The organism is Aurantimonas sp. NFXS3 (assembly GCF_049132005.1).
Lineage (GTDB): Bacteria > Pseudomonadota > Alphaproteobacteria > Rhizobiales > Rhizobiaceae > Aurantimonas > Aurantimonas coralicida.
Map to the genome: position 1 here is coordinate 337,503 of NZ_JAGDDZ010000005.1, position 42,543 is coordinate 380,045.

Consider the following 42,543-nt stretch of genomic DNA (forward strand, 5'->3'; position numbering starts at 1 on the left):
TTGCCGGCCAAGCCTTCGGGAGCGCCGATCTCGGTGGTGGTCAGGGATCGCCGCAGGACGCCGGGCGTGACGCCGTATTGGAGCGCGATGGACAGAAGGACGGCCATGTCGCGGACCGCCGTATCCATGGCGGTGCCGATCTTGCGGGTGGAGAGGAACACCTCGCCGATCCTGCCGTCGTCGTAGTAGCCGAACGTCACGGACACGGTGATACCGCCGAAGACGATGTCTTCGTTCTCGCAACAGCGGCGCTGGAGAAGGGCTTCGCGGGTCATGCTGCCCTCCGCGGCGATGGCAGCGCCATGCGTTGCGGGAAAGCCTTGTCGAGCCCCTCACCTATTTCGGCCGTCGCGATATCGTATCGGGAGATCCCCGTCGCACCCTCGCGGCGCTTGCGCTTGGCGAAGTCGGCGGCGCGGTCGAGCGCGGCCCAGATATCGAAGTTGTCCATGAAGGGCGCGAGGTCGATGCCGGCCTTAGCCAGCCATGGCCGATCGCAGACGGCAGTGATCAGCGGCTTCAGGATTTCGTTGCTATAGGCCTCGGAGTCGGCACCGAACTCCGACCGACGCACGCCCGAGAGCGCCATGGTGACGCTGGCGGCGTGACCCGCCTGCACGGGCCCCCGGATCAGAGCGATGGCGTAGATCTCGCCCGCCTTCTTCGTGTCGGTCGTCCCGTTCGTGGTCATCAGCCGGCAGCCCGCATCCGTGCAGGCCTTGTCGCATGCCACCGCCCATGCCTCGCCGGCAGTGAGCGCGGCCTTGAAGATGTTCCAGAGCGTGACCTTGGTCACGGCGCCGTTGACGGTGGCAAAGCTCGCGGCCTGCTCCTGCCGGTCCATCTGGACGATCTGGCAGGGCACCTGCTCGAAGCCGCAGATCGCCGCCGCATGGGTGCGGTGCTGGCCGTCGATGATGGCGAACCGGCCGCCCTCCACCGGCGCTACGAACACCGGCGAGAAGCGGGACCAGGAGAAGCCGTTCGCGATGCGACGGATGGCCGCCCAGTTGCCGCGCTTCAGATCCCGCTGATAGCTGTCGTCGATGACCAGCTGCTCGATGTCGATCCACTGGAGGATCGGCGCCGCGCCCGGATCGATGGTGTCGGGCTTGTCGACTGGCGAGACTTCGATCTTGCGCATCATGCCTTCATCTCCTTCTTGAACCGTCAGCCGCGGCGGTAAGGCGCGGGCGGCAGGTCGGATTGGTCGAAGAACCGGCACGCGCCGGCGTCCGCCGGAATGAGCCGGTCGGCTTTGTTGAGGATGGGGTGGACGCACTTGGCCGGCCCGATCGCGAGCCATCCGCGACGGTCGCCGCCTGTGTAGCGGTAGGCGGTGCGCTGATCGTCCATGTCGCGCATCTGCCACTTCGTGCATTCGCGGCAGGTCTTGGCCCTAAGGCCGGTACCGGCGAAGTGCGCCTGTCCGAGATGCGTCTGGCGGATCGAGAGGAGGTTCTCGCCCGCCGTCAGGTGATCGGTGAAGAGTGGTTTCTCGGGCTCAATCATGATGCTCCCCCGTTGGCGGGGAGAACCGTCACCTCTTGTCGGCCCAGGCGACCTCTGCCAGCCTGCTCGTTCAGATGGAGGGATTCGAGTTGAATGAGCTGGTCGGCGACTGCCCTAGGTGCAAAGCGAGACAGGTCACATTCGATGTCTTCGCCGCCACGCCGACAAAGGTCGAACACGGCTGGATGCGATATTATGAAGGTTTCGGGGTTTGTCGCCGATGCTTGAGGTCCACCACGTTCATCCTGAAGCAGAGAAACTATGCGGACAGCGTGCACTTCGAGCGTGGTTTCCCGCTCGATGCTCGCCGCTCCCTCGATCACCTCGTGGAGATTGATACTTACATCAGCATTCGGGACATGGCTGCGGAGGCTCCGCCCGAACACGTCGCTCCTGAAATCGAGAAGATTTTCAGAGAGGGCGCCACCGCCGTAGCAGTTCAATGCTGGAACGCTGCAGGCGCGATGTTCCGAGCCAGTGTCGACCTGGCCACTCGACCGCTTCTGCCGCCAGAGGACGAAGAGGGAGGGCCGAACCGACGAATTCGCCGCGATCTCGGGCTTCGTCTTCCGTGGCTTTTTGATAACGGCAGACTGCCCCGCGATCTGGAGGGGTTGTCCCATTGTATTCGCGAGGATGGAAACGACGGCGTGCATCAAGGAACGCTGACGAAGCCGGACGCCGAAGATCTTCTTGATTTCACGCGCGCACTGCTCGAACGACTCTATACTCAACCCGAGCGCCTGCGGCTGGCCGAGATACGGCGAGCTCAGCGACGTGCCGGGGATTAATAGGGCACCCATCACGCCGCCCTCCCATCGACCCAAGTGCTGCCGCCCGCGAGCTGATAGGTCACCGACGACCCGTCACTCGCGGCATCGACCTGCTCACCCGGCACCAGGTCCGGAATGAACAAATGCTCGCCGCAGCCCGCCTGCTGATCTTGAACGCTGAGTTCCCGCCCATGACGCTCGCAGCGCCATGCGGCGTCGCCGCCCATCACCGGGGTGCTATGGAGGCAGGTCCGGCAATTGCGGAGGGCCATCGCGCCACCGTGGCAGACGGTTTGGGAGGGGCACCGCCTGCAGATCCAGTGATCGGGATCGTCGCTGATGCGAGGCAGAGGACGGGCAGCGTCGAGAACGCGCTCCGCCTTCGCCATCAGCGCCCCGGCCTGCGCCGCATCGTACCGAATACGCTCGCCGTGAAACTCGTTGCTGTCCTTGTTCTCGACGACGTAGAAGGCGCGCTCCAGACCGAACAGGTGCATCCCGAGCTGGATGGCCGGCATGCGCGCCGGCGCGGCTTCGGCAAGGCCGGCCTTCCTGATCTGCTGAAAGGCCTTGTCCCGCTGCCGGTCGGCATAGAGCAGGTGGACGCGCTTCGGCGCCTCTAGGATGCCGGTCACCTTCCCCTGCAGCCTCTGGAAGAAGTGTCCGTCCAGCGCCGATGCCTCGAACGGCCGAAAGGTCTGGCTGTCGGCTTGCTCGACCACTAGACCCGGGACGGACTGGCGAAGATCGGAGAGCGCCTGGACGATCTCTTGCACTGCCTGGTCGCGGGTGAAGTTCGCCCGGACGGTATGCCCCTTGAATTCAGACGGCGTGGCCGCCCAACGGAATTCGAGCCAGACGCGCCGGTCGCACTCGGCGGCAAGCATGCGCCCCGTGAGGCGCAGATTATGTCGCGCGTCCTGGTGCGCCTCGTAGTGGGCGTCGATCGCGGCGATCGTTGGCGACAGAAGGGTGGTGGGAAGGGCGACCATCAGGCGGCCCACCCGTCAAGGAACTTGCACAGCGCGGCGTGCAGATGGCCGGTCTCGCCGCTGGGGTCGCCGACCATCAGTTCGACCTCGATCAGGATCTTCGCCGCGTCGGCGAGCTTTTCCAGCGTCTCTTCGTCGAGATCGCCGCCCTCGCCAACAGCGCGGATCAGCGCATCGGTGGCGACGTTCGCTTGGTGTGCCGCCGCGATCAGCTTCTCGCGGCGGGTGTTCCACCCTTGATCGACGCCACCCATCACGCCGCCTCCGCCATCGCGGCAACAGCCGGCATGCAGACACTTTCGGCGACGCCGACCACGTCGAAGCGATATCCGGGGTTGGCGATGGCGAGTGCCAAAGCCTGCTGGGCAGCGGCCTCACGGCACGCATACTCGAACGGCCACCATGCGGGCCGGATCCGGCCAGTGTCGTCGCCCCTGCGGAAGACGAACCAGCCGCCGCCGATCGTCTCGCCCTTGCGGGCCAGCTTGGGGTTCTTGAGCCAGCCGGTGCGGCGCGGGCGTTTTCCCTTTTCAGGGCACACGTTTCCTGTCATCGCTGAAATCTCCTTCGAGCGACGTTGAAGATGTTGGTCGATGGGAGTGCCGGGTGGCGTCGGTTCCTAGGCCTTTGCCGCCACCCGGCCGTCAGCTATGCGCGCTTGGGCCAGCCATTGGGCGATGAGGCACCAGTGTTGGCTGCCGCAGCCTGGCCGCCGCAGACCCCGGACCTGGCACCAGCACCGCCGCCCGCACCTGCCACCGCGCCGCCGCCGTTCAGGGTCTTCACGCCCTTCACCTCGTCGTACTGCGGGTTCTTCTTCTGCGGCCCGTAGCTGACCTCGCAGGGGATGTGGTGCAGCTCCTCGGTGTCCTTCGGAGCGAGCTTGCCGACGGCGTGGCACACCGCCGAAAGCTGGCGGGCCGCGATGTCGCGAGTCTTGTCGCCCTTCTCGCCCTGAACGTTGTAGCCATGCAGGATGTCCTGCCAGATCAGGCGGCCTTCGAGCGGACCGGTGATGATCTTCCATGTCAGCGAGAGCTTGAAGCCGCTGCCGCCATTCTCGCCGATGCCCTTCTCTTCCGAGTTGACGATTTCGGCGTGATAGCGCCCCTCGGGGATCCGCTCGAACTCGCCAGACGGCTCGTGATCGGCGGCGTTGTAACCTGCGATGTTGACCATGATGACGTTCCTTTATGCCGCGGCCTTGGCCGGCTCTGCGTTTCCGATCTGGGGGAAGTACTGGGCGAGCGCCTGGTAGCCGGCGCCGCGGTCGAACCGCATGCTCTCCGGCAGGCCATAGCGGTTCTTCGCCACGTAGGCCGGCTTGCCGACGCCGTGCATCAGCACCGTCGATGCCGAGCCCTCGGCGCGGGTCCGAGCCGTGGTCTTGTCCGTCTTGGACAGGGCGCCCTGCTTCGTCTCGCCCTTTACATTGACCGGCTTTTTGAGCAGCAGAATCGCGTCCAGGTCGCGGGTGATCTCGCCGTTCAGGTGCTTGTGCAGGTCGATCTCGTACCGGTCGTAGGACGCCGTCTCCGGGTCGTCGAACTTCGTCACGACGCTATGCGCGATCATGACGATCGCCATGCCGCGATCCCGGCGAAGCAGATTGCAGCCGTCCAGGAACTCGCGGAGGACCACCTTCGCGTTGACGTATCCCTTGCCGTAACCGAAGTCCTCGATCCGTGCCTTGGCCGAGCCATGCTCGTCGCCGCGCCGGCAGGTCTCGTCGAAGATGAGCCGCTGCAGCGCCGTGACGCTGTCCAGCACCATCGTCTGGAAACTGTGGTCGTCGTTGTAGAGGGCCTCCATGGCTTCCATGACCGAGGTGAATGTCGGCAACACCCCGAAGGACTGGAGCTCGAGCTCGCCCGGCGTGCCTTCCTCGGCCTGCAGGAAGACGGGGTTGGGGAATTCGGACGCGAGTGTCGTCTTCCCGACGCCCTCGTTTCCGTAGATGAGGACACGCGGGGGCTGGTCGGCCCGAACGGTCCTGAGGTCACTGAGGCTGATCGCCATCGTGGTCTCCTTCGTCACAAGGCGCTTCGATAAACCACCCGCCGGTCGCGCCGTTGGTCGAGGGGTGGAAGCTCACATCAAGTCGCTGCACCGGCAGCAGGCGGATGTGGGACATGCCGTTGGCTGATGGCAGCCAGGAAATTGCGAGGGCAGTCACGAAGCGGTCGTCGTCGATGGTCTTCGCCTCGACGATCGCGTCGAGCATCGCCTTGATGCGGTTATCGATGTCGGCACGATCGGACATGCGCTCGACGCCGAAGATCGCGATCACAGGACCGGAGATTGGCACGATGTCCTGCCGACGAATTGCAGTGACGGCCATCCGGACGAAGTCGTCGTAGTGCTTGGCCTTGACCCGGCCGACGCCCTTCACGTTCTTAAAAAGGGCATTCGCCGATGGCGGGGTCGGAATGGTGAAAGCGACCGGGGCGGGCTGGGAGGTGCCCTCCCCGGCCACTCGCTCACGGCGCCCCGCCACGGGCTCCGATTTGGTGATCTGGATCACGGTCATTCAGGCTCGCTCCTGTCCCGCTCGGCAAAGCGGCGACGACGCCTGCGGAACAGGCCGACCAGCCAGTAGACGATCGCCTTCCACGCCGCTCTCGCGCCGCTCTTCGCCATGCGCTTCATTCAGGAGATCCTTCGTTTTGCGGTCGAAGTGGTCGCCCACCTCGTCAAGGCGGTCGCATTGGGCGTGATAGGCGATCAGTAGCGAGCGATAGGCGCCGCCGGACACGTCCTTCATGTCCTGCCAGCGCTGCCACAGGCGGCGCGCATAGGACTGATCGAGGCCGATCTTGCGAGCAGTGCGATCCCGCGCGGCCGTCCAGGTATCGGTCGGGCCGCGGTGCTCGCATCTCGTCAGGAAGACGAGCCGATCCCTCGCTTCCATTACAGCGACTTCACTCATGTCGCCCTCGTCACGCTTGATGTCGCGCGCGACACGTCTGGTGTCGGACATGCCAGTCCCTCCATGCCAAGTTCTTGGTCATGGACGGAGCAACCAAACAGGAGCGAGCGATTGAAGGGACCGAGAGGGCCACCATGCTGGGGAGCATTTTGGAAGGCCCGAGAAGCATCGGCGAAATCGCCGAGAGAATAGTCAGAAGACTGCGGATGGTGGACGGCGAAAGCCGGGCCACCACGCCGCGCGTCGAGAAAGAAGCGAACAAGAGTCGCCCCCGCGCACACAGCCGATAGAGTGAGAGCAAAACCCTCGATCATGCTGCCGCCTCGACATCGCTTCGGTCGGACAGGCGGGAGAGGAGTTGACGGATCGGACCACTGATCCGGCCGCCGTTTTCAAGGCGCGAAACAGTGGACTGATCACAGCCGAGGTATTCGGCCAGACGGCCCTGCGACCAGCCGAGACTGGTGCGGACAGAACGGACATCGATTTCCTGGCGAGATTCCATGATCTGCGACGAGCTCTCTTGTTGGCACCCCCTCATAATGCGTTACGCATAATGCATCGTCAATGCCATCCGCATAATTTTTCCATGCATTCTGCCGATATGGAAAAATCAGATCGCTTGAGGATGGCCCGGGAGGCCGCCGGGTTCGCCACCGGAACAGACGCCGCCAGCGCGCTCGGGATGAAGGTTGCGACCTATCTCGGGCATGAGAACGGATCGCGCGGCTACGGTGCGGTTGCAGCGGCAACATATGGGCGCCGCTTCAAGGTGGACCCGTCCTGGCTACTCTTCGGCACAGGCAAAGGCCCGAGCGGCGATGCATCGATGACGATGGGGTTTACCACTCACCTCGAGTCGCCGCCCAACGCCGTCATCGATCCCAAGCCGGTCACGTTCGATCCCAACGAAAAGATCCCGGTGTACGGCCACGCCGTGGGCGGCAGTGAGGGACAATTCCCGCTCAACGGCAACAAGATCGAGGACGTCCTGGCGCCACCCGCCCTTCGCGGGGTTCGCAATGCTTATGGTGTGATGGTGGCCGGCGACAGCATGGAGCCGCGCTACTATGCCGGAGAGACGGTCTACGTGAATCCCGGCGTTTCAGTGCGTCGCGGCGATTTCGTGGTCGCGCAAATCCGGGGCGACGACCCGGCCACTCCTGACGCATATGTGAAGCGCTTTGTTCGGAAGAACGTCCAGAGCCTTACGCTCAGCCAGTTTAACCCCGAGCAGGAACTGACCTTCGATGCCGACCGCGTCGTGTCGGTCCATCGCATCGTGATGGGCGGCTAAGCCCACCTCGGCCATACCAGGACGTTCGCCGCCTCCCCGCCCAAGGACAGACAGTAGCGACACCGCAGTCGCCGCCCCAGCTCGTTGACGGTGGCATGCGGAGGCAAGGCGCCGGCCAGGATTTCGGCCGCGGCGATTTCCCGCTCCCGTCCGCAATCATCGCATGAGATGCGCAGCGTAGAGACATACGCGATACACCGGTCTCCGTGCCTCAGCAGCATCCCCGCTTCCCCTTAGTTCATGTTTTGTTCTTTTAGGCCCTCGCCCGGATCGGAGTCGAGTCCCGTCGGAGGGTGATTCGTCCGCGCTCAACAATTTTATGCGTTATGCATTGACAGCGAGTTATGCGTTACGCATTATCGGTCCATCGCAATTGATGGAGCCCGGAAATGCCAACCCCCACCAAGAACCGTCACCCGGTCGACGAGCTGGCCGACATCAAAGCGCAGAAGTCTGAGCTCGACGAGCGAGAGAAGGCGCTCAAGGCGCAGATCATCGAGATGGCCGGCCCGCGTGATGCCGTTAGCGGCGATGAATTCATCGCTCTGGTCTCCCTGCAGTCCCGCAAATCCCTGAACCGGAAGGCGCTCGAAGAGCGCTTCGGCAAGGCGGCCGTCGCCGCATGCGACCGCGAAGGCGAGCCTTTCTTCGTCGTGAAGACCCAGCCGCGAGCCGTCGAGGCCGCGTGACGCCTGATCATTCACCCCGCCAATCGAAACGCACCGAACCCGGAGCCAGCAGATGACCCGAAGCCGAACTCAAGCCGCCAGCGTGTTCAAGACGCCGTATGAGGTCGTCGGTGAAGGATTCCAGATCGCCAAGGCTTTCTATGCCGAGTGCGACAGGGTCCGGGAAGTGCAGTGGGCCATCGCAAAGTCTTTCGGAGCGAAGGGCTACCGACCGAGCCACAACGGCGGAATGCGGTCCCTGTTCTTCAAGGAACTGCCCGAAGGCTTTCGCGAGATAGGACGCGACGGCGATAACATTGAGGCCGTGCCGCGCAAGACGACGAAGGTTGGCAAGGCTGCGCAGGCCAAGCTCGACGCCGCCCCAAGGTCACCTCAGAACGACGAACTCGCAAGGCGTCTCGGCTGGGATGTCGGCATGGTGATCAGCGGATCGACCATCTACCACGCGACCGCTTCCCGGATCGGGCTCCCCACCCTTCGATACCTCATCATGGTTCCTCGCCACGAGGACGATGAATGGACGCCGCCGGCCTCGCTCAAGGAACTGACGCAGAGCGAATACCGCCTCGCCTTCCATGAGCACAACGCCGAGGTCGAGCGACGCAAACGCGCCGCCTGAGCCCCTCGGGGCCAAGTGCCCCGCCCCTCCCCATAGAACGCCACACGGAGAGACAGATGAGCGACGAAACCGCGATGCCAATGCAGCCATGCGGCTCTCCCGGATGCCACTGCCACATCGTCATTCCTGCCATCGGCGCCTGCAAGCAGGTCCTGCGCGGCATGGAAGTTGAGGACGTGATGAACACGCTCGAATGCGTGATCTGCGAACTGGTGATGGATGTCGCGAAGTCCCGCCCGGCGCAACGCGAGATGCTTCGGACGCACGCCGACCGTCTGAATCAGAAGGCCTACGAGTACCGCGTCGCTAGGCGCAAAGCACTCGCTGCGGCCTGACCCCAACCCCCACCCCCAGCAGCCAAGCGCTGCCAACCGGAGGACAGAGCATGACGACGAACGATGGCGGGGCCGCATTCCCCGAAGCAATCGCGATCACTCCAGCAGGCGACGTGTTCTACGGCATGGCTGGAATGACGCTCCGTGATTGGCTCGCTGGGCAGGCGCTGGCCGGCATTCTCTCTGGTGGCTTTGCCGACACCATTCCCCACGACGACATCAACGGCGGAAGCGATGCGGCGCATTTCGCCTACCTGTACGCCGACGCGATGCTCAAGGCTCGCGGCGCATGACCTCCCGCACCATCACCGCCTACACCGCCACCGCCCTTGTCGGCTTTGCGCTGATCTTCGGCTCCCTCTCCAGCCTTGAGGCGATCTACGCCGCCGAGGACCGGGACCATCAAGAGCGGTTCGCCAGCATCCGAGGAATTGAGCAATGAGCGCAACGAAGCACACCGAAGGTCCTTGGGAAGTGGACGGTTTTGCCATCGTAGGCAGCGGTCAGACCATCTGCCTGATGGGCGAAATCGACGGGTTCGAGCGGGGATACACGCCCTGCAAGAACGACGGCCCGAACGGCAGGCTTATAGCCGCCGCGCCTGATCTGGCAGACGAGCTTGCCCGCATGATCAAGGCCTACGTCAGTCTTCTGGAGACTGGCCGCGACCGGATCGTCTCGGCGGGCGGCCAATGTGATCCTGTTGACGTGATGGAGGCAGGCAGCCCGAACCTGCGCTCGGCCAAAGCCGCCCTCGCCAAGGCTCGCTCCTAATGCGCCGCCTCCTCCTGATCCTCCTCGACCGTGACGGTTTCGTCCTGGCGATGGAGCGCGAACAGCAGAAGGCCGTCGCGGTCGCGAACGAACTGCGCCGGCAACTCGCCAGCATCCGATCAATCGAGCACTGAGGACAAGACGATGGCCGACGCGAAGACGACGCTAAACGCCCTAGCAGAGCGGTATTGCGAAGGATGGTGCAAGGGCAACGGCGGACGAGGCTCGTTCAAGGACTGCACCGGCTGTGACATCGCAGCGGCAACCCCCCAGCCCGCCGCATCCGACGTGCCCCATGACGTGGTGCGGGCGCTGGAGGAAGCGGAGCAGGCAATCTCAGAATACTACCGCTATTGGACTGGCGGCGAGACGCGCGGCTCCTACGACGGGAAACCAGAGCGAGCCGGGCTGTGGAAGGCCATGTATGGCGCCCGCGCCGCCCTCGTCACCACCGCCCCATCCACCTCGACAGAGGAAGCGCTGAGGGCAGAGAACGCGCGGCTTCGCGCTGCTTTGGAGCCGTTCGCTTATCGCGTTCCGAAGTCAGCGATCAACAACTCCGCACTCAACGCCGATTACCTCGTCGCGACGGCTGGCATCGAGATCAAATACTTCCGCACCGCCCTTTCCGCCCTATCCCGCTGAACGCCAGAGGAAGGAACCCGACCATGGCACAGGAACAGCGGCTCTATCGCGGCTTTCCCGATCAGGCCGCCTACTACGACTGGAAGCGGCGCCATGAGGCCGATCTGATCGACGCCGAACGCGATGGCTCCGCAGAACGGGAGCGTCAACGCGAAGACGCGGCACGGTTCAACGCCCTGCCGTCTCTGGATCAGATCGAGCGCCGCCACGGCAAGGCCGCTCGCGACCGCATTGCAGCCCTGAACCTTCCCCAGCACCGCGCGGATTTCGCGCAAGCAGCGGAGTAGCGCCACCATGGACGATTTCGACTTCATTCGCGAGACCATGCGCGCCATCGGCGAACAGTCTCTCAGCATAGCACAGGAAGCGGCGATCATGGCCGCGCCGGCAGTCACCGCGCCGATCATCGATGACGTGGATCAGGCTCTGCATCGGCACGCGATCGTCAGGGAGACGCTCAAGGCATTCGGCCGCCAGGACGAAGAATGGCGCGACATCTACAGCACCGTCTGGATCGCCTGCCGCAACATCAAGGAGGGCTGGGATCAGGTCACTCCGTACGCAGACATCAACCGCGCAGAGGCCGTCCTACGGGATGCCGAGATGCGCGAACGGAGGGCAGCGTAATGGACCTGTCGAAGTTCATCACCACCATTGTTCGGCGAACTGTTCTGGACACCATCGACGCCAGACTGCCGGCGATGATCGAAAGCCACCTCAGCAAACGCTTCGCAGAAGAGCCGAACCTGCCGCTTACGAACACCGGTTTCCGCTGGGCTTTCTTCCTCGCGTTGCGGTCGCACTGGCCGGACATCGATCTCGCGACTTCGAGCCGCTGGCTTGTCGATTACATCGGCGGCGAAACGGTCGGAAGCGACGCCGAGCAGACCCCCGCTGCCGCTGCGATCATCGCCCGCGATTACGTCAATGAGTTTGGGGAGCGTCAGCCATGATCGACCTGTCGAATCTCAGCAATGCAGAGTTGGCCGAGCGGCTGAGGGCAGAAGCTGGCGACGCCCGGCTCGGATGGGTCAGAACATCGCTTGTCCGCGAAGCCGCCTCTCGCCTCCAGGCACCGGCAGTAGCCGAGTGGCAGCCGATGGATACCGCGCCGAAGGATGGGAAGCACTGCATCCTGTCTGTGCCGGAGCCAAGCGGCTTCATCTACTCGGTTCAGGGCGCGTTCCAAGAGGGGCGATGGAACGCTGCCCACCGCGACAACGTGGAGCCGATCGCATGGATGCCGAACGTCCTCCTGCCTGAGAGCATCCGTTCCGCTCTCCGCACGGGAGGCTCCGAATGAGCGCCGAGGGAAAGACCCAAGACCTTGTCACACGGCTTCGCAATCTCGCGAACTGGATCCGGCTCATCGCGAGAACGGAAGTGCGGAACACCGCCGACGATGCGGCAGACGAGATCGAGCGTCTGCGGGCTAGGCAGCGGGAGGAGTAGCGGATGGGTGAGACCATTCTTGACCGCGCCATCAGCCCGGCGGATGCTGTGGAAAAGCTGTTGATGCGCGGTGTGAAAGTCACCGAGCGCTCGCTCCGGGAGAAGGCCCGCCAGATCGGGGCTTATCGTAAGGTCGGCCGGGAGGTGTTCTTTCTGCCCGAGGACCTTGAGAAGATCGTGGAGCCTGCATGCTCGAACCGAAGCGTCGCCCGAAAAGTCCGTACTGGGTCCTCCGTGGGACCGTCGACGGCAAGCGGGTCGAAGTCAGCCGGAAGTGGACAACCGCGGCGGCAGCGCGCCGTGCCCTCCCCGGCGTCCTCGCCGAGCTATCCTCCGATCAGATTGGTGAACGGGGACTGACCTTCACCCAGGCGACGAACCTCTACCTGACCGCGAAGCCAACGGCCCGGTTCATCGCCCCTCTCCTGCGCTACTTCGCCGACACGCTCGTCTCCGAGATCACCAATGCCGAGATGCGTCGTGCTGCCAATGCGCTTTACCCGGGCGCCGCGCCGGCCACCATCCGGCGGCAGCTCTACACTCCGGTCAAAGCGATCCTGAACCTCGCAGCCGAGGATGACCTCTGCACCGTGCCGAAGATGCGGGCCCCTGCCGGCGGGAACAAGCGCACCGTCTTCTTCCTCCCCGAGCAAGCCGATGCCGTGATTACGGAGCTCGGCCGGGACCGCAACGGTTTCCTCGCCCCTATGGTGACGTTCCTGTTCGGCCAAGGCTGCCGGATGAGCGAGGCGATCACACTGGACGGTCACGACATCTCGCTCGAGCATCGCTTCGCCATCCTGCGGGACACGAAGAACGGCGAGGAACGGCGCGTCTCGCTGATCCCCCGCGTCGTGGCCGCGCTTTCCACCCTGCCGACGATCGGCCAGACCGGGCCCGTCTTCCGCCGCGCTGACGGTCTCGGCTTTCGCCATGGCAAGGCCAGCGGCGGCCAGATCAAGAAGTCCTTCGACCGCGCCGTGGAGGCCGCGGAACTGGACCCGGCCCGCTTCACGCCGCATGTCTGCAGGCACTCGTGGGCGACCTGGTTTCACGCGCAGACGAAGGACGTGCGCCGCCTGCAGGACGAAGGCGGATGGAAGTCGGGGGAATGGCAGCGCTACACGAAGATCGGCACTCCGACGCTCGGCGCCGATGCTCTCAAGAGAGGCTGGGATTTCCGAGAACCGGGGGAAATTCGGGGGAACGCCGAAGCCAATGCATACGCATCAAGGGCTTAGGACGGGAAATGCGCCCCTGCTAAGGGAGTATACGGGAGACCGTATCGAGGGTTCGAATCCCTTCCTCTCCGCCATCCAGCGTTTAAGCCATTGATCTTCCTGATGCTTCATAGATTGCGGTATTAGCAACCGCCCCGTAGCACGCATGGTCTTGCGGGTGGTTCGCATCTAAGAACACAACTAACGGTGTTCTCTGTCCAAGCATTCGGGCACCAATCGATTTCATCAGCCTTGCCGGGCGCGCGCCCGACAAACGCTCGCTGCGGACGAGGGATGTCGGCTAAGCGCGCGGGCTGTCTTCGGAGTCGATGGTCCTCGGCGGAAAGGTAGCTGAGTTTCGCGAGAGTCGCCGTCGCAGCGGCCTTGGCCTCGCTCTCGGCGGCCACTGCAGATGCTTTTACCGCGTCGGGCGGATCGACCAGTGCGCGAGCGCACCCCTCAGATCGTTGAGGTCAGCCGGTCCGTTAGCCCCACAACAGCCATCCGATAAGCGAACGCTTCGAAGGAGCCCGTATCAGACGTCGGCGAGAGGTCGAAGATTGCTCTGCAAATCATTGTCCATCTCGCCAACCCCGCGCCCAGTTCTGGGCTATTGCATCGACGAACCCATTACGACTCTTGAGGCTTAGCGCCAGCTTGCATCGCTGGTGATCGTCAATGGCGTTCGCATCCCAAGTCAAGCCAGACAAACTCGAAGACTTTGCTCTGGCGCTCGGGATGTCCGGCGCCGGGATTCTGCCGAAGTGCTCCTCGGCCAAAGTTCAGCCCGGGGGCTACTCTAACCGCAGCCATCATGGAGCAGCCTCCTGAGGCGCCTGGGCGCACAGTAGCCGAGCGACATCAGTCGAAGGTCTGAAACCCTGTCTTGTTGTGCGCCAGAACCGCGCGCCGGTCGAACTCTTCATGAATTCGATTTGTTCGGCGGGCCGATCCTGATGATCGACGCGTTTGCGAATGACGTATCTGATCTCGCCGAGCGGCCCGAGGATGATCGTCGCGCCGCCGTGGAATTCAAACGGGCGATGGCCTGGAAGCTTGATGCGCCGTTTCTGGACGACCTCGGCGATGATGTCGAAGATCACCTGTTTGTCGGGTCCGATGCGTCGCGCGGAGCGGATCGATTCCACCACGGGAAGGCTATACTCGCCGGTTGCGAACTCGGCGCTTTCAGGGCTGACGAGTCCGAATTCACGTGCGCAATGCGGACGCGTCACGAGGCGGCCGAGCACCCCGGCCTGGCGGCACATCTCCTTGATGCTGACAGGCTTGGCCGGATCTCCCTCAAACGCCATGGATCCGAAACCAAGGCTTTTCTCGGGATCGATCTGGATCTGGGGCCCTTGCCAAAGAAGCGTATCCTCCGTCATCGACCGGATGTCGTCGGGATAGATCCCCCGCTTGGCAAAAGCCTGGATGAGCGTTTCGCGATAAGCCCACCGGTCGTCCGCAACCACATCATGATCGGCGGTAATCAGCGCGCGAAGATAGTCGCCAAATCGCACGTCGACGGGTGGGCAATAGTCGATGGCCCGAATGCAGATAGAGAGGAACTGACCAGCCAGCTTGCGCACCTCGGAGACGAGAAGGTTCTGCAACCCCGTCGAGATATCGCCATCCGGCAATTTTCCGGTTCCACCGGTGGCGAGCTTGACGTAGCGCTGGGACTTTCTGCGATACAATGTGATGAAGGCGGCAAAGACGGCTCGCGCGAGCACGCGCCCCAGGTTGTGGGGCTCGTGCCCGTTGTCTTCCCGCAGAGCGGAGTCGTAGGTCAGAATCTGCCGGGTCGGCTGATCCTGCGAGCTGTCCAGAAAATCTGCGAAGTCGCTCTCGAGGTCGTTGAGGGTTCGCAGCGCCGCTTTGCCCTCACCCAGGCCTTTGCCGAATTCCTGCGCAATCGAAACCAGGTTCTCTGCCTTGTCGAGGTTGCCCCGGGTCAGGTTCACGGCCGAGCGCACGACGTCCTCGTAGGTGAAATGCTGGAAGAAGGCGATCAGGTCGGCGAATGCCTCGTGGAAGGCGAGCACGTCGTGGTGGCTCGGGATGAGGAATGCCGCCCGCAGCCCGTCGAGCAGGGCGTGGCTCATCTCGTGCGCGATGATGTCATGCGAGGTGCATGTAAAGATGTGACCCCGGCCGGGCGGGACCGTCGACGTGGCGTTCTTCGGCGTGAAGTACCCGAAGACGATTTCTCCGCTGGCATTGTCGTACCAAGCGTTTGCCGCGTTCGCCCCATGGGGTTTCAGGAGGACCCGGTTCCGCTGATGCGGTTCCGCCGGATCGACTCGGTCGAACGACCAGGCAACGTTACGGCCCAGGGCAGCCTTGAAGCTGTCATAGGTTGTCATCGCAACGGCGTAGACCATTTGCTGGTGGAAGCGCGGGTCGGATAGCGATGGCGCGTAGCCTCCCTCGATCAGCACCAGCGGATTTTCAAGATCCGCCGCCGCCCAATCATTGCCATCGCCGTCCGACGTGGACACTTCCACGACCGAACCCCGCGGCCCCGGCTTTAGTGGCTCGTACTGCACGCGCGTCCGCGCGATGCCGCCCTCAAGGCGCGAGATGGATGGGTCGCGCGTGTAGATGGACAACGGGCGATAAACCGGATCCCCGCTCCGACGCTCATAGAGCCGCGTATGGAACGCCAGCTTGACGCGCTTGCTGATCCGGAAGAGCGTGTCTTCTCCTTCTTCGGACGCGACGGGTTCGTGCATCGAGCCGAGTTCCTCGCCAGACCGGGTCTGGGCGACAGACTGGACGGCGTCCGGTGCCGGCGCAGCAGGAGTTGCAGGATCGGCCATCGGACTCGTCCACCATCAGGTCAAAGGCTCAAGAAATACGCGCTACGTTTCTCGGGCGCGCAGTCGAGGACCGGGCTCTGACGTCGCACCTCTCCGAATCTTTGAAGAATGCGATCGAGAAAGGCGCTGTTCGACGTCACCCCGATGCCTTCGCTGATGATACTCGTGGCCTGCAGTGTGAATTCGCCCTGACCATTGCTCTCGTACGCGAGTTCCTGAGACGTGCAGGCGCTGAAGGAAACGTCCCTCTGGATGAAGGGCGCACGGCTGCCCGACCGTCGCAGCTGGGCCGAGCGCCTGGCGTATGCGTGTTTCATCGCAGGGGTCGGGTCGACGTAGCGTGCGCGCAGATCGCTCTCTGCTGTCCCGCCCCTCGCGCCAAGGCGCGTCGCGGATAGGGCGCGCGCATGCACACGGCTTATCGTGCCTGAGTGGCAGCAGTCGAAGAAGCAGGTCAGGGACGCGCCATCCGCCAGGCCACTGAAGATGATCCGCAGTTCGTCATCGATCACCAGGCCGTCGTCATCCGAACCACAGTCGATGGCGCACAGGCACTCGTCCTTGATCTCCCCGACCGCAGCCCCCTCCTCGGCTTCATCCCCGCTCAGATCCTCGAGTTGGGTGCCATGTCCGGCAAACTGCAGGACCAGATCGTCCCCCGCCCGGGCCGCGGCCACGAAGCTGGTGACCCTGGCTCGGATTCCTGCCGCAGTCGCTGCTTCCTGGGGTAGGATCTGCGCGGTATAGCCCAGTGCCTCAAGTGTCTGGGCCCACAACTTTGCGTCCGCGAGGCATCCCCTGAGCGGACTGATGTAGCGGTAGTCATTGATCCCGATGCAGAGCGCTCGCCGCGCGCCGACAACCGGCCTGGTGGCAACCGGGGTCGCTGGCTGCACCGAGGTGCCGGCCGGAGACGATCCGATCGGGGTGAAGGACAGCCGAGCCAGCGCCTCCTCGACCTGCGCAGAGACATCGAGCTGGCCATCCCATAGATCGTTGCTCGCCACGCGCGCGCCGCCGTCTTCAAGGGGAAAGATCGGCTCCCCGTTTCGACGGTCGAGGACCCGGCGCACGACGCTGTTCATTGTCGCAGCGTCATCGTCGAACCCACCATGGGTGCAAGAATCGCTCGCGCTGCCAAAGTCGCTGCCATTGCTCGGGGCCCAGACCACTTCGCCCAGCTCGGAAGGCATCCCCCGTAGCCCAAAAATATCGCTGGCCAGCTTGTCGCCGCGCAGCGAGATTTCGAGGCCGAGAATGTCGGTCTTCCGCCTTTCTTCAAGAGCCTCGTAGATGAGGTACAGCAGGGACTGACGATAAACTGGCGTTACCGTGTCGTCTTTCTCGCGCTGCTTCCTCATCGTGAAGATGGTCAGCGGCCCGACGTTCTTGCCGAGCAGCGGCGCCACACGCTGGTGAAACAGGTCGTTGCGGATTGCCGGCGCAAGGAAATGCGCCGTCTTGACGCTGGCGCCGGAGTTGGCCAGTGCCGATAGGAAATAGGCATGGAAGATCGATCCGGCGCTGTGGCCCACAACGTGGATCTCCAGGTCGTCGCCGTGTTTCTTGGCGAGAGCTGCGGCTTTGGCGGCAACGTAAGCCGCTCCGCCACCGTCGCCGCTCGCGCGCTCCGCGCTCGACTTCATTCCGTCCCATACGATCCGCCCCCCAGCCCCGCGAACCAGCTCCTCGATCGGGGCGTTGAGCAGAAAGTCGAACGGACCTCGAGCCCCGCCGCGGATTCGATCCACTGTGCCCGTCATGAGCTGCCGTATCGTCTCGGCGAGACCGGTCTCCCAGATAAAAAAGACCGGATAGACTTTATTCTCACGCCAGAAACGCAGTTGCTTGAAGGCGCCGTGCAAGGCGTTCTTCTCCGATACAAGACCACCATGCGCATAGAACAGAAGCCGCGCTGGCTCCTTGCGCGCCTTGGCCGCTGCGATTTCCTTGGGGATACGCTCCTCGAACAAGCGATCGACATCGGCCTTCGTCGTCCCGATCCGGCCGGAATCCGAGAAGCTACCCCTCTCCAGGTTCACGACGTGATCGGAGAGCGCCTCGATCATCTGCGGGGACGGCTCGGCGCCGCTCAGGCTGCCACCCCGTCCGCCGGGCTCTTCCGCCTCGAACATCTCGTAGCCGACGACATGTTCGGCCGTTGCCATATCGTCCACGGCCTGCGGCAGGGCGAGAAGGTCCTGGATCAGGCTGGCGCCACGCCGGAACTGATCCGCAAAGAGCGCTTTGCTTGAACGCGGGTTTCCGCCAGCCGCGGTCATGGCTGCGACTTCGCCGATCCATTCAGCCTTGTCGAAGCTCGTGCCCGGACAGGTCTTGCCCGACATCTCGCTGTGGAATTTCATATCCTGCGGTGCGAGATTGAACCGCATCTGGATGGCGCTGATGACACCCAGCGTCGCCTGCTTCTGCTCCTTCGTGATCGTTTCCTGTCCAACATCGAAGTCGCCGATCATTTCGATCATGAAGGGCCCAGCGCTGGCATTGCCGTTGAAGCCGCTGGAACTCGCCGGCGCCGCGTTGAAATTGCGGCAGAGCCAGATCTCGCCTCTTGGCGCGATGGTGACGTGCTGGGCGATGTCGCTCCAACCGTTGTTCTGCGTATGGTGTCGCCACATGGACTGGATGGTCGCCAGACCGCGATAATCGCTCTGCCGGGGACGCCAGGTGTGATGGAGATGCACTTCCGTGATGCGACGCGTGAATGGGAACGCACTTGCGATCTCGCGGAACGCGTTCAAGTCAACAGAGTGAAAAGATCGAGCCATTGCAAACAACCATTATCTGTTGAAGCAATTTGATGAGGTTGAACAGAATTTGTCAACTGACTTTACGTCATTCGACCGATTTAGTTGACGTATGTCAACAGACAACCTGATGTCGTCCCTTCCTTCACAGAAGGCGCGCAGGCCTTGCACCTCCCGCATTCGTGCGATTCTGTAGCAGAGACGATCGTCGTCATCCTCGGCACCTGTCGCGCGGATGGTAATGCGGGCCCCGTCCAGTTCTTGCGCGACAAGAGCCGGAAGGAAAACGGGGTCATGTCGTCGCAATCCAATTCGTTTCTCAGCGGACCGCTTGGCCCGATCTACCTCCGTACCGCGCTTCCGATCATCTTCGTGATGGGCATGAACGGTCTGCTGGCGGTCGCCGATGCGCTGTTCCTGGGCGTTTCGTGGGCGCGCAGGCGCTGGCTGCCCTCACCCTGATGTTCCCGCTCTAAATGCTGATCGTGGCGCTCTCGACGCTGGTCTCGTCGGGCATGTCGAGTATCCTCACCGCCACACCGGCGCGCGGCAGGTCGACGTGGCCGGCGGTGTCTATGCGGGCGCGCACGGCCTTACCGCCTGCATGGGGCTGATCCTGATCGCGCTGTTTCTCGGCTTTGGCGCCCCGGTCGCGCTGCTGGCGGCAGGCGGGTCCGCGGTGCTGGCCGAAATGGGCTTCAACTACGTCCTGATCGGCGTGCTGGACGGGGGCGTGGCGGGCTCGGCCTATGGCATCATCACGCGGCTGCTCACCTTCGCCTTCCTGCCGTTGCTGGGCCTGGCTTATGCGATGCAGACCATCACCGGTAACAATTTCGGTGCCGGGAGTTATCAGCGCAGCGATGCCAGCCTTTAGGACTGGCGTTCTTGCGGCCCTCGGCTACCGTCTCACCCTGCAGATCGGCATGAGTGTTTTCGCGGCCCCGATCGGAACCGCCTTCGTGTCCGACCCTGTCGTCGTTACTGAGGTCGCGCGCATCCTGCCGGTGATCTCGGCGGGCTTCTTTGCCGCGGGGCCGCTGATGATGATCGCCATGCATTTCCAGGCGATCGGCGACGCCGGGCGCGCGGCGATCCTCGGGCTTTCGAAATCCTACATCCTCGCGATGCCGCTGACTTATCTGCTGGCCGGGACGATGGGCGAGCCCGGCATCTGGCTCGCCTCCCCTCTGTCAGAGGTCTTGCTTCTCGCGCTGACGGCCTTCGTTCTGATGCAACTGGCGAAGCAGCGATCCCTGCGATGGGGCCTCTTCCTGCGCGCCGAAAAGGTGGGAACATGACACGCGGCCTGCCGACATTCGCGGAGGCCAGGGACATGGCAAGGCGGGCTGCGTGAAGAGCTCGCCGCCGCGAGGACCGCGGTCAGCCACGCCCAGGCGCTCGAATTGATCGCCCGCCGGCATGGCTTCCGCGATTGGAACGCGCTGCATGTGGCAGTTCGGGACCGGCCGCCGGAAGGCTGGAATGTCGGCGGGCGGGTGACGGGCCGCTACCTCTCGCAAGAGGTCACGGTGATCGTCCTTCCTGCCGAACAGTTGCGGCCGGGGCAGGTTCCGGCTCGTGCTCGATTTCGACGCGGCGGTGGACGTGGTGCGCTACGATCGTTCGCCTGGCTGAGTCAGTCGGCCGGCGCCTTCGTTGCGAGAAGGGTCGCCAATGCGGTCACATCCGCGGCCTCGCTAAGGCTGTCGACCGCCTGCAGGAGGGCGCCCGACAGGTCGTGGCCGAGGAGCGTGGCGGATTTTGCGGCAAGCCGCGTCTCGATGGTGTCGGGGTCGGCGGCGGCCAGAAGGTCGTGGCTGGCGGTCAGTTGCCGGCCGTCCCCCGTCTCCACGGACACGCGGGACTGCGTGTCGGTCAGCGACGGGTCTGCCTCGACCGTGACCCGGTCGCGCAGCGCCACGAGATCGGGGCGCACGCAGTTGGCCGCGTCGTAGACGGCAAGGTCCGCCGTATCGAGCCCGTGAAGGGCCATGGCGGTAACGAGGCGATAGCTAAACTTTGCTTCCAGACCCGTCGCGGGTTCCGGCTTGTTGCAGACGTCGAACCAGCGGGGGTTGGTGGAGATCGTCACGCTGCGAATGGCGTCGGGCGCCAGGCCGTCGTCGCGCAGGCTTCGCAATGCCTCGAGTGTCGCGTGGAGGCCGTGGCAGCAGGCGTGGAACTTGTAGGAAATGTCGGGGAAGACCCAGGTTTCGCCGAGCCCGTCGAAGGCTGCCATGTGTCCGGTTCCTGCATGGGTCGGCCCGAACCCCTGGCGGTCCTCGAACCCGTTCGGATTGGAGGCGACGCCGGCCCGCGCGAGGAGCGCGCAGGTGACGCCGGCTTCGGCGGCAAAGCCCGCGTTGAGCGGTTTCGCCATCGTCCCCATCTGGCTCTTCAGCCCCGATGCGCGTGTCGTCGCGAGGCCCAATGCGAAGATCATCGCGGCCTCGTCGAGCCCGGCAAGGCGCCCGGCCGCCACGGTCGCGCCGAAGGCGCCGGCGGTGCCGGTCTGGTGGAACCCCGCCTCGTAATGCGACCGCCCCAGCCAGTCGCCCACCCGGCACGTCGCTTCGAGCCCGACGACCAGCGCGTCGAGAAAGGCCTGGCCGGACGAACCTTCCATCTCCGCCATCGCAAGGGCTGCCGACATCACGACGACGCTCGGATGGCCGATATGCAGGAAATGCGTGTCGTCGCAATCCAGCGCGTGGCTGGTCGTGCCATTGGCAAGCGCCGCCGCGCGCGGGGTCGCCGTCCCGCCGCCGATGAGGCTTGCGCCGGCGCCTGCCTCACTCGCGGCCATGCGCCGGGCCGCGATCGCCACCGGCTCGCTGCGCCCGGCCAGTCCCGCCGTCGCCCAGTCGAAGAGCGAGAGCCTGGCAAAGCGGCGGGCCGCCGGCGAACCGGGATCTTCGGTGAGCGCGAAACGGGCGAGACGGGCGGCGATCGACATCAATAGCTCCGCGGCATGCCGAGCACGTGCTCGGCGAGGTAGGAGAGGATGAGATTGGTGGAGATCGGCGCCACCTGATAGAGGCGCGTCTCGCGGAACTTGCGCTCCACGTCGTATTCCTCGGCGAAGCCGAAGCCGCCATGGGTCTGGACGCAGGCCTCGGCCGCCTCCCAGCTCGCCTCGGCCGCCAGCATCTTGGCCATGTTCGCCTCGGCGCCCGGATTCTCGTTCGCCTCGTAGAGCCGGATCGCCTCGTGCAGCATCAGCTCGGCCGCGCGCATGCGCGCATAGGCCTTGGCGATCGGGAACTGGATGCCCTGGTTCTGGCCGATCGGCCGGCCGAAGACGACCCGCTCGCCGGCATAGGCGGCGGCCTTGTCGATGAACCATTTGGCGTCGCCGATACATTCGGCGGCGATCAGGATCCGCTCGGCGTTCATGCCGGAGAGGATGTAGCGGAACCCCTTCCCTTCCTCGCCGATCATGTTGGTGGCCGGCACCGGCACGTCGTCGAAGAAGAGCTCCGTCGTGGCGTGGTTCATCATCGTGCGGATCGGCCGGATGGTCAGGCCGTTCGCCTTGGCCTCGCGCATGTCGACGAGGAAGACCGACAGCCCTTGCGTCTTCTTCTCGACCTGATCGAGCGGCGTCGTGCGGCAGAGGAGAATCATCAGGTCGGAATGCTCGGACCGGGAAATCCAGATCTTCTGGCCGTTGATCCGGTAGACGTCGCCGTCGCGGCGGGCGGTGGTGCGCAGCGACCCAGTGTCGGTGCCGCTGGTCGGCTCGGTGACGCCGAAGGACTGCAGCCGCAGCGTCCCCTCGGCGATCTGCGGCAGATAGGCCTGCTTCTGGGCGTCCGAGCCATGCCGGAGCAGCGTGCCCATCGTGTACATCTGCGCGTGACAGGCGCCGGCATTGCCGCCCTGGCGGTGGATTTCCTCGAGGATGACAGCGGCAGCCGAAAGCGGCAGTCCCGATCCGCCGAATTCTTCCGGGATCAGCGCCGAGAGGAAACCGGCCTCGGTCAGCGCCTTCACGAAATCGGTCGGATAGGCGCGGCGCTCGTCCAGCTCGCGCCAGTAGCTGCCCGGGAAATCCTGGCAGAGCCGGCCCACCGCTTCGCGGATCTCGTCATGGGTGTCGATCGTGGTCATGCTGCGCTCCTGTGCTCGGGACAGCATAGCGTCCGGCACGGAAACCGGCAGACCGCACGGGCGATGGAGGCGATAGCCAACTCCTATGGAAGTCGCACGATTGTCCGCGATTGAGGCTCGCCGTTTCCAGTTCTGATCGAACCGGCTGAATCACTGTCGCAAGGGTTGGCGACAAGCCCCTGACGTCACTCACGATGGAGGGACCGCGCCATCTGCCCGGCCGTCAGCGGGTGGATAGGGCCGGACTATCGGGTCGATAGACGCCCAGTCCGTTCCGAACGACGGTTTGGCCGGCTAGGATCAGCCATCAGATGAGGCCGCATCATGCCAGCGGCCCGTCCTGCCCGCCATTGTCGAGACGAGACCTTTCATGCGCGATCCCGCCAATTCCCGCAGCTTCCTCTTCGTCCCGGCGACCCGCCCGGAGCGGATCTCGAAGGCGTTCGCCTCGGGCGCGGATGCAGTCATCGTCGATCTCGAGGATGCGGTCGCGCCGGCGGACAAGGAGGTGGCACGGGCCGGCCTGCTCGCCGCGCTCGCCGGCGACGCCGGTGTGTTCGTGCGGATCAACGCCGCCGGCACGCCATGGCATGATGCCGACATGGAGTGTCTCGACCATCCGGGCGTCGCCGGCGTGATGCTGGCCAAGGCCGAAACGGCGGATGACGTCGCCCGGATGCCGAAGCCGGTCATTCCACTGATCGAGACCGCGCGCGGCCTGGCGGCAGCGCGCACCATTGCAGAGGTCGCCGGGGTCGTGCGGCTGGCCTTCGGCACCATCGATTTCATGCTCGATCTCGGCCTGCCCGAGGACGCGGAGGCCATGGCGATCTACCGCGCCGAACTGGCGCTGGCCTCCCGGCTTGCCGGTCTCGCGCCGGCCATCGACGGGGTGACCCCGGCGATCGACGATGTCGAGCGGGTCATCGCGGAAACCCGCCGGGCCCTTGCCTTCGGTTTCGGTGCGCGGCTCTGCATCCACCCGGCGCAGATCGGTCCTGTCCACGACACGATGCGGCCCGGTGACGACGCGATCCGCCGGGCCCGCCGCATCGTCGCCGCGGCGGAGGCGGCCGGCGGCGGCGCGATCCAGCTCGACGGCGCCATGCTGGATCGGCCACTGGTCGCCCAGGCCGAGGCACTTCTCGCCCGCGCCGGAGAGCAGGAGGGCCGCTAAAGGAGGTCGTTGGTCAGGCGGTTTCGAGCGTCGCCTGCATGGAGATCACCCCGTCGGAGCGCTCGATGCGCCCCTCGCCGCCGGTGCCGGCGGCCGGGTGAACCAGCCGGATCGGCGTCGTGTCGAAAACCGGCGCCAGCGCCCGGAAGGCGAACCGGCGGACGGACGCGGTGCCCGCCATGGCGTCGCAGAGCTTGGTCGCCATCAGCGGGCCGTGGACGATTAGCCCCGGATAGCCCTCGACCTCACGGCAGAAGTTCCGGTCCCAGTGAATCCGGTGGCCGTTATGGGTGAGTGCCGAATAGAAGAACAGCTCCATGTCCGGATGGACGACATAGCCGTCCGGGACCGGATCGCCGGGAGCGCGCAGCGCCTTTTCCGGCAGCCCGCGGTCGCGGTAGACGATGGTCTGCCGCTCGGCGACCCCGAGCCCGCCATCCTGTTCGATCGCATGGTCGACGGTCACGAAGCAGAGGTCGCCGGTCCGCCCGCTCTTGAAGGCGACATCCGTGATGGTCGAGCGCCGCGTCGCCGGCACGCCGATGCGCAGGGGACGATGCACCGTCACGTCGCCGGCCGCCCACATGCGGCGGTGGAACGGCGCCGGCGGCAGGAACAGGCCCAGCCGCTCATGGCCGTCCTCGCCCTGGTTCGAAATGGGAAAGCCGTGGTTGAAATAGGCCCAGTGCCAGGTCGCCGGCAGTTCGGCCTCCGGCGCCGCGACGCCAAGGGCATGCGCCTGCTTCGCCGCCGTCTCGGGCGCCATGCTGTCGGTCGCTTCACGCTGGCGCCCGACATAGGCCATGCATTCCTTGCGGATCGCCTCGTCCATCGATCGTCTGCCTTTCCTGCCGCCGGACCGCCAGCGCGACTTGCGCAAACCGGTGATCTTCCGCCCTGGCGGTGCCTCGAAGGGACCGCCCCGTGAGGAGGCAAACTAGAGCGCGCTGCGGATCGCCGTCCAATAGGCCGTCGTCGCGGCTGTCATAGGCTCGCGCTCTGACTGTCGGGGAACTCGGCCTGCCAGATCCCGCGCCGCACCAGATCCTCGATGACCCGGATGCAGTGGGTTTCGATGGCCCGGGTCGCCGCCGAGACGGGCCGCCTGGCCGAGCGCACCAGATAGACCGGGCGGCGCATGCGGGGCGAGACGATCTGGCTGCCCAAGAGCCGGCCGGTCTCGGCCAGATCATGCACCGCCGCCGGGGACAGGATGGTGTGGCCGCTGCCGCGGGCGACCAGCGCCTTGATCTGCTGCAGCGAATCCATCTCGGTGACAACCCGCGTCTGCAGCCGTTCGGCCTTGACCACCCGGTCGATCAACCGTCGCAGCCCGTGACGCTGCGACGGCAGGACGAGATCGAGCGCCATCACCTCGGCCAGCGGCACCGGAACGCCGGGCGGCGTCGCAAACGGCCAGTCGTCCGGCGCGGCGTAGAACCAGAGATCCTCCATCAGGATCAGCCGCGAGGGGCAATCGCCGATCCCGTCCTGGTCGTAGAGCAGTGCCAGGTCGATCTCGCCGCTGGTGACGAGTTCGCGGATATGACCGCTCATCGCCTCGGTGGCGCAGAAGCGCACCTGCGGCATCTCCACCCGCACCGTCTCGGCGAGCGGAATCGACAGCGCCATGGACACCGAGGCCGGCATGCCGAACTCGACCCGGCCCGACGGTTCGGCCCCGATCGCCCGCACCGCGTCCTCGGCCTCGGCCATGAGGCTGCCGATCCGGCAGGAATGGTCGTAGAGCACCTGCCCCGCCTCGGTCGGCACCACGCCCCGTGCGGTCCGCGACAGGAGTTCGGTGCCGAGGTGAGTTTCCAGATTGCGGGTCTGCTGCGACAGCGACGGCTGGGCGATGCCGAGCACCCGCGCGGCCGCGCTCATCGATCCGCTGTCGACGATCTGGCGGAAATAGGCAAGCTGGCGTGAGTCCAAGGAAGGCTCCGGGAAATAGGAACATCCTATTGGTAGCGCCCGCGCGCCGCATCTGTACAGGGCCCGCTTCCGCCGGCCGCGTCGCTGCTCTCTAATGCCCCCATGCGAAACCACGACCTCTTCTCCCTCGCGCTCTTCGTGAACATCTGCGAGACGCGCAGCATCAGCCGGGCCGCCGAGCGGATGAACATCGTCGCCTCGGCCGCCAGCCGGCGCGTCGGCCTCCTGGAGCACGAGGCCGGCCTGCCGCTGCTGCTGCGCCGGCCGCATGGGGTGGAGCCGACCGCCGCCGGCATGATCGTGCTGCGCTATGCCCGCGACGTCATGCACCTTGGCCAGCAGGTGGAGGCGGCGTTGGAGGATCATCGCTCCGGGGCGAGCGGCATCGTCCGCGTCTTCGCCTCCAGCTCGGTGCTGGTGGAGTGCCTCGCCTCGCATCTGGCGGAATTCGCCAAGGCGCATCCCGGCATCAAGATCGATCTGGAGGAGCGGCCGACCAGCGACACGCTGCAGGCGCTCTATCACAAGCAGGCGGATGTCGGCGTCGTGGTGGCCGGCAGCGAGATGTCGGGCCTGTCCAGCTATCCCTATGCCAGCGACATGCTGGCCGTCGCCGTCCCCTGCGACCATCGCCTTGCGGCCGCGCGCCGGCTGAAATTCGACGAGCTCTTCGAGGACGACCACATCGCTCTGGAGCCGGGTACGGCGGTGCATCGCCTTCTGTCCGAGCAGTCACGGGTGCACGGCCGGGCGCCCCGGGTCCGGGTCCAGGTCCGCAGCTTCGAGGTGATGTGCCAGATGATCGGGCGCGGGCTCGGCATCGGCATCATGCCGCGGCGGGCGATCGGACCGCTAGCGGCAGCCCTGCGGCTGTCGCTGGTGCCGCTCGACGAGCCCTGGGCGCTGCGCCGCTTCACCATCTGTGCCCAGCCCTCCGACACGCCCAATGCGTCGACCCAGCGCCTCATCGCCTTCTTGCGCGAGCGCGCCTCGACCGCCGGTTAATCGGCCCTCCGGCAAGTCGCGACCAGACGAAAGCAACCGGCACCCACGGTTTCACCAAATTCGAAACCAGACGACGCTGAATTCTCATTCCCCGAACCAGATTTCGCACATAGGCTGAACAGGCTTAAGAAACAGGCATCCGAAAGGCGCCTCGTTGATGTCCCTGCCGACGCTTCCCCAATGGACCGCTTTGACGCCGCAGCGCCGCGTCGCCGAGGCGGAGCGTTGCCGGGCCGCGCGGGACAAACTCGACGCGGCGTTCAGCCTGTTCGTCGCGGATGGCATGACTTGCACCTCCGGGGCCGCCCCTTCCACCGACGGGCCTCTGGCCGGCCTGCCCTATGCCGCGAAGGACATGTTCGACAGGCCCGGCCGCGCGCCGTCCTGCGGCATGGCAGAACCCTTGGCGGCCCCACCCAAGCGATCAGCCGCGATCCTCGACCGCATGGACGCGGCTGGGGCCGACTGCATCGGCTTCGCACGGATGGCAAAACTCGCCTACGAGCCCTCGGGCTTTGCCACCGCCCGCAATCCCCGGAACCCGGCCTTCGCACCCGGCGGCTCGTCATCGGGCTCCGCCGCTGCCGTCGCCAGCGGCGCCGCCTTCGTCGCCCTCGGTTCCGATACCGGCGGCTCGGTGCGCATCCCCGCCCATTGCTGCGGTGTCACCGGCTGGAAGCCCTCCGCCGGCCTCGTGCCGGCCGACGGCGCCATGGTGCTGGCTCCGAGCCTCGATACGATCGGCATTCTTGCCCGCGGCGCCGCCGACATCCTGATGGTCGCCGAAGCGACAGGCCTTCTGCCGTCCGGCGATGCTGGCACGCCCCACCGCGGCATCGCGGTCGCCGAAGACCTTCTGCAGCGCGCGGAGCCGTCTATCCGCGTCGCCTGCGAGGCCGGCATCGACCACTTTCTCGAACTCGGCTACCCGCTGGAAGGTCGTTCGGCCGGCCCTGCGGTCGACGCCAATGGCGACGCCGCCCTGCGGGTTCTGCAAGCCGAAGCCGCACGCGGTCTCGGCGCCTCGACCGCACTGGCCGAACAGGACCCGGAACTGGCGCGCCGGCTGGCGAGCGGCGGCCGGATCGACGACGCCACGCTCAGACGCGACCTTGATGGGCGCGAAGCGGCCCGGGCGGCCTTCCTCGCATCGGTGTTCGGCGACAGCGCGTTTCTTCTGACGCCGGTCATGGCGATCCGCACCCCCACGCTGGCGGAGATCGATCCTGCCGCGCCGGGCTTTTCCGGTCGCACGCTCTACGCCCTCAGCGCCTTCCTGCGCTTTGCCAATTATCTCGGCCTGCCCGCCCTCGCGCTGCCGACCGGCATCGACGATCGCGGCATGCCCGTCGGGCTTCAGCTCGTCGGCCGGCCGGGCAGCGACCGCGCGCTTCTGGAACTCGGCGCCGCCTTCCAGGCGACATCCTCCTGGCACGGCCGGATGCCGCCGCTCGCCCAACCGATCCTGCAATCTACCGAGAGTCTCGTCGCATGAGCTCCGCCCTCTCCCATCTCCGCGTGCTCGACCTGACCCGGGTGCGCGCCGGGCCGACCTGCTGCCGGATTCTGGCCGATTTCGGCGCCGACGTGGTCAAGGTCGAGGCCCCGGTGGGGGTGGATCCGAACGCCAATATGAGCGGCGCGCGGCATGGCTACGACATGCTCAATCTGCACCGCAACAAGCGCTCGCTCACCCTCAACCTCAAGACCCCCGAGGGTCATGCCGTGTTCATGCGGCTGGTGCGCGATGCCGACGTGGTGGTCGAGAATTTCCGTCCCGACGTGAAGGACCGGCTGAAGGTCGCCTATGACGACCTGAAGGCGGTCAATCCGCGCATCATCCTCGCCTCGATCTCGGGCTTCGGCCAGACAGGCCCCTACAGCATGCGCGCCGGCTTCGATCAGATCGCCCAGGGCATGGGCGGCCTGATGGGCGTTACCGGCCTGCCGGGCCAGGGTCCGGTGCGCGCCGGCATCGCGGTCGCCGATTCCTCCGCGGGCGTGTTCGCCGCCTGCGGCATTCTCCTGGCGCTGCAGGAGCGCGAGACATCCGGCGAAGGCCAGTGGCTTCACACCTCGCTTCTGGAAGCGATGATCTCGATGATGGACTTCCAGGCTGCGCGCTACCTCATCGACGGCGAGGAACCGGCCCAGGCCGGCAACGACCACCCCTATGTCACGCCGATGGGCGTGGTGCAGACCGCCGATGGCCACATCAATATCGCCGTCGGCGGCGAGAACCAGTGGCGCCCCTTCTGCGAGGCGATCGACCGACCCGCACTGGCCGACGATCCGCGCTTTCGCACCCAGCCGGACCGCTTCGCTAACCGCCCGGCGCTGAATGGTTTGCTGCAGGAGATCTTCACGAGCCGCAACTCGGCCGAATGGCTCGATCTTCTCGACCGCCACGGCGTGCCCTGCGGCCCGATCAACGGCCTCGCCGACGTCTTTGCCGACGAGCAGGTCCGCCACCTCAACATCGCGGTTCCCCTGGAGCATCCCGCCCGTGGCCCGATCAGGGTCGTCGGCCAGCCGATCACCATGACCCGCACGCCCGCCGCCTTCCACAGCGCCGCCCCCGATGCCGGCGAACACAGCGACGCCATTCTCGGCGAAGCCGGGCTGTCGGCGGACGAGATCTCCACCCTGCGCGCCAAGGGAGTGGTCTGAGCCATGGCCGGTACGATCGACCTTCGCCGCGCCGGCCACGCCGCCATCCTGACGATCAGCCATGAGGCGCGCCGCAATGCGCTCAGCCTCGCCATGTGGCGGATGCTGCCGACCCTCGTCGCCGAGGCATCGGCCGATCCGGACATTCGCGTCATCGTCCTCGAAGGCGCCGGACCGAAGGCATTTTGTGCCGGAGCCGACATCTCGGAATTCGCCACCCTGCGCGACACGCCGGAGCAGGTCGCGGCCTACGAAGTCGCGGTCGACCGGGCACTGACGACGTTGGCCGCCTGCCCCAAGCCGGCCATCGCCGCCATTCGCGGCGTCTGTTTCGGCGGGGGGCTGGAACTTGCGCTCGCCTGCGACCTCCGGCTGGCCGACGACAGCGCGCTCTTCCGCATGCCGGGGGCCCAGCTCGGGCTCGGCTATACGCTCTCCGCAATCGAGATGTTCGTGCAGCGGATCGGCCAGGCTGCCACCGCGGAGATCATGTTCGCCGGTCGCGCCTTCGGCGCCGCCGACGCGCTGCGCTTCGGCGTCGTCCAGAACGTCCATCCGCGGGCCAGCTTCGAGACCGAGCGCGACGCCTTCGTCGACACCATCGCCGGCAACGCGCCGCTGACCCTCATCGCCACCAAGCGGGCCCTCATCGAGCTGGCCCGCCCGGCCGGCGCGCGCGACCCCGCGGCGGTCGATGCCCTCGTCGCGGCCTGCTTTGCCAGCTCCGACTACGCCGAAGGCCGCAAGGCCTTCAGCGAGAAACGCCGTCCGCTCTTCAAGGCCGCTGCCGAGACGGCCCCGATTGAGCGAAAATGACCTCTTCCTCGGCGCGATAGGTGACGACATGAACAGACGCAGCATTATACGCCACTCCCTCGCAGTGGCGGCCAGCCTCGCGGTCGGCCTCGTGCCGCTCCGGGCCTTCGCGCTCGGACCGGCTCCCGAGGCTCTCACCGATCCGGTGGAGCTGACGGTCGGCTATCAGAAGGTCGGGCATCTGGCGCCGATCACCCTGATCTCGGACGAGCTCGAAAAGCTCGGCGTGACCCTGAAGACCGTCGAATTCGCGCGCTACGCCGACGCCCGGACGGCGCTTCTGTCCGGCTCCCTCGACATGGCCACCGTCGGCCCCGCCGACCTCGCGATCTCGCTGTCGCAGGGCTCCAAGAACGTCGTCGGCCTGATGGGCGTCGGCTCCTCCAAGAAATACGTCATCGGCCGCAAGGGCGTCGAACTGAACTCCTGGGAAGACCTGAAGGGCAAGAAGGTCGGCATCGCGCCGGGCTCGGCTGTCTGGTTCCAGTTCGCCGCGACGGTCACCGAGAAGAACATCCCCTATGACAGCTTCACCGCGGTCAACATCCAGGGTGGCGGCGCCAATTTCGACCAGGCGCTCAAGCGCGGCGAAGTCGATGCCATCGTCACATGGGAGCCCTTCGAATCCGTGCCGGTGATCGAGGATTACGGCTACTTCGCCAAGAACCTCGAATACAGCGCATCGGAAGCCGTCGGGGCCGAACTCGGCATGCTGATGGCGACGAAGGATGCGCTGGAGGAAAAGCGCGGCGCCGTCGAGCGCTTCGTCTGGGCCTATCTGAGCTCGCAGGAAAAGCTCGCCGCCGACCCGGCAGCCTTTGCCGCGGCCTATGCCGACCTCACCGGTCTCGCACCGGACGTGGCGGCGGAAGCTGCCAAGCCGATCACCCTCGGCTCGGTGGTCGACCAGGAGCAGATCGAGCGCCAGGCCAAGGCCTTCGCCGAACTCGGCGTGATCCAGCAGGACGTCTCGGACCAGATCGCCGATCACTGGGATCCGTCCATCGTCGAAGCCGCCAAGGGTCAGTAATCCTTGCCGCCTCGCCCCGCGATCCGACGCGGGGCGAGGCACCCGTCCCGCAGCCAGGAGACCGCCATGTCCGATACCTCCGTCAAGCAGCCCGTTCCGGACGGTGCCGGACTCGCCGCCCCGGGCGCGCGAACGCTGGGCAGCACGTTGCCCCAGCTCATTCTCGCCAGCAGTGTCGGCCAGTTGCTGCTCGGTCTGCTGCTGCCGGTCGCGATCATTGCCATCTGGCAGTTCGCCGGCACCGACGGCTCGCTCTTCGGCGGTGTCCTACCGACCCCCGACCGGGTCGTCTCGGCCTGGTGGGTCTGGGCCTTCGGCGAGGCCGGCATGGGGCTGAATCCCTATAGCGGCACGTGGTTCGCCAATGTCGTCTTCTCCACGCAGCGCGTCGCCCAGGGCTTCTTCGTGGCCATCGCCGTCGGCGTGCCCGCCGGTATCCTGATCGGCTGGAGCCGCCTCGGCGCCCAGATTCTCGACCCGACGGTCCAGATCATGCGCCCGGTGCCGATCACCGCCTGGCTGCCCTTCTCCGTCGCCGTCTTCGGCATCAGCGGCTTCAGCGCCATCTTCCTGATCGCCCTCGGCGCCTTCTATCCGATCGTCATCAACACCACCCAGGGGGCCCGCCATGTCGAGCGCAATCTGATCCGCGCCGCGCTGATGATGGGCGCCAACCGCTTCGACATCCTGCGGCGCGTCGTCCTGCCCGCCGCCCTGCCCTCGATCTTCACCGGCCTACGGATCGGCCTCGGCATTGGCTGGACCGCCGTCATCGTCTCCGAGATGATCGCGGTGAAGTCCGGTCTCGGCTACGTCCTGTGGGACGCCTATTATGTCGGCCGCATGGACGTGGTCATCGCCGACATGGTGTCGATCGGCGTCATGGGCCTCCTGAGCGACCAGCTCATCCTCCTCGCCGAACGCTGGGCCCTGTCCTGGCGCCTCGCGCAGACCCGCTGAGAAGGAATTCCCGATGGCCGAAATCAAGCTTCGCCAGGTCGCCAAGGTCTATCATGCGGCCACCCCGATCCGGGCACTGGACTGCGTCGATCTGGATATCGCCGAGGGCGAGTTCGTCGCCCTGCTCGGCCCCTCGGGCTGCGGCAAGTCCACCCTCCTCAACATCCTCGCGGGCTTCGAGAACAACAGCGAGGGCAGCGCGCTGATCGATGGCAGCACCATCGGCCGGCCCGGCCCCGATCGCGGCGTCGTCTTCCAGGAAGCGGCGCTGTTTCCGTGGCTGACGGTCTGGGAGAACGTCGTCTTCGGCCCCAAGATGCAGGGCGTGGCCCGCGCCGACTACGAGGAGCGCGCCCGCGAGCTTCTGGAGATCGTCGGCCTGCAGGATTTCGCCAAGGCCTATCCCTCGCAGCTCTCCGGCGGCATGCGCCAGCGCGTCGGCATTGCCCGGGTGCTGGTCATGCGGCCGCGCGCCCTCCTGATGGACGAACCCTTCGGCGCGCTCGACGCCCAGACGCGGCTGGCCATGCAGGAATTGCTGCTGAAGGTCTGGGAGAAGCTGAACACCACCGTCGTCTTCGTCACCCACGACATCGACGAGGCAATCCTGCTCGCCGACCGGGTCTGCGTGATGACCGCGCGGCCGGCGCGGATCGGCCGCGAGATCCCGATCGAACTCGCGCGTCCGCGCTCCATCGACGACCTGATCACCCCCGACTTCACGCGCTACAAGGCCGAGATCATGGCCGAGATGCGCAGCGCCCACAGACAGGCAGAGACGCAGGCCGCATGAGCAATCCCCGCATCCCCTACCGCATGTCGTCCGAGCGACCGTCCCTGCCGCCGATGCAGGGCCGGAAGATCCTCGTCAATCTGGTGGTCAATGTCGAAAACTGGCAGTTCGACCAGCCGATGCCGCGCACCATCATCACCCCGCCGCACGGCAAGGAGACGGTGCCGGATGTGCCGAACTTCAGCTGGGCCGATTACGGCATGCGCGCCGGCCTGCCGCGCATCCTGAAACTGTTCGCCGATCTCGGCCTGCCGGCTTCCACCTCGATCAATGCCGGCGTCATCGCCGCCTATCCGCAGGCGGCCCGCGCCATGCGCGACGCCGGCTGGGAGTTCGTCGGCCACGGCCTGCACCAGCGCGCGCTGAACCATGCCGGCGCCAGCGAGGAGGCGCTGGTCATCGAGACCCTGCGGCTGATCGAGCAATTCACCGGCACGCCGGCGCGCGGCTGGCTCAGCCCAGGCCTGCGCGAGAGCCTGGAGACCCCGGACATCCTGCGCCGCGCCGGCGTCGATCACGTCTTCGACTGGGTGGTGGACGACCTTCCGTCCTGGATCGCCACGCCGGACGGGCCGCTGATCGCGATGCCCTACAATCTCGAGATCAACGATTCCATCGTCTACGCCATCGAGAAGCACGCGACCGGCGAGATGCTGAACCGGCTGCAGCGCACGCTTGCCCTCTTCCGCCGCGAGATCGACACCAATCCGCGCGTTCTCGCCATCGGCCTGCATCCGCATCTGATGGGCGTGCCGCATCGCCTGCAGGAACTGCGCGACATGGTGGAGCTGCTGAAGGCCAGCGACGACGTGCTGTTCACCAGCGGCTCCGAGATCGCCGACTGGTACGCCGCGGCCGAGCCCTTTGGCGCAGGTGCCGGCTGATGGACCTGCATCTGTCCGGCAAGCATGTGCTGATCACCGGCGGCACAAAGGGCATCGGCTTCGCCATCGCCGATCTCGTCGCCGCGGAAGGCGCCGCCGTGACGATCGTCGGTCGCGATGCCGATCGCCTGGCCGATGCGAAAGCGCGGCTGGCGCCCCACGGCACGGCGGTCACCGCGATCGTCAGCGACCTCGCCGAGGCCGGCGCCCGGGCGGCTCTGGTCGCGGAAGCCGGCGACGTCGACATCCTGGTCAATTGCGCCGGCGCCATTCCCGGCGGCGACCTCTTCGCCCTGCCGATCGAGACCTGGCAGGAATCCTGGCAGCTCAAGGTGTTCGGCTATATCGACCTGACGCGGCTCTATCTGGAGCGGATGAAGGCGCGCGAGAGCGGCACCATCGTCAACATCATCGGCGATCTCGGCCGGTCTCCGCGCTTCGACTATGTCTGCGGCTCGACAGCCAATGCCGCGCTCATCGCCTTCACCGAGGCGGTCGGCGCCAAGAGCCCCGACTGGAACGTCCGCGTCTTCGGCGTCAATCCGACCGCCACGCGAACCGAGCGCATCGTCACCGTCGCCCGCGGCCGTGCCGAGAGCGCGCTGGGCGATCCCGAGCGCTGGCGCGAGATGATCTCTAACCGTCCCTTCGGCCGCCTGTCGGAACCGGAAGAAGTCGCCCGCATCGTCGCCATGCTCGCCTCGCCGGCGGCCGCCTATCTGTCCGGAACGGTGGTCGATGTGGATGGCGGCATGCGTCATCGAGGCTAAGCGCTCCCGTGAGCGGCCATCCCGGTCCGCGGCTCAGAGCGCCGCGGGACGATCCCGCCGTGTCGCCAGATAGGAGCGGTCGCGGCTGCGGTACTGGCCGTCGCCCTTGCGGCCGACGAGGGCCCCGTCGGACACCATCAGCTTGCCCCCCAGAACCACGATCGTCGGCCAGCCGGTGAGCTCCAGCCCCTCATAGGGCGTGTAGTCGGCGCCGTCGTGCATCTCGGCGTGCCGGACCGTGCGGGTCATCGCCGGATCCCAGATCGCGATATCCGCATCGGCGCCGATGGCGATCGTACCCTTGCGGGGATAGAGGCCATAGGTCTTGGCCTGGTTGGTCGCCGTCAGCGCCACGAAGCGCGGCAGGTCGATCCGGCCCTTGTTCACCCCTTCCGAGAACAGGATGGGCAGCCGCAATTCGACGCCCGGAATGCCGTTCGGAATGTGCCGGAAGCTGGTCATGCCCTTCGGATTGCGCTTCCCGGCCGGGTCGTCGTAGCGGAACGGGCAATGGTCGGATGAGAACAGGTCGAAGACGCCGCGTTCGAGCCCGTCCCAGCAGGCCTCCTGGCTCTCCGCGTCCCGCGGCGGCGGCGAGCAGACGAACTTGGCGCCTTCCCAGTCCATCCCGTCCAGATCGTCGGCGGTCAGCATCAGATATTGCGGGCAGGTCTCGCCGATCACCTTGCGGCCGCGGCGGCGCGCCCGCTCGATCTCTTCCATGGACTCCCGGTTCGACACATGGACGATCACCAGCGGCACGTCGGCGACCTCGGCCAGCGACACGGCGCGATGGGTCGCCTCGCGCTCCACCGCCATCGGCCGGGTCGACGCATGGGCGCGCGGCGCGACATCGCCCTCGGCCTCGTGGCGGCCGATGAGATAGCGGATCGCGTCCTCGTTCTCGCAATGGACCATGACGAGGGCGCCGGTGCGGCGGGCCACATCCATCGTGTCGAGGATCTGGCCGTCGCTGAGCCGCAGATCCTCGTAGGTCATGAACACCTTGAAGGAAGTGTAGCCGTCCTCCACCAGCGCCGGCAGTTCCTGGCCGAGCACCGCGTCAGACGGGTCCGAGACGATCAGATGGAAGCTGACATCGGTGTAGCAATTGCCGTCGGCCAGCGCGTGATAGGCCTTCAGCGCCTCGCGCAGCGGCCGGCCCTTCTCCTGCAGGCAGAACGGCAGGATGGTGGTGTTGCCGCCGAACAAAGCCGAGCGGGTGCCGCTCTCGAAATCGTCGGCCATGACGATCCCCTCGCCCGACGGCTGGGCGATATGTACATGGCTGTCGATCCCGCCCGGCAGGACATAGCGCCCGGTGGCGTCGATGGTCTCGACCGCCTCACCGAGGTCGCGGCCGATCTGCACGATCACGCCGTCGCGGATGCCGATATCCGCCTGGAACACGTCGGACGCGGTGGCGATCGTGCCGTTCTGGATGACGAGGTCGTAGGGCATGGGCGGTCCGGATCGATGAAACGAAGGAAGGGCTACCCAGTGCGATCTCGGCCGGGCAGCGGGATAGGACAAGCGCGGCTAGAGCGCCGGTTCGAGCGCGGCGATCAGCCGGTCGACCTCGTCCAGCGTGTTGTAGTGGACCATCGATACCCGCACGACGCCGTTCTGCGGCGCAAGGCCGAGATCCTGGATCAGGCGCTTGGCGTAGAAATCCCCGTGCCGGATGCCGATCATGTGCGGATCGACCTGATCGACGATCGCCTTGGAATCCCGATCGCCGGCAATGAAGCTGATCGTCGCCACCCGGTCCTCGACGGCGCTCGAATTGCGACCGACGATGCGGATCGAGTTGCGGCTGCCGAGGAAGTCGAGAAGCCGCGCGGTGATCGCCCGCTCCTGTTCGGCAATGTCGCGGAAACCGGCCTCGATCGCCGCGCGGCCCGCCGTGGCGCCAGCCATGACACCCAGTTCCTCGACATAGTCGATGGCGCCGACCGAGCCATGGGCGAGCTCGTAATTGATGTTGCCCGGCTCCAGCTTGTGCGGCACGGCGTCCTTCCCGAAGAAGAAATGATAGATGTTGTCGAGCTCGAGGAGCCGGTCCCGCCGGCCCCACATCACCCCGACATGCGGGCCGAAGACCTTGTAGGCGCTGAAGATGTAGTAGTCGGCGCCGAGCGCCTGGACGTCCACGGCGCGGTGCGGCGCATAGGCGACGCCGTCGACGCAGACCTGCGCGCCGCCCGCATGGGCGATCTCCGAGATCTCGGCGATCGGGTTGATGGTGCCGAAGATGTTCGAGGCATGGGTGACGCAGACGAGCTTCGTGCGCTCGCTCATCAAGGCCTTCAGGTCGTCGAGATCGAGCTCCAGCGTTTCCGGATTGCAGTTCCAGAACCTGATGACGATGCCGCGGGCATCGTGCTTCAGCCACGGGCCGATATTGGCCTCGTGATCGGTGTTGGTCACGATGATCTCGTCGCCGGCGGACAGGCTGCCACTCATCGCCTCCGACAGCACCCGGATCAGCATGGTGGTCGAGGCGCCCATGACGATCTCGCCGGCATCGGCGGCGTTCAGATAGCGGGCGAAGGCGTTGCGCGCCTCGCGCACCCGTTCCGTCGAGCGCTGGCTCGGCGCGTAGGTCGCCCCGGTCTGGACGTTGGACGTCAGGAGGTAGTCGGAGATCCGGTCGGCAACCCGCGACAGCACCTGGCTGCCGCCAGCATTGTCCATGAAGACCCAGTCGCCGGAAAGCGCCGGAAACTGCCGGCGGACGAAGTCCATGTCGAGTGCCATCGGATGTGCCTTTCGGTCTCTGCCAGAATGTGCGGGATTGCCCGCGCGTCAGTGGTTGAGGACGGCGTCGAGGAAGGCGCGGGCGCGCTCGTTCCGGGTCGCCGTGAAGAAGGTTTCAGGCGTCGAGATCTCCTTGATCTCGCCGGCTTCCATGAAGACGATGCGATCGGCCACCTGCCTGGCAAAGCCCATCTCGTGGGTCACCAGCATCATGGTCACCCCCTCGCCCGCCAGTCCCTTGATGACGTCGAGCACCTCGCCGACCATTTCCGGGTCGAGCGCCGAGGTCGGTTCGTCGAAGAGCAGGATGCGCGGCTCCATGGCCAGCGCCCTAGCAATGCCGACGCGCTGCTGCTGGCCGCCGGAAAGCTGCACCGGATATTTCTCCGCCTGTTCGGCAATGCCGACCCGTTCGAGCAGGCGTCGGGCGCGGGCGCGGCTCTCCTGCCAGCTGAGACCGCGCACCCGCACCGGACCGAGCGCGACATTGTCGAGGACGGTATGGTTGGGAAACAAATTGAAGGCCTGGAAGACCATGGCGACTTCCTGGCGCACGCTCTGCAGCCTGCGGCCGGCCTCGACCCGCGTGCCGTCGACAACGACGTCGCCGGCATCACATTGCTCGAGAAGATTGATGCAGCGGATCAGCGTCGACTTGCCGGAGCCCGAGGGCCCGAGCAGCACCACGACCTCGCCGGCGGCGACCTCGAGGTCAATGTCCTTCAACGCCTCGAACTTGCCGAAGCGCTTGCCGACGCCACGCATCTCGATGATCGGCCGGGTCGCCTCCATCAGCGGGCTCCCTTCTTGGCATGGCGCGCCTCGAAGACGGCGACGAGACGCACCAGCGGCAACAGCAGCAGGAGATAGAGGATCGCCGCGCCGATCAGCGGCGTCGGATTGGCCGCCAGCGCCTGTGCCTGCGTCGCCTGCTTCAGAAGGTCCGGCAGCGCCACCACGGAGGCGAGCGCAGTGTCCTTCATGACGTTGATCGAATTGTTCGTCAGCGGCGGAATGACGATGCGGATCGCCTGCGGCAGCACCACGTCGCGCATCAGGAACCACTGGCTGAGCCCGATCGACTGGGCCGCCTCGAACTGGCCCCGCGGGATCGCCTCGATGCCGGCGCGGTAGATTTCCGCCGTATAGGCGCTGGAGATCATCGTCAGCGCCGTCGTCGCCGAGGCGAAGGCCGAAAGCCGGATGCCGACGAAGGGCAGCGCGTAATAGACGATGACCAGCCAGACCAGCACAGGCAGCGCCCGGAACACGTCGACATAGGCAACGACCAGGAATTTCAGGATCGGGTGCCCGTAGATCCGCATCATCGCCAGAGCGAGGCCGCCGACCAGGCCGAGCACGATGGACAGGGCTCCCAGCGCAATCGTCCGCCACAAGCCTTCCAGGAGCAGCGGGTAATAGCGCAGGAGAACGTCGATATTGAAGAAGGTGTGGACGATATCCATCAAGCCGCCGACTGTTCCGGGAGAGGCGTCGGGGCCGGACGCAAAGCGCCCGGCCCTTCGGTCAAATTACGACTTCGGCTTCGGCATCTCGCGCACTTCCACCGTGCTCGTCGTGGCTTCCGGCTGCATGCCGAACCATTTCTCGTGCAGATCGGCGATGTAGCCTTCGTCCTTGAGGGTCGTCAGCACCTCGTTGGCCTTGCCGGCCAGCTCGCTGTCCTTGGCGAACATCATCGAATATTGCTCGCCCGTGGCCAGCCGCTCGACGACCTTCATCTCGGGCTTGTCCTTGAGATAGTAGGCGACCGCCGGAATGTCGGAGACATAGGCGTCGATGCGCCCCGCCGCGAGATCGAGCATGGCCGGGCTCAGGCCTTCGTAGCGGCTGATGCCGGCCAGACCCCACTCGCTCTCGCGCTCGGTCGAATAGATGTCGCCGGTCGAACCCGTATCGACGCCGACGGTCTTGCCCTTCAAGTCGCCGCTGCCGGCGATGCCGGAATCGGCGCGGGTCGAGAGCGACTGGTCGCTGTCGTAATAGGGCTGCGCGAAGGACACCGACTGGAGCCGCTCGTCAGTGATGGTGATCGAGGAGATCGCCACGTCGATGCGGCCGGACTGGACGGCGGAGAACAGGCCATTGAACGGCACGTTCTGGATGTCGACCTCGTCATAGCCAAGGCGGTCGGCGACCTCCTTGAGCAGATCGACCTCGAAGCCGACGATCTCGGAATTCTCGTCCTGGAACTCCCAGGGCACGTTGCCGATATTGGCGCCCGCGGTCAGCGTTTCGGCGAGCGAGGGACCGGCGACCAGAAGGAGCGCGGTGGTGGCGGCGGCGATCATGTGGGTCCGGATCATGCAAGTCTTCCCTGTCTCGTTGGTGGAGCACACCGGCACGCGGCCGGCCTGGAGATCGAACTGGATGGCGTGACGTCCCGCAGCACCTGCTTCTACCGTCGGCATGCAGGTGCCTATATTTTTCGCATGCACTTTAGAGCACAAAGTGTATGCGAATTATCCCGGCGCGCAATCCCGCAGGGCGATTTTCTCCAGATTCTGGGAATGATCGGCGAAAGCACCTCCAGGATGCGGTCCGGGCTCGAACGTCGCGATGGCGACAGGGAAGCGTCCGGGGCCTGCTCACAGGGAGGTCCGGCGACGGGCGAACCCGCGCTCAATGTTGGCGCTCCGGCTGCCGGGAGCCTTGAGGCGGCGGGTCGCCACTTCGAAGCCAATCTGCTCCGCGCCGGTGGCCCTCGGGGACAGAAAACGAGTGAGCGCGGCCTGCACGAGATCGCACGACCTCTCCAACCGGGCTCGCCATCAGGCCCGCCGCGCCAGCATCTGCGTTCGAACGCCGACCGGCTGACGCAGTCGCGCCGCGTCAGTCCTCGACGTAGGGCGCCAGAATATCGACGAGGTTCTTCGTGCCCCGGTCGGCATCGGGCAGGAACGCCCGATCGGCCACGGCTTCCAGATGCCCGGCCATCAGCCGCATGGCCGCGTCGCGATCGCCCTTGGCCAGCGCCTCCACCAGCGAGCGATGCTCGTTGACGGCGCATTCGGGCGAATGCGGGCGGCCATAGGCCGAGAGCGACAGGCCGCTGCGATAGGCCACCTCGCTGACATAGCGGATGAGGATCGGCTTGCCGGTCATCCGGGCCAGCAGCACGTGGAAATCCGTCGCGAGCCGGATCGACGCCGCTTCGGGACCACCGGCGGCCTTGTCCTGCGCCGCAATATGGGCGTTGAGCTCGGCGATCTGCTCCGGGCTGAGCGCGCCGGCCAGATGCCGGACCACCAGCCGCTCCAGTTCGACGCGGATGTCGAAAGTGTCCCGCGCCTCCTCGAAGGTGGGAGTCGCCACCACCGCGATCCGGTTGCGGCGGAGATCGACCAGTCCTTCGCCGGCCAATTGGCCCAGCGCCTGCCGCGCGATGGTACGACTGACGCCGAAGCGTTCGCCGAGCGCGTCCTCGGGCAGCTTGTCGCCCGGCGCCAGAGCGCGTTCGATGATCGCCCGCCGAATGGCGAGGCAGATCCGATCGACGCGGCTGGCGGAATCGCGTGACAATGCCATCGGCGGATGATGCTCCTCTTCGCGGTTCCCACCCGATCGCATACCACACGGCATCGAAAGTCCATACGTGTTGCCGCGCGGGAAGCCGCCTGTCCTCACGCGATGCCGGATCGGTTCACGGGTCCGGGCTATCTCCGAAACCGCAGAATGTCACGCATCGACGCCTACGCGCCAAGTGAAGTCGCGGCTGGCGCCGGGCGGCAGGACCAGGATCCCCGGCTTGTCGATGAAGGCACCATCCCAGCCGATCGGGCTCGCCATCGAGAACCAGGGCTCGATGCACACGAACGGCGCACCGCCGGATCGCGACCAGATGCCGAGATCCTTGTAGCCCTCCCAACCGATGGTGATCGAACGGACAATCTCCCCGTCCGGCGCCTGCGCGGCGTAGGTCACGCTGCGGCTGGCGACATCCGGCATCACCAGCGCGTCCCGCGCAAACAGCGCCTCCGACAAGGGCAGCGTCCGGCAATCGAAAGGCAGCGGCTTTTCGGCGCCGAGCAGCGCATCGCTGACCGACAGGGCGACGCCCGTCTCCTGGCGGTCGAAGTGAATTGCATGGTCCGTCTTGGCCACGCCGTCGACCAGTGGCCAGCGAAACCCCGGATGCGCGCCGACGCCGCAGGGCAGCGGCTCCTCACCGGGATTGCTCACCCGGGTCCTTACGGTCAGGGTCGCCCCGGTCACCTCGTAGATGAGCTCCAGCACGAAGGGATAGGGATAGACGCGTCGGGTCACCGCGTCGTCGGCGAGGCGGAGCACGCACCGCCGAGACGATTGCTCGATCCAGTTGAAGCGGCAATCCCGGGCGAAGCCATGCTGCCCGACTGTGTACGTCTTGCCACCGTCGCGCAGGACATCGCCCGCGAGCTTGCCGACGATGGGGAACAGGACCGGCGCCTGCCGCGGCCATTCGGGGCCGCCCTGCCAGAGGAGTTCCTCCCCTGCCGCGTCACGCAGGCTGACCAGTTCGGCCCCGGCGTCGCGGATCACGGCGCGAACGCCCTCGGCTGCGATCTCATGCGTTTCCATCATCGTCGTCACCGCCTTCGCCACTCTCGGAGCCCCTGAACGCAAAAAGCCCCTCGGCTGTGGAGCGCGAGGGGCTTTGCGTGGTGTGGTGTGAAGAAGATTTTATCGGACAACTTGCGATTTGCAGACCTGGCGGCGACCGACTTTCCCGCGTCTTGAGACGAAGTATCATGGGCGCTGGGGCGTTTCACGGCCGAGTTCGGAATGGGATCG

At 65.8% G+C, this 42,543-nt stretch carries 52 protein-coding genes, 1 rRNA gene and 1 pseudogene (1 of these 54 cut by a window edge); 29 read left to right on the forward strand and 25 right to left on the reverse strand.

Translation table 11 applies throughout. The annotated features are described in order from the left end of the window. The 3 genes in view from J3367_RS16035 to J3367_RS16045 are tightly spaced (at most 23 nt apart) and all read right to left on the reverse strand, a layout consistent with a single transcriptional unit that may run on beyond the window. Nucleotides 1-275, reverse strand: the 5' portion of a protein-coding gene (locus J3367_RS16035; RefSeq protein ID WP_421461668.1) for a hypothetical protein. Its footprint begins 34 nt before the window's first position; 275 of the gene's 309 nt are visible here — the first part of the coding sequence; the start codon lies at nt 273-275; its stop codon lies off the left edge, out of view. Further along, nucleotides 272-1,147 (reverse strand): ParB N-terminal domain-containing protein, encoded by an 876-nt coding sequence (locus J3367_RS16040; RefSeq protein ID WP_421461670.1) that lies wholly within the window; start codon nt 1,145-1,147, stop codon nt 272-274. Before J3367_RS16040 ends, J3367_RS16035 begins: the two co-directional genes overlap by 4 nt. A 23-nt stretch (nt 1,148-1,170) precedes the next feature. Continuing rightward, nucleotides 1,171-1,512: a hypothetical protein gene (locus J3367_RS16045; RefSeq protein ID WP_421461671.1), complete on the reverse strand. Its 342-nt coding sequence runs from the start codon at nt 1,510-1,512 to the stop codon at nt 1,171-1,173. A gap of 35 nt (nt 1,513-1,547) precedes the next feature. Between J3367_RS16045 and J3367_RS16050 the strand changes: the two genes are divergently transcribed. Next, the gene (locus J3367_RS16050; protein WP_421461673.1) at nt 1,548-2,303 is read left to right on the forward strand and encodes a DUF4145 domain-containing protein; all 756 of its coding nucleotides are present in this window, start codon (nt 1,548-1,550) and stop codon (nt 2,301-2,303) included. Between the two features lie 11 nt (nt 2,304-2,314). Here J3367_RS16050 and J3367_RS16055 read toward each other — a convergent pair whose 3' ends face one another. The 8 genes from J3367_RS16055 to J3367_RS16090 all read right to left on the reverse strand — a co-directional run bounded on the left by J3367_RS16055 (nt 2,315) and on the right by J3367_RS16090 (nt 6,711). Then, nucleotides 2,315-3,277 (reverse strand): hypothetical protein, encoded by a 963-nt coding sequence (locus J3367_RS16055; protein ID WP_421461675.1) that lies wholly within the window; start codon nt 3,275-3,277, stop codon nt 2,315-2,317. Beyond that, on the reverse strand, nt 3,277-3,534 hold the full coding sequence (locus J3367_RS16060) for a hypothetical protein (protein ID WP_421461677.1): 258 nt from the start codon (nt 3,532-3,534) through the stop codon (nt 3,277-3,279). The genes J3367_RS16055 and J3367_RS16060 overlap by 1 nt, the downstream gene beginning before the upstream one ends. Then, nucleotides 3,531-3,830 carry a hypothetical protein gene (locus tag J3367_RS16065; RefSeq protein WP_421461679.1) on the reverse strand — a complete coding sequence of 100 codons (300 nt, stop codon included), beginning with the start codon at nt 3,828-3,830 and terminating at the stop codon, nt 3,531-3,533. Before J3367_RS16065 ends, J3367_RS16060 begins: the two co-directional genes overlap by 4 nt. A gap of 95 nt (nt 3,831-3,925) precedes the next feature. Beyond that, a complete protein-coding gene (locus J3367_RS16070; RefSeq protein ID WP_421461681.1) occupies nt 3,926-4,456 on the reverse strand; it encodes a DUF669 domain-containing protein in 531 nt (176 codons plus the stop codon). Between the two features lie 12 nt (nt 4,457-4,468). Continuing rightward, nucleotides 4,469-5,296: an ATP-binding protein gene (locus tag J3367_RS16075; protein ID WP_421461683.1), complete on the reverse strand. Its 828-nt coding sequence runs from the start codon at nt 5,294-5,296 to the stop codon at nt 4,469-4,471. Further along, nucleotides 5,277-5,807 carry a RusA family crossover junction endodeoxyribonuclease gene (locus J3367_RS16080; protein ID WP_421461684.1) on the reverse strand — a complete coding sequence of 177 codons (531 nt, stop codon included), beginning with the start codon at nt 5,805-5,807 and terminating at the stop codon, nt 5,277-5,279. Before J3367_RS16080 ends, J3367_RS16075 begins: the two co-directional genes overlap by 20 nt. Beyond that, nucleotides 5,808-6,257 carry a hypothetical protein gene (locus J3367_RS16085; protein WP_421461686.1) on the reverse strand — a complete coding sequence of 150 codons (450 nt, stop codon included), beginning with the start codon at nt 6,255-6,257 and terminating at the stop codon, nt 5,808-5,810. It lies immediately after the preceding gene. Nucleotides 6,258-6,516: 259 nt separating this feature from the next. Next, nucleotides 6,517-6,711, reverse strand: a complete 195-nt coding sequence (locus J3367_RS16090; protein WP_421461688.1) for a helix-turn-helix domain-containing protein — start codon at nt 6,709-6,711, stop codon at nt 6,517-6,519. A gap of 84 nt (nt 6,712-6,795) precedes the next feature. Here J3367_RS16090 and J3367_RS16095 point away from each other — a divergent pair, with 84 nt between their 5' ends. The 14 genes from J3367_RS16095 (at nt 6,796) to J3367_RS16160 (ending at nt 13,258) form a co-directional block, all read left to right on the forward strand. Continuing rightward, nucleotides 6,796-7,503 (forward strand): XRE family transcriptional regulator, encoded by a 708-nt coding sequence (locus J3367_RS16095; protein ID WP_421461690.1) that lies wholly within the window; start codon nt 6,796-6,798, stop codon nt 7,501-7,503. Between the two features lie 389 nt (nt 7,504-7,892). Continuing rightward, entirely contained in the window at nt 7,893-8,192 is a 300-nt protein-coding gene (locus tag J3367_RS16100; protein WP_421461692.1) for a hypothetical protein, read from the forward strand. 52 nt (nt 8,193-8,244) lie between these two features. Next, nucleotides 8,245-8,811: a hypothetical protein gene (locus J3367_RS16105; RefSeq protein ID WP_421461693.1), complete on the forward strand. Its 567-nt coding sequence runs from the start codon at nt 8,245-8,247 to the stop codon at nt 8,809-8,811. 56 nt (nt 8,812-8,867) lie between these two features. Next, the gene (locus J3367_RS16110) at nt 8,868-9,146 is read left to right on the forward strand and encodes a hypothetical protein (RefSeq protein WP_421461695.1); all 279 of its coding nucleotides are present in this window, start codon (nt 8,868-8,870) and stop codon (nt 9,144-9,146) included. A 50-nt stretch (nt 9,147-9,196) separates the two neighbouring features. Further along, the gene (locus tag J3367_RS16115) at nt 9,197-9,439 is read left to right on the forward strand and encodes a hypothetical protein (protein ID WP_421461697.1); all 243 of its coding nucleotides are present in this window, start codon (nt 9,197-9,199) and stop codon (nt 9,437-9,439) included. Beyond that, nucleotides 9,436-9,588 (forward strand): hypothetical protein, encoded by a 153-nt coding sequence (locus tag J3367_RS16120; protein WP_421461699.1) that lies wholly within the window; start codon nt 9,436-9,438, stop codon nt 9,586-9,588. The genes J3367_RS16115 and J3367_RS16120 overlap by 4 nt, the downstream gene beginning before the upstream one ends. After that, on the forward strand, nt 9,585-9,920 hold the full coding sequence (locus J3367_RS16125) for a hypothetical protein (RefSeq protein WP_421461701.1): 336 nt from the start codon (nt 9,585-9,587) through the stop codon (nt 9,918-9,920). Before J3367_RS16120 ends, J3367_RS16125 begins: the two co-directional genes overlap by 4 nt. Beyond that, complete coding sequence (locus J3367_RS16130; RefSeq protein ID WP_421461703.1) at nt 9,920-10,054, forward strand: hypothetical protein; 135 nt, start codon at nt 9,920-9,922, stop codon at nt 10,052-10,054. The genes J3367_RS16125 and J3367_RS16130 overlap by 1 nt, the downstream gene beginning before the upstream one ends. Nucleotides 10,055-10,064: 10 nt before the next feature. Continuing rightward, on the forward strand, nt 10,065-10,565 hold the full coding sequence (locus J3367_RS16135) for a hypothetical protein (RefSeq protein ID WP_421461704.1): 501 nt from the start codon (nt 10,065-10,067) through the stop codon (nt 10,563-10,565). A gap of 23 nt (nt 10,566-10,588) precedes the next feature. After that, complete coding sequence (locus J3367_RS16140) at nt 10,589-10,852, forward strand: hypothetical protein (RefSeq protein WP_421461706.1); 264 nt, start codon at nt 10,589-10,591, stop codon at nt 10,850-10,852. Nucleotides 10,853-10,859: 7 nt separating this feature from the next. Continuing rightward, the gene (locus J3367_RS16145) at nt 10,860-11,192 is read left to right on the forward strand and encodes a hypothetical protein (RefSeq protein ID WP_421461707.1); all 333 of its coding nucleotides are present in this window, start codon (nt 10,860-10,862) and stop codon (nt 11,190-11,192) included. Beyond that, complete coding sequence (locus J3367_RS16150) at nt 11,192-11,518, forward strand: hypothetical protein (protein ID WP_421461709.1); 327 nt, start codon at nt 11,192-11,194, stop codon at nt 11,516-11,518. The genes J3367_RS16145 and J3367_RS16150 overlap by 1 nt, the downstream gene beginning before the upstream one ends. Next, nucleotides 11,515-11,868 carry a hypothetical protein gene (locus tag J3367_RS16155; protein WP_421461710.1) on the forward strand — a complete coding sequence of 118 codons (354 nt, stop codon included), beginning with the start codon at nt 11,515-11,517 and terminating at the stop codon, nt 11,866-11,868. Before J3367_RS16150 ends, J3367_RS16155 begins: the two co-directional genes overlap by 4 nt. A 337-nt stretch (nt 11,869-12,205) precedes the next feature. Beyond that, nucleotides 12,206-13,258 carry a tyrosine-type recombinase/integrase gene (locus J3367_RS16160; protein WP_421461712.1) on the forward strand — a complete coding sequence of 351 codons (1,053 nt, stop codon included), beginning with the start codon at nt 12,206-12,208 and terminating at the stop codon, nt 13,256-13,258. Between the two features lie 791 nt (nt 13,259-14,049). On the opposite strand, the gene J3367_RS16165 is transcribed toward J3367_RS16160, so the two are convergent. Both J3367_RS16165 and J3367_RS16170 read right to left on the reverse strand, forming a co-directional pair. Beyond that, entirely contained in the window at nt 14,050-16,062 is a 2,013-nt protein-coding gene (locus J3367_RS16165; RefSeq protein ID WP_421461714.1) for a hypothetical protein, read from the reverse strand. 20 nt (nt 16,063-16,082) lie between these two features. Next, nucleotides 16,083-18,851: a caspase family protein gene (locus J3367_RS16170; protein ID WP_024350468.1), complete on the reverse strand. Its 2,769-nt coding sequence runs from the start codon at nt 18,849-18,851 to the stop codon at nt 16,083-16,085. Nucleotides 18,852-18,935: 84 nt separating this feature from the next. On the opposite strand from J3367_RS16170, the gene J3367_RS16175 reads away from it, so the two are divergent. The 4 genes and pseudogenes from J3367_RS16175 to J3367_RS16190 form a co-directional block, all read left to right on the forward strand. Then, nucleotides 18,936-19,292, forward strand: a complete 357-nt coding sequence (locus tag J3367_RS16175) for a hypothetical protein (RefSeq protein ID WP_244495421.1) — start codon at nt 18,936-18,938, stop codon at nt 19,290-19,292. Nucleotides 19,293-19,434: 142 nt separating this feature from the next. Next, the gene (locus tag J3367_RS16180; RefSeq protein ID WP_024350467.1) at nt 19,435-19,707 is read left to right on the forward strand and encodes an MATE family efflux transporter; all 273 of its coding nucleotides are present in this window, start codon (nt 19,435-19,437) and stop codon (nt 19,705-19,707) included. Further along, nucleotides 19,670-20,131 (forward strand): MATE family efflux transporter, encoded by a 462-nt coding sequence (locus J3367_RS16185; RefSeq protein WP_421461717.1) that lies wholly within the window; start codon nt 19,670-19,672, stop codon nt 20,129-20,131. The genes J3367_RS16180 and J3367_RS16185 overlap by 38 nt, the downstream gene beginning before the upstream one ends. Before the next feature lie 48 nt (nt 20,132-20,179). Next, a pseudogene (locus J3367_RS16190) lies at nt 20,180-20,386 on the forward strand (glyoxalase superfamily protein); the annotation flags it as partial. 83 nt (nt 20,387-20,469) lie between these two features. Here the strand turns inward: J3367_RS16190 and J3367_RS16195 are convergent. Together J3367_RS16195 and J3367_RS16200 are read right to left on the reverse strand one after the other, a co-directional pair. After that, nucleotides 20,470-21,789, reverse strand: a complete 1,320-nt coding sequence (locus tag J3367_RS16195) for an MmgE/PrpD family protein (protein ID WP_024350465.1) — start codon at nt 21,787-21,789, stop codon at nt 20,470-20,472. Continuing rightward, nucleotides 21,789-22,946, reverse strand: coding sequence for an acyl-CoA dehydrogenase family protein (locus tag J3367_RS16200; RefSeq protein ID WP_024350464.1), 1,158 nt, complete (start codon nt 22,944-22,946; stop codon nt 21,789-21,791). Before J3367_RS16200 ends, J3367_RS16195 begins: the two co-directional genes overlap by 1 nt. 370 nt (nt 22,947-23,316) lie before the next feature. Between J3367_RS16200 and J3367_RS16205 the strand changes: the two genes are divergently transcribed. Further along, on the forward strand, nt 23,317-24,123 hold the full coding sequence (locus J3367_RS16205; protein ID WP_024350463.1) for an HpcH/HpaI aldolase/citrate lyase family protein: 807 nt from the start codon (nt 23,317-23,319) through the stop codon (nt 24,121-24,123). A 13-nt stretch (nt 24,124-24,136) separates the two neighbouring features. On the opposite strand, the gene J3367_RS16210 is transcribed toward J3367_RS16205, so the two are convergent. Both J3367_RS16210 and J3367_RS16215 read right to left on the reverse strand, forming a co-directional pair. Next, nucleotides 24,137-24,955 (reverse strand): FAS1-like dehydratase domain-containing protein, encoded by an 819-nt coding sequence (locus J3367_RS16210; RefSeq protein WP_421461720.1) that lies wholly within the window; start codon nt 24,953-24,955, stop codon nt 24,137-24,139. Between the two features lie 152 nt (nt 24,956-25,107). Further along, nucleotides 25,108-26,061, reverse strand: a complete 954-nt coding sequence (locus J3367_RS16215) for a LysR substrate-binding domain-containing protein (RefSeq protein ID WP_024350461.1) — start codon at nt 26,059-26,061, stop codon at nt 25,108-25,110. A gap of 102 nt (nt 26,062-26,163) precedes the next feature. Between J3367_RS16215 and J3367_RS16220 the strand changes: the two genes are divergently transcribed. The 9 genes from J3367_RS16220 to J3367_RS16260 all read left to right on the forward strand — a co-directional run bounded on the left by J3367_RS16220 (nt 26,164) and on the right by J3367_RS16260 (nt 34,989). Continuing rightward, entirely contained in the window at nt 26,164-27,066 is a 903-nt protein-coding gene (locus tag J3367_RS16220; protein ID WP_421461721.1) for a LysR family transcriptional regulator, read from the forward strand. Nucleotides 27,067-27,223: 157 nt separating this feature from the next. After that, nucleotides 27,224-28,561: an amidase gene (locus J3367_RS16225; protein WP_024350459.1), complete on the forward strand. Its 1,338-nt coding sequence runs from the start codon at nt 27,224-27,226 to the stop codon at nt 28,559-28,561. Beyond that, nucleotides 28,558-29,736 carry a CaiB/BaiF CoA transferase family protein gene (locus J3367_RS16230; RefSeq protein ID WP_024350458.1) on the forward strand — a complete coding sequence of 393 codons (1,179 nt, stop codon included), beginning with the start codon at nt 28,558-28,560 and terminating at the stop codon, nt 29,734-29,736. The genes J3367_RS16225 and J3367_RS16230 overlap by 4 nt, the downstream gene beginning before the upstream one ends. A 3-nt stretch (nt 29,737-29,739) precedes the next feature. Next, the gene (locus tag J3367_RS16235) at nt 29,740-30,552 is read left to right on the forward strand and encodes an enoyl-CoA hydratase (RefSeq protein ID WP_421461724.1); all 813 of its coding nucleotides are present in this window, start codon (nt 29,740-29,742) and stop codon (nt 30,550-30,552) included. 28 nt (nt 30,553-30,580) lie between these two features. Beyond that, nucleotides 30,581-31,582, forward strand: a complete 1,002-nt coding sequence (locus J3367_RS16240; RefSeq protein WP_029703051.1) for an ABC transporter substrate-binding protein — start codon at nt 30,581-30,583, stop codon at nt 31,580-31,582. 66 nt (nt 31,583-31,648) lie between these two features. Next, a complete protein-coding gene (locus tag J3367_RS16245; protein WP_024350455.1) occupies nt 31,649-32,542 on the forward strand; it encodes an ABC transporter permease in 894 nt (297 codons plus the stop codon). A gap of 13 nt (nt 32,543-32,555) precedes the next feature. Next, entirely contained in the window at nt 32,556-33,335 is a 780-nt protein-coding gene (locus J3367_RS16250; protein WP_024350454.1) for an ABC transporter ATP-binding protein, read from the forward strand. Further along, entirely contained in the window at nt 33,332-34,219 is an 888-nt protein-coding gene (locus J3367_RS16255; protein WP_024350453.1) for a polysaccharide deacetylase family protein, read from the forward strand. Before J3367_RS16250 ends, J3367_RS16255 begins: the two co-directional genes overlap by 4 nt. After that, on the forward strand, nt 34,219-34,989 hold the full coding sequence (locus J3367_RS16260; RefSeq protein WP_024350452.1) for a short-chain dehydrogenase/reductase: 771 nt from the start codon (nt 34,219-34,221) through the stop codon (nt 34,987-34,989). The genes J3367_RS16255 and J3367_RS16260 overlap by 1 nt, the downstream gene beginning before the upstream one ends. A gap of 33 nt (nt 34,990-35,022) precedes the next feature. Here the strand turns inward: J3367_RS16260 and hydA are convergent, their stop codons facing one another. The 8 genes from hydA to rrf all read right to left on the reverse strand — a co-directional run. After that, entirely contained in the window at nt 35,023-36,450 is a 1,428-nt protein-coding gene (gene hydA / locus J3367_RS16265) for a dihydropyrimidinase (RefSeq protein WP_024350451.1), read from the reverse strand. A 78-nt stretch (nt 36,451-36,528) separates the two neighbouring features. Further along, nucleotides 36,529-37,749: a cysteine desulfurase-like protein gene (locus J3367_RS16270; protein WP_421461727.1), complete on the reverse strand. Its 1,221-nt coding sequence runs from the start codon at nt 37,747-37,749 to the stop codon at nt 36,529-36,531. Nucleotides 37,750-37,797: 48 nt separating this feature from the next. After that, complete coding sequence (locus tag J3367_RS16275) at nt 37,798-38,541, reverse strand: amino acid ABC transporter ATP-binding protein (protein WP_421461729.1); 744 nt, start codon at nt 38,539-38,541, stop codon at nt 37,798-37,800. Beyond that, the gene (locus J3367_RS16280) at nt 38,541-39,215 is read right to left on the reverse strand and encodes an amino acid ABC transporter permease (protein WP_024350448.1); all 675 of its coding nucleotides are present in this window, start codon (nt 39,213-39,215) and stop codon (nt 38,541-38,543) included. The genes J3367_RS16275 and J3367_RS16280 overlap by 1 nt, the downstream gene beginning before the upstream one ends. 66 nt (nt 39,216-39,281) lie before the next feature. After that, nucleotides 39,282-40,076 (reverse strand): transporter substrate-binding domain-containing protein, encoded by a 795-nt coding sequence (locus J3367_RS16285; protein WP_024350447.1) that lies wholly within the window; start codon nt 40,074-40,076, stop codon nt 39,282-39,284. Between the two features lie 526 nt (nt 40,077-40,602). After that, on the reverse strand, nt 40,603-41,298 hold the full coding sequence (locus J3367_RS16290; protein ID WP_024350446.1) for a GntR family transcriptional regulator: 696 nt from the start codon (nt 41,296-41,298) through the stop codon (nt 40,603-40,605). Nucleotides 41,299-41,448: 150 nt separating this feature from the next. Further along, nucleotides 41,449-42,333: an aldose 1-epimerase family protein gene (locus tag J3367_RS16295; RefSeq protein WP_024350445.1), complete on the reverse strand. Its 885-nt coding sequence runs from the start codon at nt 42,331-42,333 to the stop codon at nt 41,449-41,451. Between the two features lie 124 nt (nt 42,334-42,457). Further along, nucleotides 42,458-42,543, reverse strand: a 5S ribosomal RNA gene (gene rrf, locus J3367_RS16300); the annotation flags it as partial.

Excerpts from the sequence above, each read along its gene's own strand:
- J3367_RS16285 (WP_024350447.1), bottom strand. The coding sequence starts at position 40,076 with ATGATCCGGACCCACATGATCGCCGCCGCCACCACCGCGCTCCTTCTG.
- J3367_RS16145 (WP_421461707.1), top strand. The coding sequence starts at position 10,860 with ATGGACGATTTCGACTTCATTCGCGAGACCATGCGCGCCATCGGCGAA.
- J3367_RS16220 (WP_421461721.1), top strand. The coding sequence starts at position 26,164 with ATGCGAAACCACGACCTCTTCTCCCTCGCGCTCTTCGTGAACATCTGC.
- J3367_RS16160 (WP_421461712.1), top strand. The coding sequence starts at position 12,206 with ATGCTCGAACCGAAGCGTCGCCCGAAAAGTCCGTACTGGGTCCTCCGT.
- J3367_RS16075 (WP_421461683.1), bottom strand. The coding sequence starts at position 5,296 with ATGGCGATCAGCCTCAGTGACCTCAGGACCGTTCGGGCCGACCAGCCC.
- J3367_RS16100 (WP_421461692.1), top strand. The coding sequence starts at position 7,893 with ATGCCAACCCCCACCAAGAACCGTCACCCGGTCGACGAGCTGGCCGAC.
- J3367_RS16135 (WP_421461704.1), top strand. The coding sequence starts at position 10,065 with ATGGCCGACGCGAAGACGACGCTAAACGCCCTAGCAGAGCGGTATTGC.
- J3367_RS16130 (WP_421461703.1), top strand. The coding sequence starts at position 9,920 with ATGCGCCGCCTCCTCCTGATCCTCCTCGACCGTGACGGTTTCGTCCTG.
- J3367_RS16195 (WP_024350465.1), bottom strand. The coding sequence starts at position 21,789 with ATGTCGATCGCCGCCCGTCTCGCCCGTTTCGCGCTCACCGAAGATCCC.
- J3367_RS16180 (WP_024350467.1), top strand. The coding sequence starts at position 19,435 with ATGGGGCTGATCCTGATCGCGCTGTTTCTCGGCTTTGGCGCCCCGGTC.
- J3367_RS16115 (WP_421461697.1), top strand. The coding sequence starts at position 9,197 with ATGACGACGAACGATGGCGGGGCCGCATTCCCCGAAGCAATCGCGATC.
- J3367_RS16245 (WP_024350455.1), top strand. The coding sequence starts at position 31,649 with ATGTCCGATACCTCCGTCAAGCAGCCCGTTCCGGACGGTGCCGGACTC.
- J3367_RS16155 (WP_421461710.1), top strand. The coding sequence starts at position 11,515 with ATGATCGACCTGTCGAATCTCAGCAATGCAGAGTTGGCCGAGCGGCTG.
- J3367_RS16040 (WP_421461670.1), bottom strand. The coding sequence starts at position 1,147 with ATGATGCGCAAGATCGAAGTCTCGCCAGTCGACAAGCCCGACACCATC.
- J3367_RS16240 (WP_029703051.1), top strand. The coding sequence starts at position 30,581 with ATGAACAGACGCAGCATTATACGCCACTCCCTCGCAGTGGCGGCCAGC.
- J3367_RS16090 (WP_421461688.1), bottom strand. The coding sequence starts at position 6,711 with ATGGAATCTCGCCAGGAAATCGATGTCCGTTCTGTCCGCACCAGTCTC.
- J3367_RS16295 (WP_024350445.1), bottom strand. The coding sequence starts at position 42,333 with ATGATGGAAACGCATGAGATCGCAGCCGAGGGCGTTCGCGCCGTGATC.
- J3367_RS16125 (WP_421461701.1), top strand. The coding sequence starts at position 9,585 with ATGAGCGCAACGAAGCACACCGAAGGTCCTTGGGAAGTGGACGGTTTT.
- J3367_RS16235 (WP_421461724.1), top strand. The coding sequence starts at position 29,740 with ATGGCCGGTACGATCGACCTTCGCCGCGCCGGCCACGCCGCCATCCTG.
- J3367_RS16200 (WP_024350464.1), bottom strand. The coding sequence starts at position 22,946 with ATGACCACGATCGACACCCATGACGAGATCCGCGAAGCGGTGGGCCGG.
- J3367_RS16085 (WP_421461686.1), bottom strand. The coding sequence starts at position 6,257 with ATGTCCGACACCAGACGTGTCGCGCGCGACATCAAGCGTGACGAGGGC.
- J3367_RS16110 (WP_421461695.1), top strand. The coding sequence starts at position 8,868 with ATGAGCGACGAAACCGCGATGCCAATGCAGCCATGCGGCTCTCCCGGA.
- J3367_RS16210 (WP_421461720.1), bottom strand. The coding sequence starts at position 24,955 with ATGGACGAGGCGATCCGCAAGGAATGCATGGCCTATGTCGGGCGCCAG.
- J3367_RS16070 (WP_421461681.1), bottom strand. The coding sequence starts at position 4,456 with ATGGTCAACATCGCAGGTTACAACGCCGCCGATCACGAGCCGTCTGGC.
- J3367_RS16255 (WP_024350453.1), top strand. The coding sequence starts at position 33,332 with ATGAGCAATCCCCGCATCCCCTACCGCATGTCGTCCGAGCGACCGTCC.
- J3367_RS16120 (WP_421461699.1), top strand. The coding sequence starts at position 9,436 with ATGACCTCCCGCACCATCACCGCCTACACCGCCACCGCCCTTGTCGGC.
- J3367_RS16095 (WP_421461690.1), top strand. The coding sequence starts at position 6,796 with ATGCATTCTGCCGATATGGAAAAATCAGATCGCTTGAGGATGGCCCGG.
- J3367_RS16230 (WP_024350458.1), top strand. The coding sequence starts at position 28,558 with ATGAGCTCCGCCCTCTCCCATCTCCGCGTGCTCGACCTGACCCGGGTG.
- J3367_RS16140 (WP_421461706.1), top strand. The coding sequence starts at position 10,589 with ATGGCACAGGAACAGCGGCTCTATCGCGGCTTTCCCGATCAGGCCGCC.
- J3367_RS16165 (WP_421461714.1), bottom strand. The coding sequence starts at position 16,062 with ATGGCCGATCCTGCAACTCCTGCTGCGCCGGCACCGGACGCCGTCCAG.
- J3367_RS16105 (WP_421461693.1), top strand. The coding sequence starts at position 8,245 with ATGACCCGAAGCCGAACTCAAGCCGCCAGCGTGTTCAAGACGCCGTAT.
- J3367_RS16270 (WP_421461727.1), bottom strand. The coding sequence starts at position 37,749 with ATGGCACTCGACATGGACTTCGTCCGCCGGCAGTTTCCGGCGCTTTCC.
- J3367_RS16275 (WP_421461729.1), bottom strand. The coding sequence starts at position 38,541 with ATGGAGGCGACCCGGCCGATCATCGAGATGCGTGGCGTCGGCAAGCGC.
- J3367_RS16205 (WP_024350463.1), top strand. The coding sequence starts at position 23,317 with ATGCGCGATCCCGCCAATTCCCGCAGCTTCCTCTTCGTCCCGGCGACC.
- J3367_RS16055 (WP_421461675.1), bottom strand. The coding sequence starts at position 3,277 with ATGGTCGCCCTTCCCACCACCCTTCTGTCGCCAACGATCGCCGCGATC.
- J3367_RS16280 (WP_024350448.1), bottom strand. The coding sequence starts at position 39,215 with ATGGATATCGTCCACACCTTCTTCAATATCGACGTTCTCCTGCGCTAT.
- hydA (WP_024350451.1), bottom strand. The coding sequence starts at position 36,450 with ATGCCCTACGACCTCGTCATCCAGAACGGCACGATCGCCACCGCGTCC.
- J3367_RS16080 (WP_421461684.1), bottom strand. The coding sequence starts at position 5,807 with ATGACCGTGATCCAGATCACCAAATCGGAGCCCGTGGCGGGGCGCCGT.
- J3367_RS16170 (WP_024350468.1), bottom strand. The coding sequence starts at position 18,851 with ATGGCTCGATCTTTTCACTCTGTTGACTTGAACGCGTTCCGCGAGATC.
- J3367_RS16065 (WP_421461679.1), bottom strand. The coding sequence starts at position 3,830 with ATGACAGGAAACGTGTGCCCTGAAAAGGGAAAACGCCCGCGCCGCACC.
- J3367_RS16290 (WP_024350446.1), bottom strand. The coding sequence starts at position 41,298 with ATGGCATTGTCACGCGATTCCGCCAGCCGCGTCGATCGGATCTGCCTC.
- J3367_RS16045 (WP_421461671.1), bottom strand. The coding sequence starts at position 1,512 with ATGATTGAGCCCGAGAAACCACTCTTCACCGATCACCTGACGGCGGGC.
- J3367_RS16225 (WP_024350459.1), top strand. The coding sequence starts at position 27,224 with ATGTCCCTGCCGACGCTTCCCCAATGGACCGCTTTGACGCCGCAGCGC.
- J3367_RS16260 (WP_024350452.1), top strand. The coding sequence starts at position 34,219 with ATGGACCTGCATCTGTCCGGCAAGCATGTGCTGATCACCGGCGGCACA.
- J3367_RS16250 (WP_024350454.1), top strand. The coding sequence starts at position 32,556 with ATGGCCGAAATCAAGCTTCGCCAGGTCGCCAAGGTCTATCATGCGGCC.
- J3367_RS16150 (WP_421461709.1), top strand. The coding sequence starts at position 11,192 with ATGGACCTGTCGAAGTTCATCACCACCATTGTTCGGCGAACTGTTCTG.